This window comes from Stenotrophomonas sp. SMYL89, assembly GCF_036319985.1.
In the GTDB taxonomy this organism is placed as follows: Bacteria; Pseudomonadota; Gammaproteobacteria; order Xanthomonadales; family Xanthomonadaceae; genus Stenotrophomonas; species Stenotrophomonas maltophilia_Q.
The window spans coordinates 1-57,244 of the sequence record NZ_JAWIRW010000007.1; the positions used below are offsets into that span (position 1 = coordinate 1).

At 66.2% G+C, this 57,244-nt stretch carries 49 protein-coding genes and 5 tRNA genes (1 of these 54 cut by a window edge); 16 read left to right on the forward strand and 38 right to left on the reverse strand.

Translation table 11 applies throughout. The features are described from left to right. The 19 genes from tuf (V3B41_RS10515) to V3B41_RS10605 form a co-directional block, all read right to left on the reverse strand. Nucleotides 1-1,034 (reverse strand): elongation factor Tu (gene tuf / locus V3B41_RS10515; protein WP_329861011.1); only part of this gene is annotated, 1,034 nt, incomplete at its 3' end. Between the two features lie 52 nt (nt 1,035-1,086). After that, complete coding sequence (gene fusA, locus V3B41_RS10520) at nt 1,087-3,228, reverse strand: elongation factor G (RefSeq protein WP_014646050.1); 2,142 nt, start codon at nt 3,226-3,228, stop codon at nt 1,087-1,089. A 141-nt stretch (nt 3,229-3,369) separates the two neighbouring features. Then, nucleotides 3,370-3,843, reverse strand: coding sequence for a 30S ribosomal protein S7 (gene rpsG, locus V3B41_RS10525; RefSeq protein ID WP_004145321.1), 474 nt, complete (start codon nt 3,841-3,843; stop codon nt 3,370-3,372). Between the two features lie 12 nt (nt 3,844-3,855). Next, nucleotides 3,856-4,230, reverse strand: coding sequence for a 30S ribosomal protein S12 (rpsL, locus tag V3B41_RS10530; protein WP_004145320.1), 375 nt, complete (start codon nt 4,228-4,230; stop codon nt 3,856-3,858). Between the two features lie 283 nt (nt 4,231-4,513). Next, a complete protein-coding gene (rpoC, locus tag V3B41_RS10535) occupies nt 4,514-8,737 on the reverse strand; it encodes a DNA-directed RNA polymerase subunit beta' (protein WP_049432759.1) in 4,224 nt (1,407 codons plus the stop codon). Between the two features lie 89 nt (nt 8,738-8,826). Beyond that, on the reverse strand, nt 8,827-12,981 hold the full coding sequence (gene rpoB, locus V3B41_RS10540; RefSeq protein ID WP_049432754.1) for a DNA-directed RNA polymerase subunit beta: 4,155 nt from the start codon (nt 12,979-12,981) through the stop codon (nt 8,827-8,829). A 357-nt stretch (nt 12,982-13,338) separates the two neighbouring features. After that, nucleotides 13,339-13,707, reverse strand: a complete 369-nt coding sequence (gene rplL / locus V3B41_RS10545; RefSeq protein WP_005408204.1) for a 50S ribosomal protein L7/L12 — start codon at nt 13,705-13,707, stop codon at nt 13,339-13,341. 63 nt (nt 13,708-13,770) lie between these two features. Beyond that, a complete protein-coding gene (rplJ, locus tag V3B41_RS10550) occupies nt 13,771-14,307 on the reverse strand; it encodes a 50S ribosomal protein L10 (RefSeq protein WP_005408203.1) in 537 nt (178 codons plus the stop codon). 384 nt (nt 14,308-14,691) lie between these two features. Further along, nucleotides 14,692-15,390, reverse strand: coding sequence for a 50S ribosomal protein L1 (gene rplA, locus V3B41_RS10555; RefSeq protein WP_004154350.1), 699 nt, complete (start codon nt 15,388-15,390; stop codon nt 14,692-14,694). A 4-nt stretch (nt 15,391-15,394) separates the two neighbouring features. After that, complete coding sequence (gene rplK, locus V3B41_RS10560) at nt 15,395-15,823, reverse strand: 50S ribosomal protein L11 (RefSeq protein WP_004145248.1); 429 nt, start codon at nt 15,821-15,823, stop codon at nt 15,395-15,397. A 298-nt stretch (nt 15,824-16,121) separates the two neighbouring features. Further along, nucleotides 16,122-16,682: a transcription termination/antitermination protein NusG gene (gene nusG, locus V3B41_RS10565; protein ID WP_004154362.1), complete on the reverse strand. Its 561-nt coding sequence runs from the start codon at nt 16,680-16,682 to the stop codon at nt 16,122-16,124. A gap of 10 nt (nt 16,683-16,692) precedes the next feature. Further along, nucleotides 16,693-17,106 (reverse strand): preprotein translocase subunit SecE, encoded by a 414-nt coding sequence (secE, locus tag V3B41_RS10570; protein WP_005408202.1) that lies wholly within the window; start codon nt 17,104-17,106, stop codon nt 16,693-16,695. 49 nt (nt 17,107-17,155) lie between these two features. Then, nucleotides 17,156-17,231 (reverse strand) — tRNA-Trp (locus V3B41_RS10575). A gap of 103 nt (nt 17,232-17,334) precedes the next feature. Next, nucleotides 17,335-18,525: an elongation factor Tu gene (tuf, locus tag V3B41_RS10580; protein WP_004154360.1), complete on the reverse strand. Its 1,191-nt coding sequence runs from the start codon at nt 18,523-18,525 to the stop codon at nt 17,335-17,337. Between the two features lie 41 nt (nt 18,526-18,566). Continuing rightward, nucleotides 18,567-18,642: transfer RNA gene (locus V3B41_RS10585), tRNA-Thr, on the reverse strand. A 49-nt stretch (nt 18,643-18,691) separates the two neighbouring features. Continuing rightward, nucleotides 18,692-18,765: transfer RNA gene (locus tag V3B41_RS10590), tRNA-Gly, on the reverse strand. Between the two features lie 24 nt (nt 18,766-18,789). Further along, nucleotides 18,790-18,875 (reverse strand) — tRNA-Tyr (locus tag V3B41_RS10595). Nucleotides 18,876-19,012: 137 nt separating this feature from the next. Beyond that, on the reverse strand, nt 19,013-20,029 hold the full coding sequence (locus V3B41_RS10600; protein ID WP_049432722.1) for an isoaspartyl peptidase/L-asparaginase: 1,017 nt from the start codon (nt 20,027-20,029) through the stop codon (nt 19,013-19,015). Between the two features lie 112 nt (nt 20,030-20,141). After that, complete coding sequence (locus V3B41_RS10605) at nt 20,142-21,161, reverse strand: cyanophycinase (RefSeq protein WP_049432749.1); 1,020 nt, start codon at nt 21,159-21,161, stop codon at nt 20,142-20,144. 170 nt (nt 21,162-21,331) lie between these two features. On the opposite strand from V3B41_RS10605, the gene V3B41_RS10610 reads away from it, so the two are divergent. After that, a complete protein-coding gene (locus V3B41_RS10610) occupies nt 21,332-24,070 on the forward strand; it encodes a TonB-dependent receptor (protein WP_049432724.1) in 2,739 nt (912 codons plus the stop codon). 619 nt (nt 24,071-24,689) lie between these two features. Here the strand turns inward: V3B41_RS10610 and ychF are convergent. The 8 genes from ychF to V3B41_RS10650 form a co-directional block, all read right to left on the reverse strand. After that, complete coding sequence (ychF, locus tag V3B41_RS10615; RefSeq protein WP_049432727.1) at nt 24,690-25,781, reverse strand: redox-regulated ATPase YchF; 1,092 nt, start codon at nt 25,779-25,781, stop codon at nt 24,690-24,692. Nucleotides 25,782-25,923: 142 nt separating this feature from the next. Continuing rightward, complete coding sequence (pth, locus tag V3B41_RS10620) at nt 25,924-26,502, reverse strand: aminoacyl-tRNA hydrolase (protein ID WP_049432729.1); 579 nt, start codon at nt 26,500-26,502, stop codon at nt 25,924-25,926. Nucleotides 26,503-26,550: 48 nt separating this feature from the next. After that, the gene (locus V3B41_RS10625) at nt 26,551-27,168 is read right to left on the reverse strand and encodes a 50S ribosomal protein L25/general stress protein Ctc (protein ID WP_014036085.1); all 618 of its coding nucleotides are present in this window, start codon (nt 27,166-27,168) and stop codon (nt 26,551-26,553) included. Between the two features lie 110 nt (nt 27,169-27,278). After that, nucleotides 27,279-28,238: a ribose-phosphate diphosphokinase gene (locus tag V3B41_RS10630; protein WP_005415400.1), complete on the reverse strand. Its 960-nt coding sequence runs from the start codon at nt 28,236-28,238 to the stop codon at nt 27,279-27,281. A gap of 140 nt (nt 28,239-28,378) precedes the next feature. Then, nucleotides 28,379-28,455 (reverse strand) — tRNA-Gln (locus V3B41_RS10635). 11 nt (nt 28,456-28,466) lie between these two features. After that, nucleotides 28,467-29,336 (reverse strand): 4-(cytidine 5'-diphospho)-2-C-methyl-D-erythritol kinase, encoded by an 870-nt coding sequence (gene ispE, locus V3B41_RS10640; protein ID WP_049432732.1) that lies wholly within the window; start codon nt 29,334-29,336, stop codon nt 28,467-28,469. Then, nucleotides 29,333-29,992, reverse strand: coding sequence for a lipoprotein insertase outer membrane protein LolB (gene lolB, locus V3B41_RS10645; protein ID WP_049432736.1), 660 nt, complete (start codon nt 29,990-29,992; stop codon nt 29,333-29,335). Before lolB ends, ispE begins: the two co-directional genes overlap by 4 nt. Further along, nucleotides 29,989-31,674: a tetratricopeptide repeat protein gene (locus tag V3B41_RS10650; RefSeq protein ID WP_180848841.1), complete on the reverse strand. Its 1,686-nt coding sequence runs from the start codon at nt 31,672-31,674 to the stop codon at nt 29,989-29,991. Before V3B41_RS10650 ends, lolB begins: the two co-directional genes overlap by 4 nt. A gap of 63 nt (nt 31,675-31,737) precedes the next feature. Between V3B41_RS10650 and hemA the strand changes: the two genes are divergently transcribed. Genes hemA through ppk2 form a run of 4 tightly spaced genes read left to right on the forward strand, consistent with a single transcriptional unit; the run spans nt 31,738 to nt 36,622 of the window. After that, a complete protein-coding gene (hemA, locus tag V3B41_RS10655; RefSeq protein ID WP_049432743.1) occupies nt 31,738-33,021 on the forward strand; it encodes a glutamyl-tRNA reductase in 1,284 nt (427 codons plus the stop codon). Continuing rightward, entirely contained in the window at nt 32,999-34,081 is a 1,083-nt protein-coding gene (gene prfA, locus V3B41_RS10660; RefSeq protein ID WP_100443768.1) for a peptide chain release factor 1, read from the forward strand. Before hemA ends, prfA begins: the two co-directional genes overlap by 23 nt. A 5-nt stretch (nt 34,082-34,086) precedes the next feature. Further along, a complete protein-coding gene (locus V3B41_RS10665; protein WP_049426750.1) occupies nt 34,087-35,793 on the forward strand; it encodes a tetratricopeptide repeat protein in 1,707 nt (568 codons plus the stop codon). Between the two features lie 46 nt (nt 35,794-35,839). Further along, nucleotides 35,840-36,622 carry a polyphosphate kinase 2 gene (gene ppk2 / locus V3B41_RS10670; protein ID WP_295549215.1) on the forward strand — a complete coding sequence of 261 codons (783 nt, stop codon included), beginning with the start codon at nt 35,840-35,842 and terminating at the stop codon, nt 36,620-36,622. 531 nt (nt 36,623-37,153) lie between these two features. Here ppk2 and V3B41_RS10675 read toward each other — a convergent pair. Both V3B41_RS10675 and V3B41_RS10680 read right to left on the reverse strand, forming a co-directional pair. Continuing rightward, the gene (locus V3B41_RS10675; RefSeq protein WP_049428782.1) at nt 37,154-37,726 is read right to left on the reverse strand and encodes a TlpA disulfide reductase family protein; all 573 of its coding nucleotides are present in this window, start codon (nt 37,724-37,726) and stop codon (nt 37,154-37,156) included. Further along, nucleotides 37,723-38,997 carry a YihY family inner membrane protein gene (locus tag V3B41_RS10680; protein ID WP_049428781.1) on the reverse strand — a complete coding sequence of 425 codons (1,275 nt, stop codon included), beginning with the start codon at nt 38,995-38,997 and terminating at the stop codon, nt 37,723-37,725. The genes V3B41_RS10675 and V3B41_RS10680 overlap by 4 nt, the downstream gene beginning before the upstream one ends. Before the next feature lie 77 nt (nt 38,998-39,074). On the opposite strand from V3B41_RS10680, the gene wrbA reads away from it, so the two are divergent. The 3 genes from wrbA (at nt 39,075) to V3B41_RS10695 (ending at nt 40,565) form a co-directional block, all read left to right on the forward strand. Continuing rightward, complete coding sequence (gene wrbA / locus V3B41_RS10685; protein ID WP_005408181.1) at nt 39,075-39,668, forward strand: NAD(P)H:quinone oxidoreductase; 594 nt, start codon at nt 39,075-39,077, stop codon at nt 39,666-39,668. After that, nucleotides 39,665-40,000 carry a DUF2069 domain-containing protein gene (locus tag V3B41_RS10690; RefSeq protein WP_049428779.1) on the forward strand — a complete coding sequence of 112 codons (336 nt, stop codon included), beginning with the start codon at nt 39,665-39,667 and terminating at the stop codon, nt 39,998-40,000. The genes wrbA and V3B41_RS10690 overlap by 4 nt, the downstream gene beginning before the upstream one ends. 79 nt (nt 40,001-40,079) lie before the next feature. Beyond that, nucleotides 40,080-40,565, forward strand: a complete 486-nt coding sequence (locus V3B41_RS10695; RefSeq protein WP_040009892.1) for an asparaginase domain-containing protein — start codon at nt 40,080-40,082, stop codon at nt 40,563-40,565. Nucleotides 40,566-40,754: 189 nt separating this feature from the next. Here the strand turns inward: V3B41_RS10695 and V3B41_RS10700 are convergent, their stop codons facing one another. From V3B41_RS10700 to sufT, 3 genes are all read right to left on the reverse strand, one after another. After that, on the reverse strand, nt 40,755-42,494 hold the full coding sequence (locus V3B41_RS10700) for a S8 family peptidase (RefSeq protein ID WP_049428776.1): 1,740 nt from the start codon (nt 42,492-42,494) through the stop codon (nt 40,755-40,757). 450 nt (nt 42,495-42,944) lie between these two features. Beyond that, nucleotides 42,945-44,039, reverse strand: a complete 1,095-nt coding sequence (locus V3B41_RS10705) for a branched-chain amino acid aminotransferase (protein WP_049428774.1) — start codon at nt 44,037-44,039, stop codon at nt 42,945-42,947. Nucleotides 44,040-44,098: 59 nt separating this feature from the next. Continuing rightward, a complete protein-coding gene (sufT, locus tag V3B41_RS10710; protein WP_012479222.1) occupies nt 44,099-44,650 on the reverse strand; it encodes a putative Fe-S cluster assembly protein SufT in 552 nt (183 codons plus the stop codon). A gap of 121 nt (nt 44,651-44,771) precedes the next feature. Here sufT and V3B41_RS10715 point away from each other — a divergent pair, with 121 nt between their 5' ends. Continuing rightward, nucleotides 44,772-45,191 (forward strand): hypothetical protein, encoded by a 420-nt coding sequence (locus tag V3B41_RS10715; RefSeq protein ID WP_049428773.1) that lies wholly within the window; start codon nt 44,772-44,774, stop codon nt 45,189-45,191. Between the two features lie 115 nt (nt 45,192-45,306). On the opposite strand, the gene V3B41_RS10720 is transcribed toward V3B41_RS10715, so the two are convergent. Together V3B41_RS10720 and V3B41_RS10725 are read right to left on the reverse strand one after the other, a co-directional pair. After that, a complete protein-coding gene (locus V3B41_RS10720) occupies nt 45,307-46,767 on the reverse strand; it encodes an NAD(P)(+) transhydrogenase (Re/Si-specific) subunit beta (protein WP_049428771.1) in 1,461 nt (486 codons plus the stop codon). Continuing rightward, nucleotides 46,764-47,084 (reverse strand): NAD(P) transhydrogenase subunit alpha, encoded by a 321-nt coding sequence (locus tag V3B41_RS10725; protein WP_049428770.1) that lies wholly within the window; start codon nt 47,082-47,084, stop codon nt 46,764-46,766. The genes V3B41_RS10720 and V3B41_RS10725 overlap by 4 nt, the downstream gene beginning before the upstream one ends. A 98-nt stretch (nt 47,085-47,182) precedes the next feature. Between V3B41_RS10725 and V3B41_RS10730 the strand changes: the two genes are divergently transcribed. The 3 genes from V3B41_RS10730 to V3B41_RS10740 are packed head-to-tail and all read left to right on the forward strand — an operon-like array spanning nt 47,183 to nt 48,555. Continuing rightward, entirely contained in the window at nt 47,183-47,767 is a 585-nt protein-coding gene (locus V3B41_RS10730; RefSeq protein ID WP_080354992.1) for an RNA polymerase sigma factor, read from the forward strand. Next, complete coding sequence (locus V3B41_RS10735) at nt 47,764-48,090, forward strand: hypothetical protein (protein WP_049428766.1); 327 nt, start codon at nt 47,764-47,766, stop codon at nt 48,088-48,090. The genes V3B41_RS10730 and V3B41_RS10735 overlap by 4 nt, the downstream gene beginning before the upstream one ends. A 3-nt stretch (nt 48,091-48,093) precedes the next feature. Beyond that, nucleotides 48,094-48,555, forward strand: a complete 462-nt coding sequence (locus V3B41_RS10740; RefSeq protein WP_049428764.1) for a DUF3106 domain-containing protein — start codon at nt 48,094-48,096, stop codon at nt 48,553-48,555. A gap of 102 nt (nt 48,556-48,657) precedes the next feature. Here the strand turns inward: V3B41_RS10740 and V3B41_RS10745 are convergent, their stop codons facing one another. Together V3B41_RS10745 and V3B41_RS10750 are read right to left on the reverse strand one after the other, a co-directional pair. Beyond that, on the reverse strand, nt 48,658-49,737 hold the full coding sequence (locus tag V3B41_RS10745) for an NAD(P) transhydrogenase subunit alpha (RefSeq protein WP_197620613.1): 1,080 nt from the start codon (nt 49,735-49,737) through the stop codon (nt 48,658-48,660). A 51-nt stretch (nt 49,738-49,788) separates the two neighbouring features. Continuing rightward, complete coding sequence (locus V3B41_RS10750) at nt 49,789-52,110, reverse strand: DUF1631 domain-containing protein (protein ID WP_197633566.1); 2,322 nt, start codon at nt 52,108-52,110, stop codon at nt 49,789-49,791. A gap of 331 nt (nt 52,111-52,441) precedes the next feature. Between V3B41_RS10750 and V3B41_RS10755 the strand changes: the two genes are divergently transcribed. From V3B41_RS10755 to V3B41_RS10770, 4 genes are read left to right on the forward strand one after another with little or no spacing between them, the layout of a single operon-like run. After that, entirely contained in the window at nt 52,442-53,023 is a 582-nt protein-coding gene (locus V3B41_RS10755; protein ID WP_049428784.1) for a nitroreductase, read from the forward strand. Next, nucleotides 53,020-53,955: a 5'-3' exonuclease H3TH domain-containing protein gene (locus tag V3B41_RS10760; protein WP_197620617.1), complete on the forward strand. Its 936-nt coding sequence runs from the start codon at nt 53,020-53,022 to the stop codon at nt 53,953-53,955. The genes V3B41_RS10755 and V3B41_RS10760 overlap by 4 nt, the downstream gene beginning before the upstream one ends. Further along, a complete protein-coding gene (locus tag V3B41_RS10765; RefSeq protein ID WP_049428757.1) occupies nt 53,952-54,506 on the forward strand; it encodes an NUDIX hydrolase in 555 nt (184 codons plus the stop codon). Before V3B41_RS10760 ends, V3B41_RS10765 begins: the two co-directional genes overlap by 4 nt. Then, a complete protein-coding gene (locus V3B41_RS10770; RefSeq protein ID WP_197620619.1) occupies nt 54,499-55,296 on the forward strand; it encodes an N-formylglutamate amidohydrolase in 798 nt (265 codons plus the stop codon). The genes V3B41_RS10765 and V3B41_RS10770 overlap by 8 nt, the downstream gene beginning before the upstream one ends. A 32-nt stretch (nt 55,297-55,328) precedes the next feature. Here the strand turns inward: V3B41_RS10770 and V3B41_RS10775 are convergent, their stop codons facing one another. Together V3B41_RS10775 and V3B41_RS10780 are read right to left on the reverse strand one after the other, a co-directional pair. After that, complete coding sequence (locus tag V3B41_RS10775; protein WP_049428753.1) at nt 55,329-56,000, reverse strand: hypothetical protein; 672 nt, start codon at nt 55,998-56,000, stop codon at nt 55,329-55,331. Beyond that, a protein-coding gene (locus V3B41_RS10780) for an MFS transporter (protein WP_329861119.1) crosses the window boundary here: on the reverse strand, nt 55,997-57,244 show its 3' portion. Its footprint extends 171 nt past the window's final position; the window shows 1,248 of its 1,419 coding nt (coding positions 172-1,419); its start codon lies off the right edge, out of view; the stop codon is at nt 55,997-55,999. Before V3B41_RS10780 ends, V3B41_RS10775 begins: the two co-directional genes overlap by 4 nt.

The window sequence follows — 57,244 nt, forward strand, 5'->3', positions numbered from 1 at the left end:
GCAGCTGCGCCGGTGATGTCGGTGGTGCGGAAGTAGAACTGCGGACGGTAGCCGTTGAAGAACGGGGTGTGACGGCCGCCCTCGTCCTTCGACAGGACGTAGACTTCGCCTTCGAACTTGGTGTGCGGCTTGATCGAACCCGGCTTGGCCAGAACCTGGCCACGCTCGACGTCGTCACGCTTGGTGCCGCGCAGCAGCAGGCCAGCGTTGTCGCCTGCCTGACCCTGGTCCAGCAGCTTGCGGAACATTTCAACGCCGGTCACGGTGGTCTTCTGCACCGGACGGATGCCGACGATTTCGATTTCGTCGCCAACCTTGATCACGCCGCGCTCGATACGACCGGTCACCACGGTGCCGCGGCCCGAGATCGAGAACACGTCTTCCACCGGCATCAGGAACGGCTTGTCGATCGCACGCTCCGGCTCCGGGATCCAGCTGTCCAGGGCGTCGACCAGCTTCAGGATGGCCGGCACGCCGATGTCGCTCTGGTCGCCTTCCAGCGCCAGACGGGCCGAACCAGCGATGATCGGGGTGTCGTCGCCCGGGAAGTCGTACTTGCTCAGCAGCTCGCGCACTTCCATCTCGACCAGCTCGAGCAGCTCGGCGTCGTCAACCATGTCGGCCTTGTTCAGGAACACGACGATGTACGGCACGCCGACCTGACGCGACAGCAGGATGTGCTCGCGGGTCTGCGGCATCGGGCCGTCAGCGGCCGAGCACACCAGGATCGCGCCGTCCATCTGGGCGGCACCGGTGATCATGTTCTTGACGTAGTCAGCGTGGCCCGGGCAATCGACGTGGGCGTAGTGACGGACCGGGGATTCGTATTCGACGTGCGCGGTCGAGATCGTGATGCCACGAGCCTTTTCTTCCGGAGCGGCGTCGATCGAGGAGTAATCCTTGAACTCGCCACCGAAGCGCTCGGCACCGATCTTGGTCAGTGCAGCGGTCAGCGTGGTCTTGCCGTGGTCGACGTGACCGATGGTGCCGACGTTGACGTGCGGCTTGGTGCGCTCGAACTTACCCTTTGCCATTGTTCTATACCTTGATTGTTCGTAAGTGGTTTCAAGAGAGGCTGAGCGAGGCTCAGCCCTTCTTCATGACGGCTTCGGCGATGTTGGTCGGCGCCGGCTCGTAGTGATCGAATTCCATGGTGAAGGTGGCGCGGCCCTGGGTCTGCGAACGCAGTGCAGTGGCGTAACCGAACATTTCACCCAGCGGGATCATCGCGTTGATGATGCTGGCCGAACCGTCACCGGTGGTGTCGGAACCCTGCAGCACGCCGCGACGACGGCTGACGTCGCCCATCACGTCACCCTGGTAATCCTCCGGGGTCACGATCTCGACCTTCATGATCGGCTCCAGCAGCACCGGCTTGGCCTTGGCGAAGCCCTGCTTGAAGGCCATCGACGAAGCCAGCTTGAACGCCATTTCCGAGGAGTCGACGTCGTGGTACGAACCGAACACCAGCTTCACCTTGACGTCCACGACCGGGAAGCCAGCCAGCGGACCGCTGGTGATGGTTTCGCGCAGGCCCTTTTCAACCGACGGAATGAATTCCTTCGGGATCACGCCGCCGGTGATGTCGTTGATGAACAGGAAGTCGTCCTTGATGGCCGGAGCCAGCTTCGGATCGGCACGATCTTCAGCGGTGATCGGCGACAGCTCGATCACGACGTGACCGTACTGACCCTTACCACCGGACTGCTTGGCGTGCTTGTAGTCCGACTTGACGTCGGCCAGGGTGATGGTTTCGCGGTAGGCCACCTGCGGCGCACCGACGTTGGCTTCAACGTTGAACTCGCGCTTCAGGCGGTCGACGATGATGTCCAGGTGCAGCTCGCCCATGCCCGAGATGATGGTCTGGCCGGATTCTTCGTCGGTCTTGACGCGGAACGACGGATCTTCCTGCGCCAGACGGCCCAGGGCCAGACCCATCTTTTCCTGGTCCGACTTGGTCTTCGGCTCGACGGCCATCGAGATCACCGGCTCCGGGAACGTCATGCGCTCCAGGATGATCGGGGCGTCCACGGCGCACAGGGTGTCACCGGTGGTGGTGTCCTTCAGGCCCACGGCAGCGGCGATGTCACCAGCCAGAACTTCCTTGATTTCCTCGCGGTTGTTCGAGTGCATCTGCAGGATGCGGCCGATGCGCTCCTTCTTGCCCTTCACCGAGTTCAGCACGGTGTCGCCACCGTTCAGAGTGCCCGAGTAGACACGGAAGAAGGTCAGCGCGCCGACGAACGGGTCGGTGATGATCTTGAAGGCCAGCGACGAGAACGGCGCCTTGTCGTCCGACTTGCGGGTCATTTCGACGGTGTCGTCGTCAACGTCCACGCCCTTCACGTCCGGCACGTCGACCGGCGACGGCAGCAGCTGGATCACGCCGTCCAGCATGGCCTGCACGCCCTTGTTCTTGAAGGCCGAGCCGCAGTACATCGGCACGATCTCGGTGGCCAGGGTGCGGGTACGCAGCGCGTTGATGATTTCGGCCTCGGCCAGCTCTTCGCCGCCCAGATACTTTTCCATCAGCTCTTCGCTGGCTTCGGCAGCGGTCTCGACCATGAACTGGCGAGCCTCTTCCGCAGCCGCCTGCAGATCAGCCGGGATGTCGCTGTACTCGAACTTCATGCCCTGCGAAGCCTCATCCCAGTGGATGGCCTTCATCTTCAGCAGGTCGACGACGCCCTTGAAGTTGTCTTCAGCGCCGATCGGCAGCTGCATCGGCACGGCAACCGCGCCCAGCTTGGCCTTCAGCTGGCCGACAACCTTCTGGAAGTTGGCACCGGTGCGGTCCATCTTGTTGACGAACGCGATGCGCGGCACGTGGTACTTGTTGGCCTGGCGCCACACGGTTTCCGACTGCGGCTGCACGCCACCGACGGCGCACAGGACGAAGACGGCACCGTCGAGCACGCGCAGCGAGCGCTCCACTTCGATGGTGAAGTCGACGTGCCCGGGGGTGTCGATGATGTTGAAGCGGTGCTCCGGCAGGGACTTGTCCATGCCCTTCCAGAACGCGGTGGTGGCAGCGGACTGGATCGTGATGCCACGCTCCTGCTCCTGCTCCATCCAGTCCATGGTGGCGGCGCCGTCATGCACTTCACCGATCTTGTGGCTCTTGCCGGTGTAGAACAGGATGCGCTCGGACGTGGTGGTCTTGCCGGCATCGATGTGAGCCATGATGCCGAAGTTACGGTAACGCTCGATGGGAGTGGAACGGGCCACGGGAGCCTCTCAGATTTCTTGGATTTCGGATGGCCGAACGCCGCCTTTCGGCGGCCTTCGGATTGGCGCAGTCTTTCTGGGACCGCGAGGCAGCACGCACCGAAGTGGTGCTGCCCTGCCTGTTTTACAAGGCCGTCAAACTCACCAGCGGTAGTGGGCGAAGGCCTTGTTGGCTTCGGCCATGCGGTGGGTTTCTTCGCGCTTCTTGATGGCGCCACCACGGTTTTCCGAGGCGTCGATCAGTTCAGCAGCCAGCTTCTTCGGCATGGTGTTCTCACCACGCTTGCGCGCGGAGTCGATCAGCCAGCGCATGGCCAGGGCCATCTTGCGCGACGAGCGCACTTCGACCGGCACCTGGTAGGTCGCACCACCGACGCGGCGCGACTTGACTTCGACCGCCGGAGCGACGTTGTCCAGAGCCTTCTGCACCAGTTCAATGGCGTTGGCGCTGCTGTTCTTCTCGGTGATCACGTCCATGGCGCCGTACACGATCTTTTCGGCGACGGACTTCTTGCCGCTCTGCATGACCATGTTGATGAAGCGGGCGATGGTTTCGCTTCCGTGCTTCGGATCGGGCAGGACGGAACGCTGCGGAGTATTACCCTTACGCGACATAGTGCTCTCTCCTTATGCCTTCGGACGCTTGGCGCCGTACTTGGAACGGGCCTGGCGACGCTTGGCAACGCCGGCGGCGTCGAGCGAGCCACGAACGGTGTGGTAACGCACACCCGGCAGGTCCTTGACGCGACCGCCGCGGATCAGGACCACGGAGTGCTCCTGCAGGTTGTGGCCTTCACCACCGATGTAGGAAATCACTTCTTCCTGGTTGGTCAGGCGGACCTTGGCAACCTTGCGCAGAGCCGAGTTCGGCTTCTTCGGAGTGGTGGTGTAGACACGGGTGCAGACGCCACGGCGCTGCGGGCACTTGTCGAGCGCCGGCGAGGCACTCTTGTAGGTGGTCGCTTGCCGCGGCTTGCGGACCAGCTGGTTGATCGTCGCCATCAGTAGGTTCTTCTGATTGGTGGCCGGAAAATCCGACCAGAGATGCGGAAATGTTAAAGCAGGCCAAAATTCTGGCCTGCTGAGACAGACGATTGTAGCAACCTGCCAGGAAAGCAGTCAAACGCCTCCTGTCAAGCCCGTTCCTGATCCCGGAACGTTACTGGGGGGCCTCCATGTACCCCGTTCAGGTTGGCGGGGTGAACCGTGAGTGGCCCACCCTGCCCTTTCCCAATCCCATCGATGAACCGATGGGTGGTCCGGCCTTGTGGCCGGACCGGATACCTCATTCTTCGCCCGAAGCCTGTTCAGCTTCAGCTTCAACCACCGGTGCCTCGACCGCGGCCGGGGTGCCGGCCAGGGTCTGCATTTCCGACTCGGTGAGACCGGAAGCGCCGCGACGGCGGTTGCTGTGGTACGCCAGGCCGGTACCGGCCGGAATCAGGCGACCCACGATGACGTTTTCCTTCAGGCCACGCAGGTTGTCCGAGGTGCCGCGGACGGCCGCTTCGGTCAGCACGCGGGTGGTTTCCTGGAACGACGCGGCCGAGATGAACGATTCGGTCGCCAGCGAGGCCTTGGTGATACCCAGCAGGACCGGATCGAAGTGCGCCGGCAGCTCGTTGCGGGCTGCAAGGCGGGCATTCTCCTCGATAACGCGCTGGCGCTCCACCTGTTCGCCGTTCAGGAACTTGCTGCTGCCCTGGTCGGTGATCTCGACCTTGCGCAGCATCTGGCGGGTGATCACCTCGATGTGCTTGTCGTTGATCTTCACGCCCTGCAGGCGGTACACGTCCTGGATTTCCTTCACCAGGTAGGCGGCCAGCGGTTCGACACCCAGCAGGCGCAGGATGTCCTGCGGGCTCGGCTCGCCGTCCACGATGGTTTCACCCTTGGTGACATGCTCGCCTTCGAAGACGATGACCTGGCGGTACTTCGGGATCAGCTCTTCGTGCTCCGAACCATCGGTGTCCTTGATGATCAGGCGCTGCTTGCCCTTGGTGTCCTTGCCGAAGCTGATGATGCCCGAACGCTCGGCCAGCACCGCCGGATCCTTCGGCTTGCGCGCTTCGAACAGATCGGCCACGCGCGGCAGACCACCGGTGATGTCGCGGGTCTTCGACGCTTCCTGCGGGATCTTGGCGACCACGTCACCCACGCCGACGGCAGCGCCGTCCTGCAGGTTGACGATCGAGCGCGGCGGCAGCAGGTACTGCGCCGGCAGGTCGGTGCCCGGAATCGACAGGTCGTTGCCCTTGGCGTCGACGATGCGCACGATCGGGCGCAGGTCCTTGGCCTGGGTGCCACGACGCTTCGGATCGGTGATTTCGCGCGACGCCAGGCCGGTCAGCTCGTCGGTCTTCTCGATGACGGTGATGCCGTCGACGAAGTCGATGAAGCGGATGAAGCCGGCCACTTCCGACACGATCGGGTGGTTATGCGGATCCCAGTTGGCCACGGTCTGGCCAGCCTTGATCGCATCACCGTCCTTGGACGTGATGGTCGCACCGTACGGCAGCTTGTAACGCTCACGCTCACGGCCGTGGGCATCGAGCACCGAGATTTCGCCCGAGCGCGACACTGCCACCAGCGAGCCGTTGGCATGCTCGACGGACTTGAGGTTGCTGAACTTGACCGAGCCGGTGGTCTTGACGGTGATGTTGTCGACCGCAGCAGCTCGCGACGCCGCACCACCGATGTGGAACGTACGCATGGTCAGCTGGGTACCCGGCTCACCGATGGACTGGGCGGCGATGACGCCGACCGCTTCACCGATGTTGACCAGGTGGCCACGGGCCAGATCGCGGCCGTAGCAGCGCGAGCAGACACCGAAGGCCGATTCGCAGGAGATGGTCGAGCGGACCTTGATGGTCTGCACGCCGGCATCTTCCAGCTTGGCAACCCAGGCTTCGTCCAGCAGGGTGTTGCGGGTGACGATCGGATCTTCGTCGTTGCCCGGCAGGAACACGTCCTCGGCAACCACGCGACCCAGCACGCGGTCCTTCAGCGGCTCGACCACGTCGCCGCCTTCCACGATCGGGGTCATGATCAGGCCTTCGGTGGTACCGCAATCCACCTCGGTGATCACCACGTCCTGCGCGACGTCGACCAGACGACGGGTCAGGTAACCCGAGTTCGCGGTCTTCAGCGCGGTATCGGCCAGACCCTTGCGGGCACCGTGGGTGGAGTTGAAGTACTCCTGCACGTTCAGGCCTTCGCGGAAGTTCGCCTTGATGGGCGTCTCGATGATCGAGCCGTCCGGACGCGCCATCAGGCCACGCATGCCGGCCAGCTGACGGATCTGCGCCTGCGAACCACGCGCACCGGAGTCGGCCATGATGTACAGCGAGTTCATCGACTTCTGGTCGATGGTCTCACCCTTGGCATTGACCACCTTCTCGGTACCGATGGTGTCCATCATCGCCTTGGCGATGCGCTCGTTGGTGCGCGACCAGATGTCGACCACCTTGTTGTAGCGCTCGCCGGCGGTGACCAGACCCGACTGGTACTGCTCCTGGATTTCCAGCACTTCGGCTTCGGCCTCGGTGAGGATGCCCTTCTTCTCGTCCGGGATCAGCATGTCGTCGATGCCGATCGAGACGCCGGCGCGGGTCGCGTAGGCGAAGCCGGTGTACATCAGCTTGTCGGCGAACACGACCGTGTCCTTCAGACCCAGCTGGCGGTAGCTGGAGTTGATCAGGCGGCTGATGTTCTTCTTGGTCAGCTCGGTGTTGGCCAGCGCGAACGGCAGGCCTTCCGGCAGGATTTCAGCCAGCAGGGCGCGACCGATCGTGGTGTCCACGATCGAGGTCTTGTTCTGCTTGACGCCGTCTTCGTCGGTCACCACTTCGGTGATGCGGACCTTGACGCGCGCGTGCAGTTCCACCACGCGGTTGTCGTAGGCACGCTTCACTTCGGCGATGTTGGCGAAGGCCATGCCCTCGCCCTTCTTGTTTTCCAGCGAGCGGGTCATGTAGTACAGACCCAGCACGACGTCCTGCGACGGCACGATGATCGGCTCGCCGTTGGCCGGCGACAGGATGTTGTTGGTCGACATCATCAGCGCACGCGCTTCCAGCTGGGCTTCCAGCGAGAGCGGCACGTGGACGGCCATCTGGTCACCGTCGAAGTCGGCGTTGAACGCGGTGCAGACCAGCGGGTGCAGCTGGATGGCCTTGCCTTCGATCAGCACCGGCTCGAACGCCTGGATGCCCAGACGGTGCAGGGTCGGCGCACGGTTCAGCATCACCGGATGCTCGCGGATGACCTCTTCCAGGATGTCCCAGACTTCGGCTTCTTCGCGCTCGACCAGCTTCTTGGCGGCCTTGATGGTGGTGGCCAGGCCACGGCGCTGCAGCTTGGCGAAGACGAACGGCTTGAACAGCTCAAGCGCCATCTTCTTCGGCAGGCCGCACTGGTGCAGGCGCAGGTACGGGCCGACCACGATGACCGAACGGCCCGAGTAGTCGACGCGCTTGCCCAGCAGGTTCTGGCGGAAGCGACCCTGCTTGCCCTTGATCATGTCGGCCAGCGACTTCAGCGGGCGCTTGTTGGTGCCGGTGATGGCACGGCCACGACGGCCGTTGTCCAGCAGCGCATCGACCGATTCCTGCAGCATGCGCTTTTCATTGCGCACGATGATGTCCGGCGCGCTCAGTTCGAGCAGGCGGCGCAGGCGGTTGTTGCGGTTGATGACGCGGCGGTACAGGTCGTTCAGGTCGGAGGTCGCGAAGCGGCCGCCATCCAGCGGGACCAGCGGACGCAGGTCCGGCGGCAGCACCGGCAGCACGGTCATGACCATCCATTCCGGACGGTTGCCCGATTCCAGGAAGGCTTCGATCAGCTTGATGCGCTTGGTGAGGCGCTTGAGCTTGGTTTCCGAACCGGTAGCAGCGATTTCCTCGCGCAGGCGGGTCATTTCCGACTGCAGGTCGATCGTGCGCAGCAGTTCGTACACGGCCTCGGCGCCCATGGCGGCGTCGAAGTCGTCACCGTGCTCCTGGCGGGCCTGCAGGTACTGTTCTTCGGTCAGCAGCTGGCGGCGCTCCAGGGCGGTCAGGCCCGGCTCGGTCACCACGTAGGCTTCGAAGTACAGCACGCGCTCGATGTCGCGCAGGGTCATGTCCAGCATCAGGCCGATGCGCGACGGCAGCGACTTCAGGAACCAGATGTGCGCGACCGGCGAGGCCAGGTCGATGTGGCCCATGCGCTCGCGACGCACCTTGGCCAGGGTCACTTCGGTGCCGCACTTTTCGCAGACCACGCCGCGGTGCTTCATGCGCTTGTACTTGCCGCACAGGCACTCGTAGTCCTTCACCGGGCCGAAGATGGCGGCGCAGAACAGGCCGTCGCGTTCCGGCTTGAAGGTACGGTAGTTGATGGTTTCCGGCTTCTTCACTTCGCCGAAGGACCACGAACGGATCAGGTCCGGCGAGGCCAGCGCGATCTTGATCGCGTCGAAGTCCAGCGTCTGGCGCTGCTGGTTGAAGAGGTTGAGCAGGTCTTTCATGGTGTTCTCCAGAAGGAGGAATGCTGTGTCGATGGGCTTTCAGTTGACTGCCAGCGGCGCGGCGGTTGAGGCCGCCGCGCCGGCATGGATCAGTTGTCTTCCAGTTCCATGTTGATGGCCAGCGAGCGGATTTCCTTCACGAGCACGTTGAAGGATTCCGGCATGCCCGCGACCATCTCGTGCTCACCGTCGACGATGTTCTTGTACATCTGGTTGCGGCCCTGCACGTCATCGGACTTCACCGTCAGCATTTCCTGCAGGGTGTAGGCCGCGCCGTAGGCTTCCAGCGCCCAGACTTCCATTTCACCGAAGCGCTGGCCGCCGAACTGCGCCTTGCCGCCCAGCGGCTGCTGGGTAACGAGCGAGTACGGACCGGTCGAACGGGCGTGCATCTTGTCGTCGACCAGGTGGTTCAGCTTCAGGTAGTGCATGTAACCAACGGTGGTGTGGCGATCGAACGCTTCACCGGTGCGGCCGTCGTACAGCTGGGTCTGGCCACTGCTCGGCAGGTCGGCCAGTTCCAGCATGCGCTTGATTTCCGCTTCGGTGGCGCCGTCGAACACCGGGGTGGCCATCGGCACGCCGTCGGTCAGGTTGCGGGCCAGGCGCAGCAGTTCCTCGTCGCTGAACTGCGACAGGTCGACACGGTTGGCCACGTTGGTGTCGTCGTGGTTGTAGATGTCGTCCAGGAACTTGCGCAGGTCGGCAACGGCGGCCTGGGCTTCCATCATCGCCTGGATCTTGCGACCCAGACCCTTGGCCGCCCAGCCCAGGTGCACTTCCAGAATCTGGCCGATGTTCATACGCGACGGCACGCCCAGCGGGTTCAGCACGATGTCGACGGTCTCGCCCGAGGCCATGTACGGCATGTCCTCGACCGGCACCACGTTGGAGACCACACCCTTGTTGCCGTGGCGGCCTGCCATCTTGTCGCCCGGCTGGATGCGGCGCTTCACGGCCAGGAACACCTTGACCATCTTCAGCACGCCCGGGGCGAGGTCGTCGCCGGCGGTGATCTTGCCGCGCTTGTCGGCGAAGCGACGCTCGAATTCCTTCTCGTGCGCCTGGATCTGCTTCTGCGCGCGCTCGATGGCTTCCGAAGCGTCTTCGTCCTTCATGCGCAGGGCGAACCAGTCAGCCTTCTTCAGGCCGTCCAGGAAGGCGTCGGTGATCACGTCACCCTTCTTCAGGCCAGCGCCACCGTTGACCACCTTGCCCACGATCTGCGAACGCAGACGCATGTAGATGGCGGCTTCCAGGATGCGGAACTGGTCGTCGAAGTCCTTCTTGACGCGCTTGATTTCAGATTCTTCGATCTGGCGGGCGCGCTTGTCCTTCTCGATGCCGTCGCGGGTGAAGACCTGCACGTCGATGACGGTGCCGTCCATGCCCGGCGGAACGCGCAGCGAGCTGTCCTTCACGTCCGAAGCCTTCTCGCCGAAGATCGCGCGCAGCAGCTTCTCTTCCGGGGTCAGCTGGCTTTCGCCCTTCGGGGTGACCTTGCCGACCATGATGTCGCCGGCGCGGACTTCGGCACCGATGTACACCACGCCGCTCTCGTCCAGGCGGTTCAGCGCCTGCTCGGAGACGTTCGGGATGTCGGCGGAGATTTCCTCCGGCCCCAGCTTGGTGTCACGCGCGACGCAGGTCAGCTCTTCGATGTGGATCGTGGTGTAACGATCCTCTTCCACCACGCGCTCGGAGAGCAGGATGGAGTCTTCGAAGTTGTAGCCGTTCCACGGCATGAACGCGATCAGCATGTTCTGGCCCAGGGCCAGTTCGCCGATGTCGGTGGACGGACCGTCGGCCAGCACGTCGCCGCGGGCGATGACGTCACCCACCTGGACCAGCGGACGCTGGTTGATGCAGGTGTTCTGGTTCGAACGGGTGTACTTGACCAGGTTGTAGATGTCCACGCCTGCGTCGGTGGCGCCAACGATCTCTTCCTCGTTGACCTTGACCACGATGCGGGCCGCGTCGATCTGCACGATCTCGCCACCACGGCGGGCGTTCACGGTCACACCGGAGTCACGCGCCACGGCGCGTTCGATACCGGTACCGACCAGCGGCTTCTGCGCACGCAGGGTCGGCACGGCCTGACGCTGCATGTTGGCGCCCATCAGTGCACGGTTCGCGTCATCGTGCTCCAGGAACGGAACCAGCGCGGCCGCGATCGACACGGTCTGCATCGGCGAGACGTCCATGAAGTGGACTTCCGCCGGCGGCTTCAGCAGCGATTCGCCCTGGAAGCGGCACGGAACGAACTGCTCGGTCAGCACGCTGTCGGCATTGGTCAGGGCGTTGGCCTGCGCAATGACGTACTCGTTTTCTTCGATGGCCGACAGGAACTCGACTTCGTCATAGACCTTGCCGTCCACGACCTTGCGGTACGGGGTCTCGAGGAAACCGTACTGGTTGGTGCGGGCGTACACGGCCAGCGAGTTGATCAGGCCGATGTTCGGGCCTTCCGGGGTTTCGATGGTGCAGACGCGGCCGTAATGGGTCGGGTGCACGTCGCGCACTTCGAAGCCGGCGCGCTCACGGGTCAGACCGCCCGGGCCCAGGGCCGAGACGCGACGCTTGTGGGTCACTTCCGACAGCGGGTTGTTCTGGTCCATGAACTGCGACAGCTGCGAGGAGCCGAAGAACTCCTTGATGGCAGCGGCGACCGGCTTGGCGTTGATCAGCTCCTGCGGGGTCAGGCCTTCGGACTCGGCCATCGACAGGCGCTCCTTGACCGCGCGCTCGACGCGGACCAGGCCGACGCGGAACACGTTCTCGGCCATTTCGCCGACCGAACGCACGCGACGGTTGCCCAGGTGGTCGATGTCGTCGACCACGCCGCGACCGTTGCGGATCTCGGTCAGGACCTTGATCACGTCCAGGATGTCGGAGCTGTCGCCATGGGCGGCGACCAGGCGCTTGGACTCTTCGTCGTTGCGCTCACCGAAGTACTTGCTGTCGTACAGCACGGCTTCGCCGGTGGTTTCCTTGCGGCCCACGCGACGGTTGAACTTCATGCGGCCGACCGCGGACAGGTCGTAGCGCTCGAAGGTGAAGAACAGGTTGTGGAACAGGTTCTGCGCGGCGTCCTTGGTCGGCGGCTCGCCCGGACGCATCATGCGGTAGATCTCGACCAGCGCTTCCAGCTGGGTCTTGGTCGGGTCGATGCGCAGGGTGTTGGACAGGTACGGGCCACGATCCAGGTCGTTCACCCACAGGGTGCCGACCGCATCAACACCGGCCTTGCGGAAGTTCTGCAGCTGCTCGTCGCTGATCTCGTCGTTGGCCTGCGCCAGCAGTTCGCCGGTCGAGGCATCGACCACGTCGTGCGACAGGATGCGGCCGACGATGTAGTCGTCCGGCACGGCCAGGGCAGCGATGCCCGAGGCTTCCAGCTGCTTGATGTGGCGCGCGGTGATGCGCTTGCCGGCTTCCACGATGACCTTGTCGCCGTCGGCCAGGTCGAAGCCCAGGGTCTCGCCACGCAGGCGCTCCGGCACCAGCTCCAGCTGGACGCCTTCGTCCGGGTTGATGTGGAAGGTGTTGATCTCGAAGAACTCGGCCAGCATCTCTTCGTTGCTGTAGCCGAGCGCGCGCAGCAGGATCGACACCGGCAGCTTGCGGCGGCGGTCGATACGGGTGAACAGCGCGTCCTTCGGGTCGAACTCGAAGTCCAGCCAGGAACCGCGGTAAGGAATGATGCGGGCGCTGTACAGCAGCTTGCCCGAGCTGTGGGTCTTGCCACGGTCGTGGTCGAAGAACACGCCCGGCGAGCGGTGCAGCTGCGAGACGATGACGCGCTCGGTGCCGTTGACGATGAAGGTGCCGTTCTCGGTCATCAGCGGGATTTCGCCCAGATAGACCTCCTGCTCCTTCACGTACTTGATGGCCTTGGTCGACGACTCACGGTCGTAGATCACCAGGCGCACGGTCACGCGCAGCGGGGCGCCGTAGCTCATGCCACGCTGGCGGCACTCGCGCTCGTCGAAGACCGGCTCGCCCAACTTGTAGCCGACGTATTCCAGGGCAGCATTGCCGCTGTAGCTGGCGATCGGGAAGACCGACTTCAGCGCAGCGTGCAGGCCGTGGTCCGTGCGCTTGGCCGGATCGACGTTTTCCTGCAGGAATTCACGGTAGGAATCCACCTGGATGGCGAGCAGGAACGGCACTTCGAGAATCGAGCGCTGCTTGCCGAAATCCTTGCGGATACGCTTTTTTTCGGTGAACGAATAGGACGTCATGAGGTCTTCCACCTTGTTGTGCGGGCCGTGCGTCCACGACCCAGAAGGAAACTTGAAATTGTCAGTTGGAAGTCGCTGGTATTGCCGGCACCAGCACGCCTTCTCCCGCTACTTCCAACTGCCAACTCGTCTGCTACCACGCCCCTGCTGCCGCGCGCTGCGCTGGCCGGCCGGGGTTTGACTGCAGCCCGTGTTGGGCTTTTTGCTGCTTCTTGCATCCACGCATGGCGTGGATCTACCGATTACATCCACGCATGGCGTGGATCCACAACACCGCAACAACGACCAAAGGCCGGGGGCTTACGCCCCCAGCCTTGGCTGCATCGCCGTGAATCGGTGACGATGCAAGGTAACTGCTTACTTGACTTCGACAGTCGCGCCAGCAGCTTCCAGGTCCTTCTTCATCTTCTCGGCGTCTTCCTTCGAAGCGCCTTCCTTCAGGACGCCACCGGCTTCGGCCAGGTCCTTCGCTTCCTTCAGGCCCAGGCCGGTGATGGCGCGGACAGCCTTGATGACTTCGACCTTCTTGTCGCCGGCCGACTTCAGGGTGACGGTGAACTCGGTCTGCTCTTCAACAGCAGCGGCCGGGCCAGCGGCAGCAGCCACGGCAACCGGAGCAGCGGCGGAGACGCCGAACTTCTCTTCGATGGCCTTGACCAGCTCCATCACTTCCATCAGGGACTTCTCGGCGATGGCGTCGACGATCTGTTCGTTGGTAAGGGACATGATTAATACCTTTGGATGATTTTCTGGGTTGAGGTTCCGTCAGGAACCACGGTAAGTCGAAACTCAGGCGGTCTCGGCGGCCGGCTCGGCAGCGTCAGCGGCGACATCGCCACCACCCTGCTTCTCGCCAACGGCCTTGATGGCGCGGGCAAACATCGTGACCGGCTCGGTCAGGACGCGGGCCAGCATGGCCAGGGCCTGATCGCGGGTCGGCAGCGAGGCCAACACGTCGACGTGGCTTGCCGGGAACACTTCGCCACCGATGGCGACGACCTTAGCCTTCAGCTTGTCGTTGCCCTTGGCGGCTTCCTTGATCAGGCGACCGGCAGCGCCGGGCTCCTCGAGCGAGAACGCGTACAGCAGCGGACCAACCATCTGGTCCTGGGCGACTGCGAACTCGGTGCCTTCAACGGCACGCGAAGCCAGGGTGTTCTTGACAACCTTCAAGAAAACACCGGTTTCACGAGCCTGCTTGCGCATCGCGGTCATCTGGGCGACCGTGGTGCCAGCGTATTCGGCTGCGATCAAGGAGTGGGCCTTGGCGGCGACGTCTGCCAGCTCGGCGACTACTTCTTGCTTCTGGGACAGATTGAGAGCCATTGCACTCCTCCTATTGAACTCCGCTTACGGCTCCTGCCGTGTGCGGTCCTGTGCGGCATCCGTCCTGGACGCCGGGAACATCGGGATGATGTTCCGGGGGGTGGGCCGTTCCAGACCTGGAGGCAATCAGGGAAATCCCAGACATGCGTGAACCAGAAAAACTCCAGAAGGGCACCATCTACGCAGGTTGATTCCGGGGAATCGATTAAGCGTTCGTGACGGCTCCGGCGGCGACTCCTTGCCAGATCGAGCTTCCGTGCCCGTCGCCGGTAGTGCCACGACCGCGCCTGCGGTCTTTGACGGCTACCGCGGGCGATGCACTGCCAGCGATGCCTTCAAATGTCACGGTCACGGCACCAGGGGCGCCGTGACCGCTTCAAACAATTACTTCAGGGTCAGCGACGACTGGTCGACGGTGACGCCCGGGCCCATCGTCGAGCTGACCGAAACCTTCTGCAGGTAGGTGCCCTTCGAGGTAGCCGGCTTGGCCTTGATCAGGTCCAGCAGCAGCGCGGTCAGGTTCGACTTCAGCGCGTCTTCGGCGAAGTCGGCCTTGCCGATGGTGCAGTGGATGATGCCGGCCTTGTCGGTGCGGTAACGGACCTGACCCGACTTGGCGTTCTTCACGGCTTCACCCGGGTTCGGGGAAACGGTGCCGACCTTCGGGTTCGGCATCAGGCCGCGCGGGCCCAGCACGGTGCCCAGCTTACCGACGACGCGCATGGCGTCCGGGGTTGCGATGACGACGTCGTAGTTCAGATCGCCGGCCTGCATCTTCTCGGCCAGATCATCCATACCGACGGCTTCGGCGCCAGCGGCCAGGGCTTCATCAGCCTTGGCACCGGCCGGAGCGAACACGGCGACGCGGACCGACTTGCCGGTACCGGCCGGCAGCACGGTGGAGCCACGGACCTGCTGGTCGGACTTCTTCGCATCGACGCCCAGGCGCACAGCGACGTCGATCGACTCGACGAACTTGGCCTTGGTGGCGCTCTTCAGGATATTGATCGCGTCCTCGAAGGCGTATGCCTTGCCCGGAACGACGGCGGCCTTGATGGCCTTCTCACGCTTGGTCTGTGCCATCTTATTAACCCTCCACCACGAGGCCCATGGAACGGGCAGAGCCAGCGATGGTACGCACGGCGGCGTCCAGATCGGCGGCAGTCAGATCCGGTTCCTTCGCCTTGGCGATCTCTTCCAGCTGCTTACGGGTGACCTTGCCGACCTTCTCGGTGTTCGGGCGCTTGGAGCCCGACGAGATGCCAGCGGCCTTCTTCAGCAGGGTGGTGGCCGGGGTGCTCTTGGTGATGAAGGTGAACGTACGGTCCGAGTAGGCCGTGATGATCACCGGAACCGGCAGGCCCGGCTCGAGCTTCTGCGTGGCAGCGTTGAACGCCTTGCAGAATTCCATGATGTTCAGACCGCGCTGACCCAGCGCAGGACCGACCGGCGGCGAGGGATTGGCCTGACCGGCCTTCACCTGCAGCTTGATGTAACCGACAACTTTCTTTGCCATGAGTATGCTCTCCGGGTGCTAGCGCCTTTCGACAACAGGCTCCCCATCGGACCGGGAATCACGCGTCCCGGCATCGCGTTTTGAAATCATGCTGAAGGCCACCTTGCGGCGGCCTCGTCCTGCTGGCTTCCCAGCGGGGAGCCGCGCACTATATCAGGTTTTTCCTTCACATGCCTGAAGCGGCACGTAAACAGAAGAAACCGGGCAAGGCCCGGCTCCCTTTGTAGAGTCGAGCCATGCTCGACTGCCACACCATCCAGACCCTGGAGTCGAGCATGGCTCGACTCTACAGGACGGGTCAGACGGCCTTTTCGACCTGGCCGAACTCGAGCTCGACCGGGGTGGCACGGCCGAAGATCAGCACCGAGACGCGCAGACGGCTCTTCTCGTAGTTGACTTCTTCGACGACACCGTTGAAATCGTTGAACGGGCCATCGGTGACACGAACCATCTGGCCCGGCTCGAACAGCACCTTCGGACGCGGCTTCTCGACACCTTCCTGAACACGGTTCAGGATGGCCTCGGCCTCGGAATCGGCGATCGGCAGCGGGCGGTCGGCAGTACCGCCGATGAAGCCCATCACGCGCGGGGTTTCCTTGACCAGGTGCCAGCTTTCGTTGTCGATGCGCGGAATACCGGCTTCTTCGTGGGTCTCGATCTGGACCAGCACGTAACCCGGGAAGAACTTGCGCTCGGAACGGCGCTTCTGGCCAGCGCGCATCTCGACCACTTCTTCGGTCGGGACCAGGACATCGCCGAAGCGCTCTTCCATGCCGTCACGGACGATGCGATCGCGCAGAGCCTGCGCCACCGACTTCTCGAAGCCCGAATAGGCGTGAACGACGTACCAACGCTTCATGCAATTCTCCTTAGCGGCTCAGGAACAACTGAACCAGCCACTGAATGACGTAATCGAACCCACCCAGCAACAGACTGAGAATGGTCACCACCACCATCACGACCCAGGTCATGCGGATGGCTTCCTGGCGCGTCGGCCAGACCACCTTGCGCAGTTCGAAGCGCGACTCGGAGAGGAATTCGCGGGTGTCGCGCCCCTTGCCGGTCAGCATGAACACGCCGATACCGCCAACCAGACCGACTACGACCGCCAACGCACGCAGCTGACCCGCCCACGCACCCAGCTGGGTTGCGCGACCGGAGTCGGCGGAGAACCAGAACCAGACGAACAGACCGGCCAGCACCAGCAGCGATGCGGCGACATACTTGACGATATCCCCACCGTTGGCGGAGTTGTCCTTGGAGTGTTCGATCTTGCTATTCATCAGGCTGTGTCTGCTTTAGCGGCCCAGGCCGCTGGATAAGGTGGGCAGATGGCACGCCAGGAGGGACTCGAACCCCCAACCTGCGGTTTTGGAGACCGCTGCTCTGCCAATTGAGCTACTGGCGTACGTTTTGAAACTTGCCTTCCCTTAGACGGCGAAGGCGGACCGAGGTTCCCGGCCCGCCATTCGCGTAACCGGCGGCGCTATGCAACCACCGGTACTGCAGGCTTACTCGATGATCTTCGAGACCACGCCGGCGCCGACGGTACGGCCGCCTTCGCGGATGGCGAAGCGCAGGCCTTCGTCCATTGCCACCGGATTGATCAGGGTGACGACCATCTTGACGTTGTCACCCGGCATCACCATTTCGACGCCTTCCGGCAGCGCAGCTGCGCCGGTGATGTCGGTGGTGCGGAAGTAGAACTGCGGACGGTAGCCGTTGAAGAACGGGGTGTGACGGCCGCCCTCGTCCTTCGACAGGACGTAGACTTCGCCTTCGAACTTGGTGTGCGGCTTGATCGAACCCGGCTTGGCCAGAACCTGGCCACGCTCGACGTCGTCACGCTTGGTGCCGCGCAGCAGCAGGCCAGCGTTGTCGCCTGCCTGACCCTGGTCCAGCAGCTTGCGGAACATTTCAACGCCGGTCACGGTGGTCTTCTGCACCGGACGGATGCCGACGATTTCGATTTCGTCGCCAACCTTGATCACGCCGCGCTCGATACGACCGGTCACCACGGTGCCGCGGCCCGAGATCGAGAACACGTCTTCCACCGGCATCAGGAACGGCTTGTCGATCGCACGCTCCGGCTCCGGGATCCAGCTGTCCAGGGCGTCGACCAGCTTCAGGATGGCCGGCACGCCGATGTCGCTCTGGTCGCCTTCCAGCGCCAGACGGGCCGAACCAGCGATGATCGGGGTGTCGTCGCCCGGGAAGTCGTACTTGCTCAGCAGCTCGCGCACTTCCATCTCGACCAGCTCGAGCAGCTCGGCGTCGTCAACCATGTCGGCCTTGTTCAGGAACACGACGATGTACGGCACGCCGACCTGACGCGACAGCAGGATGTGCTCGCGGGTCTGCGGCATCGGGCCGTCAGCGGCCGAGCACACCAGGATCGCGCCGTCCATCTGGGCGGCACCGGTGATCATGTTCTTGACGTAGTCAGCGTGGCCCGGGCAATCGACGTGGGCGTAGTGACGGACCGGGGATTCGTATTCGACGTGCGCGGTCGAGATCGTGATGCCACGAGCCTTTTCTTCCGGAGCGGCGTCGATCGAGGAGTAGTCCTTGAACTCGCCACCGAAGCGCTCGGCACCGATCTTGGTCAGTGCGGCGGTCAGCGTGGTCTTGCCGTGGTCGACGTGACCGATGGTGCCGACATTGACGTGCGGCTTGGTGCGCTCGAACTTACCCTTGGCCATGGCTGCTTATCTCGAATTCGTCTGAGAGGTGATGCTTAAGATGGTGCTCACGAAAGGAATCGAACCTTCGACCTCTTCCTTACCAAGGAAGTGCTCTACCGACTGAGCTACGTGAGCCGAGTTTTGCATTATGACATGAACTCGATAATATTCAAAGTTCATTCAATGGAGCGGGAGACGGGAATCGAACCCGCACCATCAGCTTGGAAGGCTGAGGTTCTACCATTGAACTACTCCCGCGCCGGGAATGTCACAACGTGAAACTGGTGGAGGGAGGTGGATTCGAACCACCGAAGGCGTAAGCCAGCAGATTTACAGTCTGCCCCCGTTGGCCGCTTGGGTATCCCTCCTTACCACCCCATTCCGTTGCCGCCGAAGCGTTGCGGTGTGTGGTGGTGAGCCGCTTATTCTGCTGATGGGACGGGGGGCTGTCAACGCTTTTTTCCATCTTTTTCACACGTTGTCGCAAACCCATTGATACGCAAGGTTATTGACCGGGGACCGGCAGGGTCTCGCTGGCGAAAATTGCGACATGGGGAACTCCGTCGGCGCCGATCCAGCCCCGATACATGCCCTGGGTGTTGAACGGCGTGGCCATTTTTCCGTCTGCGGCGAGCACGATCGCACCACCATCGCCGCCCATCTGCGGGATCGTCTCGTTGATCACGCCCTTGCCGGCCTGCTCCGGGCTCTGCCCCTGGTAACGCATGCGTGCGCAGATCTCGTGCGCGGCAGCACTGCGGATGTAGTACTCGCCCCAGCCGGTGCCAGACACCGCGCAGCGCGCGTCAGCCCAGGTACCGGCGCCGATGATCGGCGAATCACCCACACGTCCATACCGCTTGTTGGTCATGCCGCCGGTGGAGGTGCCCGCCGCGAGATGCCCCTGCGCGTCCAATGCGACCGCACCCACGGTACCGAAGTGCTTTGCGGTCTCCAGGTCGGCATGCGCCTGGCCGCTGGCCTCTTCCTTCAGCGCGCGCTGCAGCTGCTGCCAGCGCTTGTCGGTGCGGAAGTACGCCGGATCAACCAGGGTGATGCCCTGTTCCACCGCGAACGCCTCTGCGCCCTGCCCGACCATCATCACGTGCCTGGATTTCTGCATCACGGCCTGCGCCAGCAGGATCGGGTTGCGCACCCGCTGCACGCCGGCCACCGCACCCGCGGCCTGGGTGGCGCCATCCATCACCGCCGCATCCAGCTCGTTGCGGCCGTCGTGGGTGAACACCGCCCCCTTGCCGGCATTGAAGGTGGGATCGTCCTCCAGCACGGTGATCGCCGCGGTGACCGCAGCGAGCGCCGGGCGACCCGCGGCCAGTTCGGCATGCCCCTTCAGCAGCGCCGCCCGCAGCGCTTCACGTACCGCCTTCTCTTCGGCCGGTGACAGGTCCTTGCGCTCGACGCCGGCGCCGCCATGGATGACCAGCAGCGGCGAGGTGGCCGGTGCGGCCTGGGCGAGCAACGGCAGGAACAGCAGCGCGGACAGCGCCAGGCGCAGTTTCATCGGGTACGTCTCCAGCAGGTGTAGTGATTGGAATGCACGGGCAGCGCCGGGCCATGCCCGGCGGAAGGCACAGCGCGGCAGGGCCGCCGGGCATGGCCCGGCGCTACCGCGGCTATTGACGGACGACTTCAATCTCGCCGTCGCTGACGTCGGCCACGGCCTGGTAATCGGCCTCGGCCTGGAAATCGTCCAGGCGCATGCGGCTGCCGCTGGCGACCACCGTCACCGGCACTGCATGGAAGCGCAACGGCTCACCTTCGACCAGGCGGTCCGCATCACGCCCGGGGCTGACCACCCAGACCTTGCCTTCGCCGTCGGCACTGTAGACCTGGGCCTGGCCATCCGGTTCGACGCAGAGAGCGGTGTCCTCGTCGACCCCGATGCCGACGATATCGGGGTCGCCACTGTCCTGTGCGGCGCGCGCCACGAACACGATCAGGCGACCGAGCCGGTCGCGCTTGTCGAAGTGGGTGTCGGTGACTACGCGCTGCAGGTAGGGCATCTGCAGGAAGCCACTGTCCATGGTCACCGCGCTGCCCATCGGGTCCGCCAGGGCTCCGGCCGAGGTGATGCTGCCACCATCCATCGCGCCGTAGGCATAGCCACCGAGGATCGCCAGTCCGGCGCTGGTACCGGCAATCGGCTTGCCTGCACGCACATGTGCGTTGAGCGCGCGGTTGAGCGCGGTGCCCTTCCAGAAACGGATGTAGCGTGACTGGTCACCGCCGGCGATGAAGATGGCATCGGCCGCGGCAACCACGCGCAACACGGCAGGATCGTCCGCACCGCGGCGACTGTCGAAGACCAGGGTCTGCACCGCGGTGGTCCCACCGATCTCGCGATAGAGCCGGTCCTGCAGCTCATCGTCACCGGAAGCGCGCAGGATCAGCACGCGGCCGTTGCCGGCCTGCCGGAGCCACCATTGGAAGGCCTCGGGCACCCATTCGCCACCGCCCATCAGCATCATCGCCGGTGCGCGCGGACCGGGCCTCGGCGCCTCCAGGTCACCCACTTCGTAATAGGCAAAGCCAGGCCCCTGCAGATCCTCTGCAAGGGCCGCAAGGGGCCACGCCAGAACCAGCAGTGCCAGCCAGAGGAAGCGTCCGCGCAAGGGGCTATGGGGGCGTCGCATCTTGATCTCCCTGAACAAAATCGACTTGCAAGCGTTTTCACTCTTTGCCAGATAGAGACCCAGTAGTCAAGGACATGAAAAAGGCGTTAAATGCGCGCGCCCATTCCGGAAATCTGAATGGGGGACATGGCCCCTCCTCTGCGGGCCGGCTTCATTTCCGAGAATTCCTCATGCGTAGAAAGGCGATGGCGTGGTCGATCCAGCTGGCGTTGATGGGCGTGGCTGCTTCCGCGGCGGCCCAGGCTCCGGCTTCCTCTTCGGTTCAACAACTGGACGCGGTGCAGGTCACCGGTTCGCGCATTCCGCGTGCCCAGGTGGAAGGCCCCGCCCCGATCACGGTGATCAGCGCCGAGCAGATCCGCTCCAGCGGCTTCACCACCGTGCCGGACGTGCTGCGCGCGATGACCCAGAACGGCGGTGAGACGCAGAGCCAGCAGTCCTCCAGTGGCGCCGACTTCTCGCCGGGCGCCCAGCAGGTGGACCTGCGCGGCCTGGGCCCGAACCACACACTGGTACTGGTCAACGGCCGCCGCATCGCCGACTTCCCGATGCCGTTCAAGGGCCGCAGCAACTTCACCGACGTCTCCAACATCCCGCTGGGCATGATCGAGCGCATCGAAGTGCTGACCGGCAGCGCCTCGGCCATCTACGGCTCGGACGCGATCGCCGGCGTGGTCAACTTCATCCTGAAGAAGAAGGCCGACGGCACCACCATCGACATGCGCGTGGGCACCACCAGCGAAGGCGGTGGCGAGTCGTTCGACATGAGCCTGGCCAGCGGCTTCAGCCGCGGCAACTTCAACGCCGTGTACAGCGTCGAGCTGCAGTCGCAGACCCCGCTGTGGGCCTATGAGCGCGACATCCAGGATTCGACCCAGGACGGCCCCAGCGAGGGCTCGCGCATCGCGCGCCGCGCTTACCTGCGCACCGACTACGACGACAACTACCTGGACCCGGGTGCCGCCACCTGCGAAGCCCTGGCCGGGCAGAACCAGGGCAGCACCTACCGCGCCTACCGTCCGAAGTACGGTTACTACTGCGGCAGCGACGCGTCGATCGGCTACGGCACCATCCTCAGCAAGCGCCGTGGAGCCAACGGCTACGCATCGCTGAGCTACGACTTCGACAATGGCCAGCAGTGGTTTGCCGACGTGCAGCTGGGCTACCACACGATGTCGCTGATGCGCGATGTCACCAAGTGGGGCCGGATGGATGCCAACGGCGATGAGTCGGGCTATTTCAACAACCAGGCCACCGGCGAGATCGAGTTCTGGCAGCGCCAGTTCTCGCCCGAGGAGATGGGCGGCCTGCGCAATGCGATGGTACGCAGCACGCAGAAGACCTTCAGCGTGACCACCGGCTTCAAGGGCAACCTGACTGGCAACTGGGACTACGAAGCGGCACTGAGCCACTCGCAGTACCAGTCACGGATCAGCTGGGCGCAGATCATCGCCGCCAAGGCCAATGACCTCTTCCTGGGCCCGCAGCTGGGCGTGGACGATGACGGCTTCCCGATCTACAACGCAGACCCGTCGCGGCTGTACCGGCCGCTGACCCGCGCCGAGTACGATTCGATTGCCGCACGCACCACCTATTCGCCGAAGTCGCGCACCGAGACGGCAGCGTTCACCCTGACCAACTCGTCGCTGTTCGGCCTGCCGGGCGGTGATGCCGGTTTTGCCGCGACCGTGGAAGTGGGCCAGCAGGCCTACGCGCTGAATCCCGATCCCCTGGCCACCCAGTACTACTACTACAGCTGGAAGGACTCGGACGGCCAGGGCTCGCGCAACCGCTGGGCGACCGCCGCCGAGCTGCGCATGCCGCTGCACGAGACGGTCAACCTGAGCGTGGCCGGCCGTTACGACCAGTATCGCTATTCGGGCCACACCATCGGCAAGGCGACCTGGAGCGGCGGCCTGGAATGGCGCCCGATCGACACCCTGCTGGTACGTGGTTCGTATGGCACGGCGTTCCGCGCACCGGACCTGCACTACGTGTTCGCCGGCCCCGGCAACGACGAGACCACTGCCGAGGACCTGTACAGCTGCCGTGCCGACGGCGCCAGCGACTGCTCCGACTACGAGCGCAACCTGATCCGCAGCCGCACCGGCAACCGCCAGCTCGACCCGGAAACCAGCACCTCGTGGAGCGCTGGCTTCGTCTGGTCGCCGGCGATCGGCCTGGACCTGTCGGTGGACTGGTTCGACATCGACATGCGCAAGCAGGTGCAGGACATGGATGTGCGCACCATCCTGGCCAACGAAGCGAACTGCCGGCTCGGCAGCGCGGACATCAACTCGCCGACCTGCGTGGATGCACTCGACCGCATCACCCGCACCAGCGACGGCCGCCTGTATGGCGTGCGCGTGGCCCCGATCAACGTTGCCCGCGAGTCCACCTCCGGCATTGATGTCGGCCTGCGCTACCGCGTGCAGACAGGCATCGGCGACTTCATCCTCAATGGCACCCACACCTGGGTGAAGAAGCACGATTTCCAGCGCTACCCCGGCGATCCGACCCTGGACCAGTTCGCGGTCAACAGCGGCTTCGACATCCCGCGCACCAAGACCAGCCTGAGCGTGACCTGGGAGAAGGACGCGTGGTCGGCCACGGTCTACGGCTCGCGCCTGGGCAAGCTGCCGACTTCGGACAACTACGACCAGTCGTTCGACTGGGACAGCGGCGACAGCCCGTACGTGAAGGCGACGTACCGCTACAACGCCTCGGTGCAGTACCGCTTCGACGACCATTCGCGCCTGTCGCTGGCAGTGGTCAACGTGTTCAACAAGATGCCGCCGAAGGACGCCACCTACACCGCCTACCCGTACTACGACGTGTCCTGGTTCGACAGCATCGGCCGCACCATCAACCTGCAGTACACCCACAAGTTTGGCGGCAGCGCGTTGTAAGGCACGCCGCACTGCAGAACGTGGACGACAAGGCCCGCCATTGGCGGGCCTTGTTGTTTGGGAACCTGGCTCTGGTAGATGCCCATCTTGGTGGGCACTGATCTGCCACGCGCCCACCCAGGTGGGCGACTACCGGAGCGGTCCACGCGGGTTTTCCACACTGCACGTGGAAAGCGATGGGAACTTGGTGTGGACAAGTGGGCGGAAGCATTCCGCCGCAGGCGTTTCCGGGCGCGGCTATTTTTTGTCCACGGCCCCGATTGTTTTCCACACGATACGTGGAGAGCGATGGGAACTTGATGTGGACAAGTGGGTGCGAGCACTGCAGCGCAGGCGTTTCGAAGCGCGGTGAAATTTTGTCCAGGTCGCGCGGACAAGCCCCTTGTAGAGCCGAGCCCACGCTCGGCTCCAGCTGGCATCAGCCGAGCATGGGCTCGGCTCTACAGCGATACGGGGTTTTCCACACCCGACGTGGAAAGCGATGGGAGTTTGCTGTGGACAAGTGCCGGCAAGCGTCACAGCGCAAGCGTTTCGCAGCGTGGTGTTTTTTTATCCACCTGCGGAAACGCGAACGCCCCGCACAAGGCGGGGCGCTCGGGGTCGATCCGTTACCGCTGGATCAGACGTTGAAGCGGAAGTGCAGGATGTCGCCTTCCTGCACGCGGTATTCCTTGCCTTCCAGGCGCAGGCGACCGGCTTCCTTGGCGCCCGCTTCGCCCTTGTACTTGATGAAGTCGTCATACGCGATGGTCTCCGCGCGGATGAAGCCCTTCTCGAAGTCCGTGTGGATGACCGCGGCAGCCTGCGGAGCGGTGGCGCCCTTGCGCACGGTCCACGCGCGGACTTCCTTCACGCCGGCGGTGAAGTAGGTCTGCAGGCCCAGCAGGCTGTAGGCCGCGTTGATCACGCGGTTCAGGCCTGGCTCGCTCAGGCCCAGGTCGGCCAGGAAGGTGTCTCGGTCTTCGTCGTCGAGCTGCGACAGCTCTTCTTCGATCGCGGCCGACACCGGCACCACCTGCGCGCCTTCGGCTGCGGCGTGCGCGCGCACGGCTTCCAGGTGCGGGTTGTTCTCGAAACCGTCTTCCAGCACGTTGGCGATGTACATCACCGGCTTCAGGGTCAGCAGGAACAGGTCACGGACCAGCGCCTTCTCTTCTTCGTCCAGGCCCACCGAGCGACCAGCCTTTCCGTCCGACAGCGCGGCCTGCAGCTTGGCCAGCACCGGCTTGCGCGCCGCTGCATCCTTGTCGCCGCCCTTGGCAGCACGCTCGGCACGGTTCAGCGCCTTCTCGACGCTGTCCAGGTCGGCCAGCGCCAGCTCGGTGTCGATGGTTTCGATGTCCGAGATCGGGTCGACCTTGCCGGCCACGTGCACGATGTCGCCGTGCTCGAAGCAGCGCACCACGTGGGTGATCGCATCGACTTCGCGGATGTGCGCCAGGAACTTGTTGCCCAGGCCTTCACCGCTGGCGGCACCGGCCACCAGGCCGGCGATGTCGACGAACTCGACCGCGGTCGGAATGACCTTCTGCGGGTTGATGATGCCTGCCAGTTCGCCCAGGCGCGGATCCGGCACCGGCACGATGCCGACGTTCGGTTCGATGGTGCAGAACGGGAAGTTCGCCGCGGCGATACCCGCCTTGGTCAGCGCATTGAACAGGGTCGACTTGCCGACGTTGGGCAGGCCGACGATGCCGCATTTGATACCCATGGGTGACAGCTCTCTGGGGTGAAAGTGATTGGTGAAACAGCGCGCGCGCTGCTTGGCCAATCCATCTCGGTGTCGATCATTGTGTGCCAACCAAGGTTGGCACACACCGGAATCGGGAAGGTTGGCACCTACCCAAAGCGGGTTACTTCGGAGTGTGCAGGCGCTTCATCGCTTCGCTGAAATCGCCCTGTACCGCCAGCGGCATCACGTCGATCGCATCGTCGATGGCACGCGCGATCAGCACGTCGTCGTCCTTGGACGGGCGGCCAAGCACCCAACCCACCACGCGGTCCTTGTGGCCGGGATGGCCGATGCCCACGCGCAGGCGATGGAACCTGCCGTGACCGAGCAGGCGGATGGTGTCGCGCAGGCCGTTCTGGCCGCCGTGGCCGCCGTCGAACTTCAGCCGCGCCACGCCGGGCGCCAGGTCCAGTTCGTCGTGGGCCAGCAGGGTCTCTTCCGGCTCGATCTTCCAGAACCGCTGCGCGGCGGTGACCGACTTGCCACTGAGGTTCATGAAGGTGGCGGGCTTGAGCAGCCACACCGTCTGACCGGCGATCTCGACCTTGGCGGTCTCGCCGAACAGCTTGCTGTCCACATTCCATCGCGCGCCGGCTTTTTCCGCCAGGGCCTCAACGAAATGAAACCCGGCATTGTGCCGGGTCCGGGCGTGTTCCGATCCGGGATTGCCCAGACCGACGATCAGTCGCAGTCCTGCCATGGTTCCTTCCAGTACGGTGCCTGCCCGGAGGCAGGCACCGTAGCGGTATTACTCGGCGGCAGCCGCTTCTTCGTCAGCCGCGTCGGCCTTGCCGGCCTTGGCGGTGACGATGGCGTCGTCGTGGTCCTTGCCCAGCGCCAGGGCCGGGATTTCCACGCCCTTCGGCAGCTTGATGTTGGACAGGTACACCACGTCACCGGCCTTCAGCTCGCCCAGGTCGACTTCGATCGACTCCGGCAGGTCCTTCGGCAGGCAGGTGATGGTCACTTCCTTCAGTTCGTGGGTGACCACGACGTCGGCAGCCTTGCCGGCCGGCGAGGTGTCTTCGTTGATGAAGTGCAGCGGGACCGAAGCGGTCAGGGCTTCGTTCTCGTTCACGCGCTGGAAGTCCAGGTGCATGATCAGCTGCTTGTACGGGTGGCGCTGCATGTCACGCAGAAGAACCTTCTGCACCTGGCCGTCCAGGTTCAGGTCCAGGATCGAGGCATAGAACCACTCGTTCTGCTGGGCCAGCCAGATTTCGTTGTGGTCCAGGCTGATGGCGACCGGCTCGGCGTTGCCGCCGTACACGATGGCCGGGATCACACCAGCGTGACGCAGGCGGCGGCTCGCACCCTTACGCTGCAGTTCACGCTTGGTGACCTTGATTTCATGGGTCTTCGACATTTTCGACTACTCAGGTTGTTGCCGCGCCTTGCGGCTTGGCGGTTGAAGATGCTTCCGCGACCAGAAGCACCCGGGGTATGCCCCCACCGTTGCCGGCGAGGGCGAAAAACTCAATCGACGTACAGCGAGCTGACCGACTCGCCGAAGGCGATGCGGCGCATCGTTTCGGCCAGCATTTCCGCCACGCTCAGCTGGCGGATCTTGCTGCACACCCGCGCGGCGTCCTTCAGCGGGATGGTGTCGGTCACCACCAGCTCGTCGAGCTGGGAATTGGTGATGTTGTCCACTGCCGGGCCCGACAGCACCGCGTGGGTGCAGTAGGCGGCGACCTTGAGCGCACCGCGCGCCTTCAGGGCAGCGGCAGCGGCGCACAGGGTGCCGGCGGTATCGACAATGTCATCGACCATCACGCAGGTCTTGCCTTCGACGTCACCGATGATGTTCATCACGGTGGAGACGTTGGCACGCGGGCGGCGCTTGTCGATGATCGCCAGGTCGGCGTCATCCAGGCGCTTTGCCACCGCACGGGCGCGGACCACGCCGCCCACGTCCGGCGACACAACGATCAGGTTCTCGGTGCCGTAGGCGCGCCAGATGTCGGCCAGCAGCAGCGGGGACGCATACACGTTGTCCACCGGAATATCGAAGAAGCCCTGGATCTGGTCGGCGTGCAGGTCGACGGTCAGCACGCGATCAGCGCCAGCGGTGCTGAACATCTTGGCCGCCAGCTTGGCGGTGATCGGCACGCGCGAGGAACGCATGCGGCGATCCTGGCGCGAGTAGCCGAAGTACGGCACCACGGCGGTCACGCTGGCCACCGATGCGCGCTTGAGCGCGTCGATCAGCACCAGCAGTTCCATCAGGTTTTCCGCGCTCGGCGCGCAGGTCGGCTGGATCACGAACACGTCCTGCTTGCGGACGTTCTCCTCGATCTCCACCTGCACTTCACCATCGGAGAAGTGCGAGACCAGCGCCTTGCCCGGGCGAACCCCCAGTTCCTTGCAGATGTTCTGCGCCAGACGTTTGTTGGCGTTGCCGGAAAAGACCAGCAGGTTCGGGGACTCTTGCATCATGATTGTCTCGGGCGGGGACGAGTGGCGGGGATCCGGAGTCGGCAAGGACCCCGATGGACCCTTGCTGCTGACAACACCGCGGTTGTATCCACGTCCCGCGCGGGCGATGCGCTGGAAGGCGCGGACACAGCCGCTATTGGCAGGGGCGGTAGGATTCGAACCTACGAATGCCAGGATCAAAACCTGGTGCCTTGGGCCTCTTGGCGACGCCCCTGCATTGATAAATCAGTGTTGCTCGAGTGCATCCAGCAGTGGCGAACGCGCAACGCCCGCTGCCACCCTTGCCCGCAACTCCTTCGGCAACTTCGACCGTCCCTGCTCTGCGGCAGACTGCGATGCGAACTCGACGAAACAACCACTTCCCGAACCGGTCAGCCGCGCCGTGCCGATGCCGCTCAACGCAGCGAGCGCGGCCTCGACGGCAGGCTCACGGCGGCGCAGCACCGGTTCGAACGCGTTCCCGACCAAGGTCCCGGAAGCGAAGTCCTCTATTTTCGCCACTGGGCTGTCGCGCGTCAAATCCGGGTCTGCAAACAGGACCGGCGTGGGAACATGAACGCCCGGTTCAACCACCACATACCAGGCCGGGGCCAGGGTGATCGGCTGCAGGCGCTCGCCCACGCCTTCGGCCCACGCATTGCGGCCGCGCACGAACACCGGCACGTCGGCGCCCAGGCGCAGGCCCAGCGCGGCCAGGGCATCTTCATCCAGGCCGGCACGCCAGAGCCGGTTCAGCACCACCAGCACGGTGGCCGCATCGGAGGAACCGCCGCCAAAGCCACCACCCGCAGAAACGTTCTTTTCGACGATGATGTCTACGCCTTGCACGATATTGGCCGCGCTTTTCAGAAGACGCGCGGCGCGTATCGCCAGATCATCCGCCTCGGCAACGCCGACCAGCCCCTCGCCCTCACGACGCACTTGCCCGTCTTCACGCAGGCGCAGACCAATGCGGTCGCCCCAGTCCAGCAGCCGGAACACCGTCTGCAGCTCGTGGTAGCCATCGGCGCGGCGGCCGGTGATGTGCAGGAACAGGTTCAGCTTGGCCGGGGCCGGCCACCAGGACCAGCCCGCGTCATCGCGCCCGGCACTCATGGGGCGCCCTGACCCCACTGGTCCACCAGCAGGCGCACCTTGGCGTCACCATTGCTGGCCTCGATCCGGCGCGGCAGCGCCGGGCGCCCGGCCTCGGCCGGATACCAGTCCAGGTACTGCACCTGCCAGCCCATCTGCTGCATGCGGCGCGGCCGGCCTTCACCGTCGCGCTCGACCTTCTCCGGACCGGCAGCATCGCCGGCCACCAGGCCACGGATCCACTCCGGCAGCTGGTTGACCGGGATGTCCCAGCCGGTCGCCTCCAGCAACAGCTGCTGGGCGTCCTCGCCGTCGCGCGGGCCTCCCGCCAGTCCTTCCAGGCGGCCGGCTCCGGAATGGGTGTCGCCGGTCAGCTTCCAGCTCTGCCGGGTCACCGGCGCGCTCAGCTCGACCACATAGCGCCGGCCTTCCTGCTTCCAGTCGATGCGGCCACTGCCGCCGTCCTTGCCCTTGCTGACCGCGACCCGGCCCTGGAACGCCCAGTCCGGCTGCGCGTGCAGCGCGGCCACGCGCGCGACCTCGGCCTGCGCGGCTTCGGCGGAAACGGTCTCGACCACCGCCGGTGGCGGGGTCTTCTGCGTGCCCACGGTGGTACAGGCGCTGACCGCCAGGGTCACGGCCGCCAGCAGCAGCGGCCGGATCATCGAAACACTCATGGATTGAACTTCTCGCGGGCGCGCAGCAGCGCGCGGTTTTCGGGATCGAGCTTGGCCGCTTCCTCGAAGAAGTGGCGCGCCTCGTCGTGCTTGCCCAGCACCCACAGTACTTCGCCCACATGTGCGGCGATCTCCGGGTCCTTGGCCAGGGTCCAGGCACGGCGCAGCTGCACCAGCGCTTCTTCCTTGCGACCCAGGCGATACAGCACCCAGCCATAGCTGTCGACGATGGCGGCGTTGTCCGGCTCGGCCACGCGCGCGCGGTCGATCAGTTCCAGCGCTTCCTGCAGCCGGCCGGTACGGTCGGCCAGGGTGTAGCCCAGCGCGTTCAGCGCCGGCACGTTCTCCGGGTCGGTCACCAGGATCTTGCGCAGGTCGGCCTCGGCGCGCGGAATGTCGTCACGGCGTTCCCATGTGAGCGCGCGGGCGTACAGCAGGCCATTGTCATCCGGGTAGGCGGCCAGGCCGCGGGCCAGCGCGTCCAGCTCCCCGGCACTGTCGTCGGCGCGCTGGCGCAGTTCGGCTTCCAGCAGGTAGGCGTCGCGGCGCACGTCGTCGTCGACCACCGCATCGGACTGGATCGCGTGCACTTCATCCAATGCCTGCGGCAGGCGCCCGGCCAGGGCCTGGGCGTTGGCCGCGCGCAGGCGCGCCTCGCTCAGCTCATCGCCACCGGGCACGCTGTGGTACCACTGCACGGCCTCGGGGTAACGCTTCAGGTATTCGGCGATCTTGCCCAACAGCAGGCGCTGCGCCGGGTCCGGCTTGGCCGCCTGTCGTGAAAGTTCGTTGTAGAGGTTGGAGAGCGCGGCCTTGTCGCCCTGCTTGGCCAGCAGCGAGGCGCGCATGCCCCAGGTCTGCACGTCCTGCGGGCCGAACGCCAGCACGCGTTCGGCTGCGGACGGCTGGCCGAGACTGTCGTAGGCAATGGCCACTGCATTGCGCAGTTCCGGGTCCTGTCGGGTCTTCGGCTCGACGTCATGCAGCAGCGACAGCGCCTTGCCGGTCTCCCCGGCCTGCTGCAGCTGGCTGGCCCGCAGCAACGCCACGCGCGGTTCTTCGGGGAAACGCTTGACCACTTCATCGATCATGCGCCGCGCCAGTTCGGGTTTGTCCATGCGCAGGGCCAGGCGACCGAACTCCTGCCAGGCCTCGATCTTCGGCGGGATGGCGTTGGCATCGACCAGCTCCCCCAGCACCTGCGCCGGTACCGCCGGGTCGCGGCCGCCGCCGATCAGGGCGGCCAGGGCGAACTTCCAGCCGCGCTCGTCGGGATCGGCCAGCAACGCCTGCAGGTCCCCACGCGCAGCCTTCACATCGCCCTGGCGCATGGCCAGCGCGGCAGCGGCACTGCGCATGGTCAACGAACTGGGCGCACGCTGCTGCCACAGGGCCAGGCCCTTGGCGGCACTGGCGTCGTCGTTGGCCAGCATGGAAATGCGGGTGGCACGCTCGGCCAGGCCGGCGTCGCCGTCGGTCTGCTGGGCCGCCTGCAGGTACCAGCGCGCGGCCTCGGCCAGCTTGCCGGCCTGCAGGGCGAATTCACCGGCCATCACCGGTTCCAGCGCCAGTTCCTCAGTGGCCGGGGCCCGTACGGGGGCCTTGGCCGGCACCGCTGCCAGGGCCTGGGCACAGGCCAGGGACAGCAGCAGAACACTGGGGATGCGAATCAATGCGGGCATCGTCGGCATCGGGGCCTTAAAATGTCGTCCAATGGCCAGCAGCTTATCGCAAGCAACTGAACAATGACCCTGTGGGTGCTCGGACTGAATCACCAGACCGCACCGGTGGAGCTGCGCGAGCGCGCGGCCTTCGCCGGTGAGGCGTTGCCGCGCGCGCTCGGTTCGCTGCGCGATACCCCGCAGATCGCCGAGGCGGTGCTGCTGTCCACCTGCAACCGCACCGAACTGTACGCCGTGGCCGATTCGGCACAGGCACTGGACCAGTGGCTGCACGCCCAGGCCGGCGACCTGCAGGGCTACCTGTACCAGCATGCCGATGCAGAAGCCGTACGCCACCTGTTCCGGGTCGCCACCGGGCTGGACTCGATGGTGCTGGGCGAACCGCAGATCCTTGGCCAGGTGAAGGATGCGTGGTCGACCGCGCGTGACCACGGCCTGCTCGGCCAGCGGTTGGACCGCCTGTTCCAGCAGACCTTTTCGGTCGCCAAACGTGCGCGCACCGACACCCAGGTCGGCGCCAATCCGGTCTCAGTAGCCTCGGCCGCGGTACGCCTGGCGCAGAACGCCTTCGCGCGCCTGGACGATTCCACCGTGCTGCTGGTCGGCGCGGGCGAGACCATCGAACTGGCTGCACGCCACCTGAGCGAGGGCAAGGTACGGCGGCTGCTGATCGCCAACCGCACCCTGGCCCACGCGCAGGAACTGGCCAGCCGCCATGGCGGCGTGGCACTGCCGTTGACCGAACTGGACCGCCACCTCGGCGAGGCCGACGTGGTGTTCTCGGCCACCGCCGCACGCGAACCAGTGATCCACCGCGAGATGGTGGCCAAGGCCCTGCGCGCGCGCCGGCACAAGCCGATGCTGCTGTTCGACCTGGCCGTGCCGCGCGACATCGAAGCCGAGGTCGGCACCCTCAACGACGCCTTCCTCTACACCGTCGATGACCTGGAACGCGCGGTGGAAGACAACCGTCGTGGCCGCCGCGAGGCCGCCGCCGAGGCCGAGGCGATCATCGACCTGCAGGTGTCGCGTTTCATCGAGACCCAGCAGGCCAGCGCCCACCAGGCCCCGCTGCGGCAGCTGCGCGCGTTTGGCGAAGCCACCCGCGCCGAGCTGCTGGAGCGTGCGCGCCAGCAGCTGGCCAACGGCAAACCCGCCGACGAAGTGCTGGAACTGCTGGCCCATGGCCTGACCAACCGCCTGCTGCATCCGCCGACCGCCGCCCTGCGCGCGGCCGCGCTGAGTGGCGATGCCGACCTGACCCGCGCCGCCGAGCGCCTGTTCCCGGCCACGCCGGGTTACCGCCACCCACCCGTGAGACCCGATGACGCCGACCCTGCGCCGTAAGCTGGAAGCGCTGGCCGAGCGCCGCGAAGAACTGGAACGCCTGCTCGCCGAACCCGACGTGGTCGCCGACAACACCCGTTTCCGCGACCTTTCGCGCGAATTCGCCCAACTTGAACCGATCGCCATCGCCCTGGCCGATGAATCCCGTGCCAAGGCTGATCTGGCCGCCGCGGAAGGCATGCGCGCCGACCCCGACCTGCGCGAGCTGGCCGACGAGGAAATCGCCGCCGCGCAGGCGCGCCTGCTGGAACTGGAGCAGGAGCTGGCGCTGCTGCTGGTACCGCGCGACCCGCGCGACGAAGGCAACCTGTTCCTGGAAGTGCGCGCCGGCACCGGTGGCGATGAGGCGGCGATCTTCGCCGGCGACCTGTTCCGCATGTACGCCCGCTATGCCGAGCGCCAGGGCTGGAAGGTCGAGATCGAATCGGACAATCCCGGCGAACACGGTGGCTACAAGGAAGTGGTGGCACGGGTGGTCGGCCGTGGTGCGTTCTCGCGCCTGAAGTTCGAATCGGGCACGCACCGTGTGCAGCGCGTGCCGGCCACCGAATCGCAGGGCCGCATCCATACCTCGGCGGCCACCGTGGCGATCATCCCGGAGGCCGACGAAGTCGATGACATCGTCATCAACCCGGCCGACCTGAAGGTGGATACGTTCCGCTCCTCCGGCGCCGGTGGCCAGCACGTCAACAAGACCGAGTCGGCGATCCGCATCACCCACATACCGACCGGCGTGGTGGTGGAATGCCAGACCGAACGCAGCCAGCACGCCAACCGCGACAAGGCGATGAAGCGCCTGAAAGCGCAGCTGCTCGACGCCGAGCGCCAACGCCAGGACGCGGCGCAGGCCGAGTCGAGGCGCCTGCAGGTCGGCAGTGGTGATCGCAGCCAGCGCATCCGCACCTACAACTTCCCGCAGGGGCGCATCACCGATCACCGCGTGGAGGGCCTGACCCTGTACGACCTGCCCAACATCCTGGCCGGCGACCTCGATCCGCTGCTGCAGCGGCTCAGCCACGAACACCAGGTCGACGCCCTGGCCCAGCTGTCGGCAGGCTGAGCACGATGTCGGCCTGGCAGCAGCGACAGCAACTGCAGCAAGCGATCGCCCGCCAGCCCGACGACTTCGTCGCCTGGGTGATGCTGGCCGACGTGGAACTGGAAGCCGGCGACATCGCTGCCGGCGAACAGGCCGCGCGACGTGCGCTGCAGCTGCGCCCGAATCACCCCGAAGCGCTGGCACGGCTGGGCCGCGTGGCGTGGATGGCCGGTGCACATGGCGATGCGGCCAAGCTGCTCGGCCAGGCCTCGGCATTGGCACCGCAGCATCCCGGCATTGCGCTGTGGCTGGGCCATGCACTGGAAGATGCCGATGATGCCGAAGGCGCGTCGGCGGCCTATCGACGCGCGCATGGGCTGATGCCGGCCGAGCCGTACATCGCCGCCCAGCGCCTGGCCTGGCAGCGTCGCCTGTGCGATTGGCAGGACCTGGACACGCTGGCGGCACAGGTGCGCGCCGCCGTTGCCAGCAGCCAGGGCGTGGTCGAGCCGTTCGCCTTCCTCAGCGAGGACGCCAGCGCTGCCGAACAGTTGGCCTGCGCGCACACCCGTGCGCTGGCCGTGGCTGCCTCGGTGCGGCCATTGCCGCCGGCAACGGTGCGCCCGCACGGCCCGCTGCGCGTCGGCTTCCTCTCCAATGGGTTCGGCGCACATCCGACCGGATTGCTGACCGTGGCGCTGTTCGAGCAGCTGCGTCGCGACCCCGCACTGCAACTGCATCTGTTCGCGCTGAACCGCGACGACGGCAGCCGCATCCGCCAGCGGCTGCAGGCAGCGGCGCAGCTGCATGATGTGGCCGGCCTGCGCCATGACGATACCGCCGCACGCATCCGCGCACAGGGCATCGACCTGCTGTTCGACCTGCGCGGCTGGGGCGGTGGCGGCACGCCGGAAGTGCTGGCGATGCGCCCTGCCCCGCTGCAGCTGAACTGGCTGGCCTATCCGGGCACGTCGGGGGCGCCGTGGATGGATGCGGTGGTCGGCGATGCCTTCGCGCTGCCGCCGGCACTGGAGCCGCACTACAGCGAACGCGTGCTGCGCCTGCCGCGCGCCTTCCAGCCGTCAGACAACACGCGTGTGCTGGAGCCTGCGCCGACCCGTGCCGACTGCGGTCTGCCCGAGCAGGGCGTGGTGTTCTGCTGTTTCAACAACAGCTACAAGCTCAACCCGCGCAGCATCGGCCGTGCCTTCGCAGTGCTGCATGCGGTGCCCGGCAGCGTGCTGTGGCTGCTGTCCGGGCCCGGCCAGGCCGATGCGCGCCTGCGTGCCGCCGCACAGGCCGCGGGCCTGGACCCGGCGCGCCTGGTGTTCATGGCCAAGCTGCCGCACCCGCAGTACCTGGCGCGCTATCCGCTGGCCGACCTGTTCCTGGACACGCATCCGTACAACGCCCACACCACCGCCTCCGATGCGCTGTGGGCCGGCTGCCCGGTGCTGACCTGCCCGGGTGACACCTTCGCTGCGCGCGTGGCCGGCAGCCTCAACCATCACCTCGGCCTGGCCCGGCTGAACGTCGCCGACGATGCCGCGTTCATCGCCACTGCCAGCGCACTGGGCAACGACCCGGCGGCGCTGGCCGCGTTGCGCGCTGAGCTGGCGCAGGCACGCGAGCGCAGCGGGCTGTTCGACATGGCGGCCTTCGCACGCGATCTGTCCGCACTGCTGCAGCAGCTGGCCCGCGAACACGGCTGGCAGGGCCTCGACACGCCCTGACATCGCCCTGCGCTACGCTCGGGCTTCCTTCCCGCGTGGTGTGACGATGGCCAAGCTCAAGCGCAAGGAGTACGACGAACTGCTGCTGCCACTGCAGCTGGAACTGACCGCGATGGCGCGCTGGGTGCAGCACAGCGGGCAACGCCTGCTGGTGCTGTTCGAAGGCCGCGACACGGCGGGCAAGGGCGGCGCGATCCAGGCCATCAGCCAGCACCTCAACCCTCGCCAGTGCCGGGTGGTGGCCTTGCCCAAGCCCACCGACCGTGAAGCCACGCAGTGGTACTTCCAGCGCTACGCGAGCCATCTTCCCGCTGCCGGCGAGATCGTGCTGATGGACCGCAGCTGGTACAACCGTGCCGGCGTCGAACGGGTGATGGGCTATTGCAGCGAAACCGAGTACCAGCAGTTCCTGCGCCAGGCGCCGGTGTTCGAACAGCTGCTGGTGGACGACGGCATCCTGCTGTTCAAGTACTGGCTGTGCGTTGACCAGGAACAGCAGGAGAAGCGCTTCGCCGAGCGTCATATCGACCCGCTGAAGGGCTGGAAACTGTCCCCGGTGGACCTGAAATCGCGCAGCAAGTACAGCGCCTACACCGAGGCCCGCGAGGCGATGCTGCGCGCCACCCACCGCGAAGGCGCGCCGTGGACGCTGGTGAATTTCAACGACCAGCGCCTGGGCCGGCTGACCCTGGTACGCAACCTGCTGGACCGGCTGCCGGATACGCGCGTGGATGCGCCGTTGCCGGAGCTGCCGAAGCTGAAGGGCAAGCTGCATCGCGAGCACTACGACGTGCTGAAGCCGATCGAGGATTTCCCGGTCAAGGAATAGGTTGGATCGGCAGGGCCTGCGGCCCTGCACCTGCTACGAACCAAGGCAACAGCAATAGCCGAAGCAGAAGCGGATTTACTGTGGGTAGGCGGGGCGGGTCCGCTTGCGGGAGACGCCGTAAATACGTCCATGTAGGCTCGGTCGCCGCATCCATGCGGCTCACGCCCCCGCAATCGGACCCACCCCGCCTTCGACAGGTCTCTGCGATCTGTCGGAATAGCGCTTGGGGTCAGACCCGTTTTCCGCAGGAAAACGGATCTGACCCCGAATTGATTCGAGATCTGAAAGAGATTCATCCACGCATGGCGTGGATCTACCAGATCGCTGAAATCTGTCAGAGGTGGGGCTGTGTCGGAGTGCGGGGTGTCAGCCGCATGGATGCGGCTGCCAAGCCTACATGGACGTACTTGCGGCGTCCCCGCACTCCGACACCGCCCCGCCACCACACGGAAATCCCGCTTTGGCTGTTGCCGAAGCCGTTGCTTGAATGTTTCGGCGGGTGCAGGGCCGCAGGCCCTGCCGACCAACCCACTACCTGGCAGCAGCGATCTGCTTTTCGATGTCGGCGGCAGTCACCGGGCCAAGGAAGCTGTGCGCCAGCTTGCCCTGCGGATCGATGAGATGCGTCAGCGGCAGGCCGCGCGGCGTGGCGAAATCAGCCGGCGGGTCGAACGGGTCGACGATCACGATCGGATAGGTCACCGGATGCTTGGTCAGGAATGCCTGCATCTCCGGCGCTTCGATGTCCTCGTAGGCCAGGCCGACCACTTCAATGTTGCTGCGCATCGCATGCAGCGCCGACAGCTCCGGCATCTCCTTGCGGCACGGCGCGCACCAGGTCGCCCAGAAGTTCACCACCACCCACTTGCCGCGGTGCGCGGCCAGGTCGTAGTCGCTGCCATCCACCGCCTTCATCTTCAGTGTCGGGAACTCGGCGGTGGTGCGCTCGGCCGGGGTTTCCTCGACCGGGGCCGGTGCGGCCGGCGTCGGTGCCTGTGCCGGCGGCTGGCTGCTGGACGGGGCCGGCTCCTGCGCCGGCTTGCAGGCTGCCAGCGCCAGCAGGAGGGCCAGCGGGAGCAGCAGCAACGGGGTCTTGCGGGTCATGGCATGTCTCCAGATTCGGTGTAGATATCGCTGACCTTGCGCTTGAGGCGTTCGCGCAGGGGCAGTCGCAGGTCGTCCAGTGCCGCCAGTGCGGCGCGACCCAGGCTGTCGTCCCGGTACGGCAGATGCTGCTCGGCCACCGGGATGCGCAGCTGGGTGCATTCGTACAGATCGGCCAGGCTGACCTGGTCCAGGTCGCGCGACAGCAGCCACTCACCGCGCTCGTCGCGGCGCAGCAGGCCGATCTCCTGCAGGTTGCAGGCCAGGTCCTGCAGCAGCGAATCGGTCAGCATCGGCTCCAGACGCAGGATTTCATCGTCAGCCAGGCCCTTGCCCTTGGCTCGGGCATGGTGGAAGCGGCCCAGCAGGCGCAGCAGGCCATAGAACTCGTAGCCCTGCGGCAGGCGCAGTTCCACCGGCTGGTAGCGGAAGGCCGCCATCGACGAGGACAGCGATGCGCCCAGCAGCACCGCCACCCAGCACAGGTAGATCCACAGCAGCAGGATCGGCACGAAGGCCACCGTGCCATAGAGCTTCTGGTAGGACTGGAAGCTGCCCAGGTAGGCGCCGATGCCCCATTTCACCAGTTCCAGGATCACCGCCGCCAGGATCGCGCCGGGCACCGCGTGCCGCCACTTCACCGTGTGGTGCGGCACCACCCGGAACATCAGCGTGATGCACACGAACTCGATCAGGATCGGCGCCAGCCGCAGCGCCAGCTCGGCCAGCCAGCGGCCCTCCTGGGTGCCGAACAGCGGCATCGCGAACACCCGTGCCGACACTGCCAGCGACGCGGCGGCAAGCATCGCGCCCAGCGTCAGTACGGTCCAGTAGACCAGGAAGCGGGTCAGCTTGGGCCGGGTCGAGCCGACCCGCCATATCTGGTTGAAGGTCTCTTCAACACTGTTGAGGGTGATCAGCAGCGACACCACCAGCGCGATGAAGCCGGCGGCGGTGAGCTGGCCGGCACTGGCCGAGAACTGCCGCAGGTAGCCCTCGGCCGCGCGCGCGGCATTGGGCACGAAGTTGGAGAAGACGTAATCGCTGAGCTGGTCGCTCCAGCGGTCGAAGACGGGGAAGGCCGAGAGCACGCCGAACACCACGATGGCCAGCGGCACCAGTGCGAACACCGTGGTGTACGCCAGCGCCGCCGCTGCCTGGAACAGGCGGTCGTCGAGGAAGCGATGCCACAGGAAGCGGCCGAAACTGATGGCCCGTGCGCGATCCCGCGCGCGCTCCATCCACAGGTTGAGCGTATCCAAAGGTTCCATCGGTGGAAGGGTACCCGATGCGGAATGCTGGCAGGATAGCCATACTGGTGGCCACACGACGAGGAGAAGCGGGCACGATGGGCGAGATTCTGGTGCTGTACTACAGCCGGGGCGGTTCGGTGGCACGGCTGGCGCGCCAGATCGCGCGAGGCATCGGCGAAGTGCCGGGCATGAGCGCGCGCCTGCGCACGGTGCCGCCGGTGGCCGCGGTGACCCAGACCGCGCAGCCGCCTGTACCCGACGATGGCGCCCCCTATGTGAGCGTGCAGGACCTGGTCGAGTGCCAGGGCCTGCTGCTCGGCAGCCCCACCCGCTTCGGCAACATGGCGGCCCCGGTGAAGCACTTCCTGGATGGGCTGGGCGCCGAATGGGTCAACGGCACCCTCTCGGGCAAGCCGGCCGGCGTGTTCACCTCTACCGCCTCGATGCACGGCGGGCAGGAATCGACCCTGCTGTCGATGCAGGTGCCGCTGCTGCACCACGGCTGCGTGATCGTCGGTATTCCGTTCACCGAGCCGGCGCTGAGCCACACCACCAGTGGCGGCACGCCCTATGGCGCCAGCCACGTCGCCGGTGCGGCCGACGATCCGCAGCCGACCGACGACGAGGCCGTGCTGGCCCGTGCGCTGGGCCGCCGGGTGGCCGACATCGCGCAGCGGTTGGCCCGATGAACCGGCCGCCGCGCACGGTCCTGCTGTTGGCCCTGATGGGGCTGGCTGCGCTGTTCGCAGGCTGGTTCATCAATGACAAGCACTGGCTGGCCACCCAGCTGGTGTTCACCGCGCCGCCGCTGGCGCTGGCCTGTGCGCTGCGCCTGGGCTGGCGCAAGGCCGGTTTCTGGGCCTCGGTGCTGGCGCTGGGCTGGTTCAGCCATGGCGTGATGAGCGCCTGGAGCCACCCGGAAACGCGCTGGCTGGCGTTGATCGAGATCGCGCTGGCACTGCTGGTGATCTTCAGCGCCAGCCTGCCAGGGCTGCGCGCCCGCTTCGGCAAGCGACGCTGACGCTGCGCCCGCCGGGCCGTATCATCTGCGTTCCTGGCCCCGCGCCGCTGCACCTGTCCTGGTTTCGCGCATGCACATGATGGAAGAGCTCCTGGTCGTCACCACCGGTGGCACGATCGACAAGATCTACTTCGACGACAAGTCGGACTACCAGATCGGCGATCCGCAGATCGGCATGATCCTGCGCGAGCTGGGCGTCACGTTCCGCTTCAACGTGATTCCGATCCTGCGCAAGGATTCGCTGCACATCAACGATGAAGACCGCGAACTGATCCGCGCCACCATCGCTGCGCAGCCGACCCGCCACGTGCTGGTGACCCACGGCACCGATTCGATGGTGCAGACCGGCAAGGTGCTGGCCACGATTCCGGACAAGACCATCGTGATGACCGGCGCGCTCAGCCCGGCGCGCTTCCGTGGTTCGGATGCCGAGTTCAACATCGGCTGTGCGATCGGTGCGGTGCAGTCGCTGCCGACCGGCGTCTATATCGCCATGAACGGTCGGATTTTCGACCCGCAGCACGTGCGCAAGAACGTGGCCGCGAACCGCTTCGAGTCGGTCTGAGGAACGGCGTGCCGACCAAAGTCGGCACCTGCCAAAGCGCTGCCCTTGTAGTGTCGAACCATGCTCGGCAACCGCGCGCCAGCGCGGCACAATGGTCCGCAGCCGGAGCAGCCGAGCATGGGCTCGGCTCTACAGAAACGAAAACGCCCCGGCCTAAGCCGGGGCGTGCCCATGGAGAGGGGCTTGGGCTCAGTACTGGGCGTTGAGGGTCAGGCCCGAGAAGGTGCTGTAGGCCTTCACCCGCACATACCAGGTGCCGGCGGCAGGGCTGTTGATGGTGCAGGTCTCGCTGTTGCCGCTCAGGTACGGACGGCAGGTGTAGGTGGTATCGGTGGGGGCACTGCCCTGGCGCACGTACAGGTCGGCATCACCGCTGCCGCCACTGATCGCCACGCGCAGCTGGGTGCTGCCGGCCGGAACCGCGACCGTGTAGTTCAGCTCGGCACCGGTTGCGGCCCCCAGGCCAGTCACCGGCACGTTGTTCTGCAGCACGTTGCCACCCGGGTTGGTGCCACCGCCGTTGATCGCGGCAGCCACTGCGGCATTGGCGTCGATGATGCCGGCACCGCAGCCGCCCGAGCAGGCGCCCGGCAGCGGACGTGCGGTGCTCTTGATGATGCTCTCGACCTGCGCCGGGCTCAGCGGGCTCGGGGCGACCGACTGCATCAGCGCGACCACGCCGGCCACGTGCGGCGCCGCCATCGAGGTGCCGTTGTACGACGCGTAGGTCGCGCTGCCCGGCGTGGTGGTGCCGGTGTTGAGGGTGGACAGGATGCTCTGGCCCGGTGCCGAGATGTCGATGCCGGTGCCGTAGTTGGAGAAGCTGGCACGTGCACCGGCCGAGGTGGTTGCCGCCACCGCGATCACGTTCGGGCAGTTGGCCGGCACCGAGCTGGACACGTTGGCGTTGCTGTTGCCGGCGGCGACCACCACGGTGGTGCCACGGCCGACCGCGCCGTTGATCGCATTCTGGTAGGTGGTCGAGCAGCTGCCGCCCCCCCCCAGCGAAAGGTTGATGACCTCGGCCGGATTGGCATTGGCCGGCACGCCACTGACAGTGCCACCGGACGCCCACACGATCGCGTCAGCGATGTCGGAGGTGTAACCGCCGCACTTGCCGAGCACGCGCACCGGCACGACCTTGGCGTTGAACGCGGTGCCAGCCACGCCGCTGGCGTTGTTGGTCACCGCCGCCACGGTGCCGGCGACGTGGGTGCCGTGCCAGCTGGAGTTGGAGGCCGGAATGCCCGAGCCACACTCGTTGGCGCCGTACCAGTCGCCTTCATCGTTCGGGTTGTTGTCGCGGCCGCCACCGTCGCGCGCCATCGCGGCGTCACTGATGAAGTCGTAGCCGGGCAGGATGTTGGCGTTGAGGTCCGGATGGTTGGTGATGCCGGTGTCGATCACCGCCACCACCACGCCGGTGCCGGTCGACTTGTCCCAGGCCGGCCGGATGTTGATGCCCGCGTTGGACGTACCGAAGCCCCACTGCTCGCTGAAGCGGGTGTCGTTCGGGGTCAACGTCGCGCGCATGATCTGGTCGACTTCGACGTATTCCACGTTCGGGTCGGCGGCCAGCTTGCGCATCAGCTGCTCGGATTCGGCCCGGTCCAGCGGACGGTCGGTCTTGACCAGGGTCGGGCCGACGGCCAACTTGCGGACCTCCTGCAGGCCCAGCGCGCGGCCCTGGCTGCTGGCAAGGCCAGCGGCGGCCGTCTTCAGCGACGAAGCCAGCGCAGTGGTGTTGGCCACGGCGGCGCTGCCGTCGCGGTACTTCACGATGAAACGCTGGTGCGTCGGCGCGGACTGCAGGCCGCTGAGCTGGACATCACCGGCCAGCGCAGGCGTGGCCAGCAGCAGCGATGACAGAACGGACGCACCAAGGACCACCCACACTCGACGCACACGCGGTTGCGTTACCTGGGACATCGTATTTCCCTTTCTTGTGGTGTGAATGCCGGAATCGGCAGAAGCACCGGCCCGAACCATGGGCTGGCTTGCATTGGCGAGGTTCGAAGTCCGGTGAGTCAGCGGATCCCCCTAACGATCCGCCGTGCAGATGACGCTAATGGCCGAAACCGGACACCACAAGATTTTCAGCGTCTTTTCAGCAAGATGAAATGTTCGTTCTGAGACTTTTCGGGTCAAGGGTTTGTGAAGGTGAAGGAACTTTCTCGTGTCCTGCACAGACCTGACTGGGTCGTCACGTGTCCTGGAATGACTTTGCCGACATCGGCGTCCGCTGTTTCGGGGTCAGATCCTTTTCCTATGGAAAAGGGATCTGACCCCAGGCCCATAACGCAGAAAGCCCGTCACGGGGACGGGCTTTCCGGAAAATCAGCCGAGCGTGGGCTCGGCTCTACAGTTGACCGCGGACGATCAGCCCAGCTTGACCAGCCAGTTGTGGCGGTCCGGCAGGCGGCCGTACTGGATGTCGGTCAGTTCCTTGCGCAGCGACATGGTCACTTCGCCGGCCGGGGCGTTGATGTCGCCGACCGAGAAGCCCTCGCCCTTCAGCTGGCCGATCGGGGTGACCACCGCCGCGGTACCGCAGGCGAACACTTCGGCGATATCGCCGGAGGTCACGCCCTGCTTCCACTCATCGATGGTGACCTTGCGCTCTTCGACCTTCATGCCACGGTCGCGCGCCAGCTGCAGGATGCTCTCGCGGGTGATGCCTTCCAGGATGCTGCCAGACAGTTCCGGGGTGACCAGGGTGCCGTCCTTGTAGACCAGGAAGACGTTCATGCCGCCCAGTTCTTCCAGGTACTTGCCTTCGACCGGGTCCAGGAACAGCACCTGCGAACAGCCCTGCGCCTGCGCCTTCTGCTGCGGCAGCAGCGAGGCGGCGTAATTGCCACCGCACTTGGCGGCGCCGGTGCCGCCCTTGGCCGCACGCGCGTATTCGGTGGACAGCCAGATCGACACCGGGGCAACGCCCTTGGCGAAGTACGGGCCGGCCGGGCTGGCGATGACGTAGTAGCCGGCCTTGTGCGCGCCGCGCACGCCGAGGAAGGCTTCGTCGCCGATCATGAACGGACGGAAGTACAGGCTCGACTCATCGGCCGACGGCACCCAGGCGCTGTCCACGGCGATCAGCTGCTTCAGCGATTCGACGAAGATCTCCACCGGCAGTTCCGGCAGCGCCAGGCGCTGTGCCGAACGCTGCAGGCGACGGCCATTGGCATCCGGGCGGAAGGTCCAGATCGAGCCATCGGCATGGCGGTAGGCCTTGATGCCTTCGAAGATTTCCTGGCCGTAGTGCAGCACGGCCGCGGCCGGGTCCAGCTGCAGCGGGCCGTAGGCACGCACGTTGGCGTTGTGCCAGCCGGCGTCCTTGTCCCAGCGCACTTCCACCATGTGATCGGTGAAGTGCAGGCCGAAGCCCGGCTTTTCCAGGATCTGGGCGCGCTCTTCAGCGCTGCGCGGGTGGTCCGAACGGGTGACGGCGAAGCTGGGAATGGACTGGGACACCGGAGGATTCCTGTTCTGGTTGCGGGTAGTGCCGGGCCCGCGTAACTGCGGGCCCTGGGTCAAAGCATGCCGGTCTCGAGCCGGGCCGCCTCGGACATCATGTGCTGGTTCCACGGCGGGTCGAACACCAGGTCGACGTCGGCCTCGGCCACCGTCGGGATCATTTCAAGCTTGCTGCGCACGTCGTCGACCAGGATGTCGCCCATGCCGCAGCCCGGTGCGGTCAGGGTCATCTTCACGTCGATCTCGCGCTGGCCTTCGTCCAGGTGCTTGATCTCGACCTCGTAGACCAGGCCCAGTTCGACGATGTTCACCGGAATTTCCGGGTCAAAGCAGGTGCGCAGCTGCTGCCACACCAGCTGTTCCACCTGTTCATCGGTGGCATCGGCAGGCAGTTCGAGCGGTGCCGGTGCCTCCTTGCCGATGGCGTCGCCGTCCTTGCCAGCAATGCGGAACAGGTTGCCCTCGACGAACACCGAATAACTGCCGCCCAGCGCCTGGGTGATGTACCCATAGCTGCCGGCGGGCAGGGTCACGGTATCGCCCTGCGGGACCATCACGGCCTCGCAATCGCGTTCGAAGTGGACAGGTTCGCTGCTACGGGAATACATGGGGACCGATATGGGGCCGTGGCCAGGCCACGCAAGACGGCATTCTAGCCCAGCCGCCCCGGCACCGCCGGTGCACCGCCGCAAACCACAGTATCCTGTGGGTGATCTTCAGGGAGCTTCGATGTCCTCCAATGCCGCGCGTGCCAGGACCGTCACCTGGCTCTGGCCCATCATGCTGTTGCTGGGCCTGGTTGTTGCTCCCCTTGCCTGGATGGTGCTGGCACTGATGACCGGCCGGCAGGTCGGCTGGATGGCGGTACTGACCGCCCTGGAACTGGTGTTCATGCTGCGCATGGGTACGCTGGGCCCGGGCCGGCTGCGCATCGCGCTGGTCGTGCTGGGCACCCTGCTGGTGGCCGCCGTGGCCAACTGGACCATCGCCAGCGCCTGGATGGGCGGCTCGATCGGCCTGGACCTATGGGACGCCAGCCTGCGCATGGGCCCGCACCTGGCCTGGACCCTGATCACCCTGGCCAATGGCGCCATGGAATGGCTGTGGCTGGCGCTGGGCGTGGCCGTGGGCGCCTGGCTGGCGCGCTGAGCGCGATGGCCCCCGTGCGCGTTGTGCTTCCCGGGTAGATCCACGCCACGCGTGGATGAGACTGCGCATATGGGGTCAGAGCCCTTTCCTGTGGAAAGGGATCCGACCCCGGATCTCAATGCCCGCCGTCGAGCGCCTTCAACTCACTGACCAGCGAGGCCGCCGCTTCGGCACCGTCGCCGTACAGCATGCGGGTGTTGTCGGCATAGAACAGCGCATTCTCGATGCCGGCAAAGCCGGTGCCCTTGCCGCGCTTGATCACCACCACGTTGCGCGCATTGACCACGTCCAGCACCGGCATGCCGTAGATCGGGCTGGCCGGATCGGTGCGTGCGACCGGATTGACCACGTCGTTGGCGCCGATCACCAGCACCACGTCGGTGTTGGCGAACTCCGGGTTGATGTCGTCCATGTCGGCGATCAGGTCGTAGGGCACGCCCGCCTCGGCCAGCAGCACGTTCATGTGCCCGGGCATGCGCCCCGCCACCGGGTGGATCGCGAACTTCACCTTGACCCCACGCTGGCCCAGCCGCTGCGCCAGTTCCCATATCTTGTGCTGCGCCTGCGCCACGGCCATGCCGTAGCCGGGCACGATCACCACGCGCTCGGCAAAGGCCATCATCGCGGCGACGTCGGCCGCTTCGATCGGCTTCTGCGAGCCGCTGATCGCCTGCCCTTCGCCACCGGCACCACCGCCGAAGTTGGAGAACAGCACGTTGCGGATCGGACGGTTCATCGCCTTGGCCATCAACCGGGTCAGCAGGATGCCAGCCGCGCCAACCATCATGCCGGCGATGATCAGCGCCTCGTTGCCCAGCACATAGCCTTCGAACGACACCGCCAGGCCGGTGAACGCGTTGTACAGCGAGATCACCACCGGCATGTCGGCACCGCCGATCGGCAGCGTCATCAGCACGCCCAGCGCCAGTGCCAGCACGAAGAAGGCGACGATGGACCAGCTACTGAGCGTGCTGGCCGCGATGATCGCCAGCACCACCACCGCCAGCGCCACCAGCAGATTCATCACCTGCTGGCCGGGCCAGGTCACGCGCTTGTCCAGCCGTCCATCCAGCTTGGCCCAGGCGATCACCGAGCCGGACAGCGACACCGCGCCGATCGCCGCGCCGACCACCGCCAGCAGCAGCACCGTGCCCGATGGCTGGCGCGCGGCCAGGTCGGCCAGCGCCTGCGCGCTCCAGTGGCTGGTATCGCGGTGGGCCAGGAAGGAATAGCGCAGCAGTTCCACCGCGCCGATGGCCGCCGCCGAGCCGCCGCCCATGCCGTTGTACAGCGCCACCATCTGCGGCATGTCGGTGATGGCGACCTTGCCGGCCGACCACCAGGCCAGGCCCGCGCCAAGCAGCAGCGCCACCAGGATCAGCGGCACGTTGTGCAGTTCGGGCAGGAAGAAGGTTGCCGCCGTAGCCAGCAGCATGCCCAGCCCGGCCCAGCGGATGCCGCTGCGCGCGGTCAGCGGCGAGGCCATCCGCTGCAGGCCGAGCAGGAACAGCGTGGCGGCGACGAGGTAGCTGGCCTTGACCAGCCAGTCGAGCAGTTCGACGGTACTGATGTTCAAGCCTGCGGCTCCTTCGGTTCGTCCTTGGCACCCTTGGGCGCGCTCGGCTTGAACATTTCCAGCATGCGCGCGGTGACCACGTACCCACCGGCAGCGTTGCCGGCACCCAGCACCACGGCGAGGAAGCCCAGCGCCTTTTCCAGTGGCGTCTGCGCGTGCCCCAGCACCACCATCGCGCCGATCAGCACGATGCCGTGGATGAAGTTGGAACCCGACATCAGCGGGGTATGCAGGATCACCGGCACCCGCGAAATGATCACGTGGCCGGCGATGGCCGCCAGCATGAAGATGTACAGCGCCACGAACCCGTCACTCACTGGCAACGCTCCCGCTCTGTCTTCGTCGGCCCATCATAACCACGGGCTGAACCCGGCGCGCGCCCACGGTCAACCGAAGCCGCGCTCACGCGTTGTCGATGGTGACCCCGAGCGAGGAACCGTACCCTGTGCTGGTGAGCAGCCCTGTCCCCCCGAGCGCCGAGACCGATGCCCTGCCGGCGTCGCTGGAAGTGTTCCTGGCCAGCGTCGGCCCGCGCGCATTCCGCTTCGCTGAGGCCGGCCTGCGCCAGCGCGACGACGCCATGGACGCGGTGCAGGACGCCCTGATGCGCATGCTGGACTACGCCGACAAGCCGGCCGCCGAATGGGCGCCGCTGTTCTGGAGCATCCTGCGCCGGCGCGTGATCGACCTGCAGCGTCGACGCCGTTTCCGCCTGCCGTTCTGGCGCGACAACCAGGATGCCGACGGTGGCGGGATCGACTGGGCCGATCCCGGCCCGGACCCGGCGCAGGCGCACGAACAGCGCCAGCAGTACCAGCAGCTGGTGCAGGCACTGCGTACCCTGCCCGCCCGCCAGCGAGAAGCCTTCACCCTGCGCGTGCTGCAGGACCTGGACGGGGCCACCACCGCCCGCGCCATGGGCTGCAGCGAAGGCGCGGTAAAAACCCATCTGGCACGCGCCCGGCAGGCGCTGCAGGACTACCTGGAGACCCACCCGTGAACCGCTCCCTGCCCTCCGATGACATCCTGCGCAGCCTGCACGCGCAGTCGCTGCAGGCACTGTCGCCGGCCACGCTGGCACAGCTGCGCCAGGCCCGCCACGGCGCCAGCGCGGCCCGGCACGGGCGCCTGCGCTGGTGGCTGGCCAGCGCCTGTTCGCTGGTGGTGGCACTGGGTATCGGCCTGCAGTTCAGCGGCCACAGCCCCCTGTCGGGCCCAGCGCCGGCCCCGGTGCTGGCCTCGGTAGAAGACAACAGCACGCTATATGACGAAAATCCCGATCTGTACCTGTGGCTGGGCGATACCGACCTGGCGATGGAGTGAACCATGCCCCGATTCAACCTGCTGCCGCTGCTGTTGACCCTGTCGCTGCTGCCGGCCGTCCCCGCGCTGGCGCAGACTGCTGCACCCGCTGCGGCCCCACGTCCTGTACCGGCCGCACCGCTGCCGGCGTGGGAACAGCTGAGTGAAGCCCAGCGCGAATCGCTGCTGGCACCGCTGCGCGACCGCTGGAACAGCGCCGATGCCAGCCAGCGCCAACGCATGCTGTCGCACGGCCAGCGCTGGCAATCGATGAGCCCGGAGGAACGTGACAAGGCGCGCCGTGGTCTGCGCCGCTTCGAGCACATGAGCCCGGAACAGCGTGAGCAGGCCCGGGCACTGTTCGGTCAGATGCGCGACATGCCACCGGCGCAGCGCGACGCCCTGCGTGAGCGCTGGTCGCAGATGACGCCGGAACAGCGCAAGGACTGGGTGCGCGACAACCCGCCGCCGGCCAAGCCGCGGTAAAGGCAGCGTTCAACCCTTTGTAGAGCCGAGCCCAAGCTCGGCTGCTTTATCGCGCCTGCGCAAGCCGAGCATGGGCTCGGCTCTACAGGAGGCATATCAGGTTCACGCCTGCCAGCGTGTCTTGGCCAGCAACTCGTCGTCCCAGTCGAACGCCAGCTGCCCCTCGCGCACGAACAGCGCGACGAAGTTCAGCAGGTTGCGCGCATACATCTCGCTGGCCTGGGTCGCGCCGCGACTGGCCAGGCCCAGCGGGCCGTCGATGGTCACGCCCTGGTGTTCAATGCATTGCCCTGGCCGGGTCAGTGCGCAGTTGCCACCGCTCTCGGCGGCCAGGTCCACGATCACGCTGCCAGTGGCCATGCCTTCCACCATCGCCGCAGTGACGATGGTGGGTGCCGGGCGCCCCGGTACCGCCGCCGTGCAGATCACCACATCCACGCCGCGCAGGTGATCGGCCAGGCGGCGCTGCTGCTCGGCTCGCTCCTCATCGGTCAACGCGCGCGCGTAACCGCCCTCGCCGGCCGCGCTCACCCCCAGGTCGAGGAAACGGGCGCCCAGCGACTGGATCTGCTCGCGGGTTTCCGGGCGCACGTCGAAGCCTTCCACCTGGGCACCGAGACGCCGGGCAGTGGCAATGGCCTGCAGTCCCGCCACGCCGGCACCGATCACCAGCACCTTGGCCGGACGCACGGTGCCGGCAGCGGTGGTCAGCATCGGGAAGAAACGGGGTGCGCGTTCGGCGGCGATCAACGCGGCCTTGTAACCGGCCATGCCGGCCTGTGAACTGAGCACATCCATCGCCTGCGCACGGGTGGTGCGCGGCAGCTGCTGCAGCGGGAACAGGTGCAGGCGGTCATCGGCAGCCAGTGCCGCCAGGGCCGGATCACTGGCAGGAGTCAACAGGCCAACCACGGTGGCACCCGGCTTGAGCTGATCCAGCACCGCCACCGCCGGCGCCTGCACGCACAACAGGATGTCGATTTCGGCCCAGCGGCTGGCATCGAACGCGCGGGCACCGGCATCGTCATAGGCGGCATCGGTGAAACCTGCGGCCAGTCCGGCGCCGGGCTCGTACCAGACAGTGATGCCCAGGGCGCCGAGCTTGCGCGCGGTCTCCGGTGTCAGCGCCACGCGCCGTTCGCCCGGCACGGTCTCCTTGATCCCCAGCAACGCTACGGCCATGCAGGTCCCCGCTGATCGGTGAGTTTTCCCGATCCTAGCAGGCGGCTCCACTCAGTGCAGGGTGGCGCTGCCCGGGTCCAGCCGATCGATCACGCCCTGCATCGCGCTGTCGAACGCACCGTCATCCACATGGGCGCGCAGACGTCCCAGCCGCACCATCACCGCCAGTTCCTCCGGCGAGGCTACGCAGAAGCGCACGCCACGACGGTTGACGAACAGCAGGCGCGAGGAAATCGGGCTGACCCAGGACAGCTTGCCGGCCTGCACCTTGCCGTCCTTGTCGACGAAATCCAGCCAGTTGCCGATCTCCATTCGACGGAAGCGATCGGCGTCGGCATTGTCGAAATCATCGGCATCGATCTGGCCGCTCAGCTCCACCGCCGGTGATTCAGCCACCGGGGGGGTGGGCAGTGCGACCTGAGGCAGTTCCGGCAGCCCGCGCTGCAGTTCCGGCCGCGATTCGGCAATGCCCTGCAGGGTGTCATGCAGGGCATCGATGGCGCCGGTGGCGGCGTCGCCATGCACGCCCACGCTGGCGAACACCTTGGCCAGCACCGGCTGCCAGGCCTGCAGCCACGGCTTGCCGACGATCTGGCGGCGGGCCTCGGCCACTTCCTCCAGCAGGCCGTCGCCCAGGCTCAGTGCCTCGGCCACCGACGCGCCCTCCTCGCCCTCGCGCAGCAGCGCCAGGGTCAGGTGGTGCTGCCATGGCTGGCGCAGGAATTCAGCGATGGCCGGCGGCAGGGTGGCATCACCAATGCGGCGGTCCAGCTCGGCACCGGCACGGGTACGGGCCATTTCCAGCTTTTCCTGGCCACGCTGCGTTTCGGCGGCGCGACGCTCGGCGATTTCCACGCGACGGCGATGCTGCACAAGGAACTCGCGGAACTCCTCTTCCAGGGTGAGGAAGATCGCCAGGTTCTCGTTGAACTCGGCAACCAGGCGCTCGATGATCTCCTCGACCTTGGCCATCAGCATGCGCTCGGCCTGGCTTTCGCCGGTGTTGCCTTCGCAGGCCTCGGCCAGCGAGTTGAGCAGCTTGCGCGCCGGATGGGTCTTCTGCACGAACATGCGGCGGTCGAGCATTGCGACCTTGACGAACGGCACCACCAGGCGGCCGATCAACTCGCGCGAGCGGCCTTCCAGTTCGCGCTCGTCCAGCATCACGTCGAACAGCATGCCCACCAGGTCGATCGCATCCTCGTCCTGCGGGTCCAGCCGGGTCTGGCCCGGATCGACACCGAGACGGGTGGCGCTGGACAGCACTTCGCTCTTCAACCGCTGCGCCAACGATTCGCCGTCCTCGCCGATCGCCGCGCGCAGGGTCGCACTGGGCGTGGCCTGCAGCAGCGACAGCACCGACATCATCTCGCGCTGGCTGAGCGGACGCTGCTGGCCGATCGCCACCTGTGCGGCCGACGTCGCGTCCTCGCGCACGTGGCGGGTCTGCTGCAGCAGTTCGTGCAGCGCCTCCAGCAGCATGCCCTGCTGGCCCGCATGGGCGTCGCCGGTGCCGCCGTCTTCGGCGCCCAGGTGCTGCTGCATGTGCCCACGCCGCTCGGACCAGCGTGCGGCAAAGCGCTGCGCCCAGGCCGGCGCGGCCTGCTCGTCATCACCGAATTCGCCGTCCAGGCCCGTGCCCGGGCGCTGCTCCACCAGGTCATCCAGGCCCGAGGCCATGCGCGGGTCGGGCGCCGCCGACAGTGGACGCCGCGGCGCTCCCATCTGCGACATCACCCCGGCCGCGGCCAGTTGCTCGTCCAGCTTCTCGTAGATGCGACCCACCGGCGCGCGCAGGTCGCGCTCGCACAGCTTGATCAGCACCAGGTGCACTTCCGGAGCCAGTTCGCAGCCGGCAAAGGCTTCGTGGATGGCCACGCCCAGGTGTTCGGGGCTGATGGGATTATGGTCGGCATCCAGTTCGGCGCCGCCGATCAGACGGCCCAGGCGGCGGTCGAGCCGCGCCAGGACCGGCTTGAAGTCACGCAGCAGCACCGTGGCGAAATTGCGCACCGCCAGCCGCGACTCCAGCACGTGCTCGGCCAGCAGGCTCAGGCCATCCTCGGCTGGGCCGGACAGCGTCGATTCGGCCGACATGGGCTCACCACTGGCCAGCGCATCCCAGGCCCGCTGCAGGTGGCCAGAGAAGGCACCGGCAATGTCCTCGCGGCGGCGGCGCAGTTCGCGCATCGCATCCAGGAACAGCAGCTGCGACGAACCGGCATTGCCGGCCCGATCGAACAGGGCATCGTCGAAGCGCGCCAGTGCCGCGCCGAAGGCCTGGCACAGCGCGGGCAGGACCATGTCCCGGGCAAGCTGGAGCTGGGCCGGGTCACGGCCCGGCGATCCCATCGGTGTGGGCGCGCTCATCATTCGGGAAGGCTCCCCACCTTCTCTGGTACGACAGACAACGTGGACATCGCGACAACCGGCACACCCCATGTACCGGTACGTCGATGGTAGGCCGGCCAGCCCGTCACGGACAGTGAAACAGTCCTCACTTCAAACCTCATGACCGGCGGCCCGGCAAGGTAGATATCGTAAGCCGTGCAAGGCCTGCGAGGCGAGGGGAAGCGGCCGTCCGTTTCCCGCCAGTGGCATGACGTTCATCACAGTTTGATATTCAAAGGCCAGACGCGACACAGACGGTGTCTTTGACCACCCCGACTATAATCAAACCTCCGTGATGACCGGTTCAGACTCCATGCCCGACCCCGCCGCCCTGCTCGCCCTGGATGCCCGCCGCTCCGTGCCTTCGCGGCAGCTGGCCGAGCCCGGCCCGGATCCGGCCACCCTGCAGCGGATGCTGGCCTCGGCCGTGCGTGTGCCCGACCACGGCAAGCGCGTGCCGTTCCGCTTCCTGAAGATCGCCGGCGATGCACGTCACACTCTGGGCGACTTCCTGGCCGAGCGCAGCCGCCAACGCGACCCGCACGCCGGCGAGGCCGTGTTCGAAAAGGACCGCCAGCGATTCAGCCATGCGCCGCTGGTGATCGTGGTGGTGGCCAGCCCGCGCCCGGACCCGAAGGTGCCCGAACAGGAGCAGCTGATGACCGCCGGCTGCGTCTGCTTCGCCCTGCTGCAGGCCGCGCAGGCGCTGGGCTTCGGCGCGCAGTGGCTGACCGCCTGGATGGCCTTCGACCCGGCCGTGCAGGCCTACCTGGGGCTGTCCGAGGGCGAAGGCATTGCCGGTTTCATCCATATCGGCACGCCGAAGGCCGCCGTGCCCGAGCGCGAGCGTCCGGACCCGGCCGCCCTGCTGCGCGACTGGACGCCTCCGGCATGACCCTGCCGGTACCACCGCCGTCGCTGTACCTGGTCGACGCCAGCATCTACGTGTTCCGCGCCTGGCACTCGCTGCCGGACCAGTTCCAGGACGCGCAGGGCTGGCCGACCAATGCCGTGCACGGCTTCGCCCGCTTCCTGCTGGACCTGCTCGAGCGCGAGCGCCCGCGTCACATCGCCATCGCCTTCGACGAAGCACTGGACAGTGGCTTCCGCCACCGCCTGTACCCGGCCTACAAGGCCAACCGCGACCCGGCGCCGGAGGCGCTCAAGCGCCAGTTCGTGCACTGCAAGGCGCTGTGCGCGGCGTTGGGCCTTGCCGTTCTGGCCCACCACGAATACGAGGCAGATGACCTGATCGGCAGCGCCCTGCATGTGAATCGTGGCAGCCACCGCGGCGTGATCATCTCCGCCGACAAGGACCTGTCGCAGCTGCTGCTGGACCACGACGAACAGTGGGACTACGCACGCAACCAGCGCTGGGACGTGGCCGGGGTGAAGGCACGACACGGCGTGCATGCGCACCAGATCGCCGATTACCTGGCGCTGTGTGGCGACGCGGTGGACAACATTCCCGGTGTCAGTGGCGTCGGCAGCAAGTCCGCTGCCGTGCTGCTGGCCCATTTCGGCAGCATGGACGTGCTGTACGAGCGACTGGATGAAGTGCCGTTCCTGCGCCTGCGTGGCGCCGCCCAGATGGCCGTGCGCCTGCGCGAGCAGCGCGAGCACGCCCTGCTCTGGCGCCAGCTGACCACCATCGCGCTGGACGCGCCGCTGGAAGGCAGCCAACCCGGCCTGCTGCGCCAGACCGCCGATCCCGAGCTGCTCAGCGGCCTGTGCCAGACCCTGCGCTTCGGCCCGATGACACGCCGCCGGCTGTTCGATGCCGCCGGCGTACCCGATATTCTTCCCACCCACAGCGAGCCCGCATGAGCCAGCGCAACACCGAAGCCCCGCGTGTCGTCTATGAAGGCAAGTACCAGCGCATGCTGGTGCGCGGCACCTGGGAATACAGCGAACGTACCCATGCCGGTGGCCTGGCCGCGATCATCATCGCCGTCACCCCCGAGGACAAGGTGCTGTTCGTCGAGCAGTTCCGCGTGCCGCTGCAGGCCCCCACCATCGAGATGCCGGCCGGCCTGGTCGGCGACATCCACGCCGGCGAGTCGATCGAAGTCTCGGCGGTGCGCGAGCTGGAGGAAGAAACCGGCTGGACCGCCGATCACGCCGAAGTGCTGATGATCGGCCCGACGTCCTCTGGCGCCAGCAGCGAGAAGATCGCCTTCGTGCGCGCCACCGGCCTGCGCCGTGTCGGCGAGGGCGGTGGTGATGACAGCGAAGACATCACCGTGCACGAGATTCCGCGTGCTCGGGCGGCTGCCTGGCTGGTAGAGAAAATGGGCGAAGGCTACGAGCTGGATGCCAAGCTCTGGGCCGGGCTGTGGATGATCGAGCACCATCTGGACGGACGCCCGCGTGGCTGACGCCGATCTGCACGCGCTGCCTGCGCTGCTGGGCGCAGACGACCCGGCGATCCACACGATCCACCGGCCGCAGGGCGCCTCGCCGTTCCTGCTGCTGGCCGACCATGCCGGCCAGCGGGTGCCGCGCGTCCTCGCAGGCCTGGGCTTGCCGCAGGCCGAACTGGACCGCCATATCGGCTGGGACATCGGCATTGCTGGCACCACCCGCGCACTGTCCGAACGGCTGGATGCCTGGGCGATCGAACAGACCTATTCGCGGCTGCTGATCGACTGCAACCGCCCGCTGGCGTCGCCAACGCTGATTCCGGAAGTGAGCGACCACACGGTGGTGCCAGGCAATACCGGGCTGTCGGCAGCGCAGCGGCAACAACGCATCGAAGCGATCCACGCGCCCTACCACGCGCGCATCGACGCCGAGCTTGATGCACGCCGTGATGCAGGCCGCCCCACGCTGCTGGTGATGATGCACAGCTTCACCCCGGCGATGAACGGCATGCAGCGGCCGTGGCATGCCGGCGTGCTGTACCACCAGGACACGCGTTTTGCCCATGCGCTGCTGCAGGCACTGCGCGACGAGGGCGACCTGGTGGTGGGTGACAATGAGCCGTATTCGGTCAGCAGTACCAGTGACTATGCGGTGCCGGTGCATGGCGAAGGCCGTGGCCTGGTGCACGTGGAGCTGGAGATCCGCCAGGACCTGATTGCCGACGTGGCCGGGCAGCAGGCGTGGGCGGAGCGGCTGGCGCGGATCTTCAGCGCATTGCAGCCGCAGTTGCTGGCGTTTGGTTGAACGTCATCCAGGCATGGCATGGATGGTGTTGTTCAACGCAATGCGGGCGCGTCCATCCACGGGAACGGCTTGTAGCCACGCACCTGCAGCGTCGCGCCGATGTCGGCGAAGTCATCCTTGATCGCCTGCGCACGACGCCGATCCAGCGCTTCACCCAGCAGTAGCGGCAACGCGCGGCAACGCGCCAATGCATCGCCCACCGGAATCTCCAGCAGGCGCGCCACGCGCTGCGCCGCCGCTTTGATCTGCGCTTCCGGGCACGCGTTCAATGCCATATCGAAGGACGCGAAGATGCCTGTGCCCACACCCGCCTCGCGTGCAGCCGCCTGTTCCGCAGCTTCCGCTTCGCCCAGGGCCTCATCGATGCCTTCGACCTGCCGGAACGCGTCGTACTCGGCGTAGTACGCCAGCGCCTGCGCGTAGTCCCGCAGCGAAGACAACGGGCGCTGCCGCTTCTGCACGTCGAGCACGTCCGCAAACGTCGCAGGTTCCAGGAACGTGCCCAGGCCCAGCGCGCGCGCTTCAGCCGGAACCTCGCTGTCCTCATCGAATGCGGCATCCTCATCGGGTGGCAACCAGAAGCGCGCCTGCAGCAGGTCGTCATCGGTGGCGTGCACCCAACCGAAGGAGCCGTACACCTCATCATCATCGTTGCAGGCTGCGAAGGCATGCAGGGTCTGTTGCAGGTCCAGCAGTTCGATCATGCGTCGGTGCTCAGGCAGGCGGTTGCTGACGAGTCTACCGGCGCCGGGCGCAGGCCCAGCGCGATCACCACGCCGAGCGCAGCGAACAGCGCGGCGCCGTACTGTGCATTGACCATGCCCTGCAGGGCATCGGCACTGGTTGCTGCCTGCGTGCTGCGCGCCGCGTTGGCCACCATCACCAGTACCGCCAATCCCAGCGCGCCACCGATCTGCTGGGCGGTGGCGGCCATGCCGGACGCGACACCCTGCTGCGGTCCCGGCACGCCCTGACCGGCCACGATCCACATCGCTGTCCAGCTCATGCCCTGGCCGACACTGAGCACCACGATGCCCGGCAGCAGCGGCCAGTAGCCAGCGCCATGCGGCATCGCCACTGCCACCGCAGCGATGCCGATGGCACCGGCGGCGAAGCCCCAGGCCAGTACCTGCCGTGGCGAACGGCGCCGCAGCATGCGTTCGGCAATACGAATGCCGAAAGTGCACACCAGCGTCGGCAGCAGGAAGGCCATGCCGGCCTGCAGCGGGCTCCAGCCGTAGCCATCCTGGAAGTACAGCGCAAGGAAGTAGTACTGCACGCCATAGCTGCCCATGAAGGCGAAGGTCAGGCCGAGTGCCGCGCGCAGGCCAGGCAGGCGCAACAGCGAAAACTGCATCAGCGGGTCACGGCTGCGCTTTTCGATCTGCACGAACGCCGCCAGCAGTACCGCTGAAAGCAGCAGGCAGATGAGCGTGGCCGGTGCCGTCCAGCCCCACTCCGGCCCTTGCACCAGGGTGGTGACCAGCAGGCTGCCGCCGGCGGTGACGGTGAGGCAACCGGCCAGGTCGAACGAACGTCCCTGCACCCGTGGGCCATCGGCCGGTAGCCATGCACCGGCAGCCACTGCGCATGCGGTGGCCAGCGGCACGATCACCGCCAGCACTGCCGGCCAGCCGAACGCCTGGGTCAGCACGCCGCCGAGCAGCGTGCCCAGCGCCAGGCCGACCGCGCTGGCCATGCTCCAGATCGCCAGCGCGCGGTTGCGCACCGGGCCTTCGGCGTACAGCGTGTTGATCAGCGCCAGCGTGGCCGGGAACAGCAGCGCCGCACCGACGCCCTGTGCGGCACGCGCGATGATCAGCAGGGTCGCGTTCGGCGCAAGCGCGCCGAGCAGCGAGGCCAGTGCGAACAGCAGCATGCCCAGCCGGTAGAAGCGACGGCGCCCGATCAGATCGGCGGCACGCCCCCCCAGCAGCAGGCTGCCACC

Coding starts and splice junctions, on each gene's coding strand:
- rplJ (WP_005408203.1), bottom strand. CDS start 14,307: ATGGCTCTCAATCTGTCCCAGAAGCAAGAAGTAGTCGCCGAGCTGGCA.
- V3B41_RS10625 (WP_014036085.1), bottom strand. CDS start 27,168: ATGTCGAAGACCCATGAAATCAAGGTCACCAAGCGTGAACTGCAGCGT.
- V3B41_RS10690 (WP_049428779.1), top strand. CDS start 39,665: ATGAACCGGCCGCCGCGCACGGTCCTGCTGTTGGCCCTGATGGGGCTG.
- V3B41_RS10765 (WP_049428757.1), top strand. CDS start 53,952: ATGAGCCAGCGCAACACCGAAGCCCCGCGTGTCGTCTATGAAGGCAAG.
- V3B41_RS10715 (WP_049428773.1), top strand. CDS start 44,772: ATGTCCTCCAATGCCGCGCGTGCCAGGACCGTCACCTGGCTCTGGCCC.
- secE (WP_005408202.1), bottom strand. CDS start 17,106: ATGAATAGCAAGATCGAACACTCCAAGGACAACTCCGCCAACGGTGGG.
- V3B41_RS10750 (WP_197633566.1), bottom strand. CDS start 52,110: ATGATGAGCGCGCCCACACCGATGGGATCGCCGGGCCGTGACCCGGCC.
- V3B41_RS10740 (WP_049428764.1), top strand. CDS start 48,094: ATGCCCCGATTCAACCTGCTGCCGCTGCTGTTGACCCTGTCGCTGCTG.
- wrbA (WP_005408181.1), top strand. CDS start 39,075: ATGGGCGAGATTCTGGTGCTGTACTACAGCCGGGGCGGTTCGGTGGCA.
- V3B41_RS10695 (WP_040009892.1), top strand. CDS start 40,080: ATGGAAGAGCTCCTGGTCGTCACCACCGGTGGCACGATCGACAAGATC.
- V3B41_RS10610 (WP_049432724.1), top strand. CDS start 21,332: ATGCGTAGAAAGGCGATGGCGTGGTCGATCCAGCTGGCGTTGATGGGC.
- V3B41_RS10730 (WP_080354992.1), top strand. CDS start 47,183: ATGGTGACCCCGAGCGAGGAACCGTACCCTGTGCTGGTGAGCAGCCCT.
- V3B41_RS10630 (WP_005415400.1), bottom strand. CDS start 28,238: ATGCAAGAGTCCCCGAACCTGCTGGTCTTTTCCGGCAACGCCAACAAA.
- V3B41_RS10700 (WP_049428776.1), bottom strand. CDS start 42,494: ATGTCCCAGGTAACGCAACCGCGTGTGCGTCGAGTGTGGGTGGTCCTT.
- rplL (WP_005408204.1), bottom strand. CDS start 13,707: ATGTCCCTTACCAACGAACAGATCGTCGACGCCATCGCCGAGAAGTCC.
- rpoB (WP_049432754.1), bottom strand. CDS start 12,981: ATGACGTCCTATTCGTTCACCGAAAAAAAGCGTATCCGCAAGGATTTC.
- hemA (WP_049432743.1), top strand. CDS start 31,738: ATGACCCTGTGGGTGCTCGGACTGAATCACCAGACCGCACCGGTGGAG.
- ppk2 (WP_295549215.1), top strand. CDS start 35,840: ATGGCCAAGCTCAAGCGCAAGGAGTACGACGAACTGCTGCTGCCACTG.
- V3B41_RS10605 (WP_049432749.1), bottom strand. CDS start 21,161: ATGCGACGCCCCCATAGCCCCTTGCGCGGACGCTTCCTCTGGCTGGCA.
- V3B41_RS10680 (WP_049428781.1), bottom strand. CDS start 38,997: ATGGAACCTTTGGATACGCTCAACCTGTGGATGGAGCGCGCGCGGGAT.
- V3B41_RS10665 (WP_049426750.1), top strand. CDS start 34,087: ATGTCGGCCTGGCAGCAGCGACAGCAACTGCAGCAAGCGATCGCCCGC.
- pth (WP_049432729.1), bottom strand. CDS start 26,502: ATGGCAGGACTGCGACTGATCGTCGGTCTGGGCAATCCCGGATCGGAA.
- ispE (WP_049432732.1), bottom strand. CDS start 29,336: ATGAGTGCCGGGCGCGATGACGCGGGCTGGTCCTGGTGGCCGGCCCCG.
- V3B41_RS10600 (WP_049432722.1), bottom strand. CDS start 20,029: ATGAAACTGCGCCTGGCGCTGTCCGCGCTGCTGTTCCTGCCGTTGCTC.
- rplA (WP_004154350.1), bottom strand. CDS start 15,390: ATGGCACAGACCAAGCGTGAGAAGGCCATCAAGGCCGCCGTCGTTCCG.
- V3B41_RS10650 (WP_180848841.1), bottom strand. CDS start 31,674: ATGCCCGCATTGATTCGCATCCCCAGTGTTCTGCTGCTGTCCCTGGCC.
- sufT (WP_012479222.1), bottom strand. CDS start 44,650: ATGTATTCCCGTAGCAGCGAACCTGTCCACTTCGAACGCGATTGCGAG.
- V3B41_RS10675 (WP_049428782.1), bottom strand. CDS start 37,726: ATGACCCGCAAGACCCCGTTGCTGCTGCTCCCGCTGGCCCTCCTGCTG.
- V3B41_RS10745 (WP_197620613.1), bottom strand. CDS start 49,737: ATGGCCGTAGCGTTGCTGGGGATCAAGGAGACCGTGCCGGGCGAACGG.
- V3B41_RS10760 (WP_197620617.1), top strand. CDS start 53,020: ATGACCCTGCCGGTACCACCGCCGTCGCTGTACCTGGTCGACGCCAGC.
- rpsL (WP_004145320.1), bottom strand. CDS start 4,230: ATGGCGACGATCAACCAGCTGGTCCGCAAGCCGCGGCAAGCGACCACC.
- rpsG (WP_004145321.1), bottom strand. CDS start 3,843: ATGTCGCGTAAGGGTAATACTCCGCAGCGTTCCGTCCTGCCCGATCCG.
- rplK (WP_004145248.1), bottom strand. CDS start 15,823: ATGGCAAAGAAAGTTGTCGGTTACATCAAGCTGCAGGTGAAGGCCGGT.
- ychF (WP_049432727.1), bottom strand. CDS start 25,781: ATGGGTATCAAATGCGGCATCGTCGGCCTGCCCAACGTCGGCAAGTCG.
- prfA (WP_100443768.1), top strand. CDS start 32,999: ATGACGCCGACCCTGCGCCGTAAGCTGGAAGCGCTGGCCGAGCGCCGC.
- V3B41_RS10755 (WP_049428784.1), top strand. CDS start 52,442: ATGCCCGACCCCGCCGCCCTGCTCGCCCTGGATGCCCGCCGCTCCGTG.
- V3B41_RS10775 (WP_049428753.1), bottom strand. CDS start 56,000: ATGATCGAACTGCTGGACCTGCAACAGACCCTGCATGCCTTCGCAGCC.
- rpoC (WP_049432759.1), bottom strand. CDS start 8,737: ATGAAAGACCTGCTCAACCTCTTCAACCAGCAGCGCCAGACGCTGGAC.
- lolB (WP_049432736.1), bottom strand. CDS start 29,992: ATGAGTGTTTCGATGATCCGGCCGCTGCTGCTGGCGGCCGTGACCCTG.
- tuf (WP_004154360.1), bottom strand. CDS start 18,525: ATGGCCAAGGGTAAGTTCGAGCGCACCAAGCCGCACGTCAATGTCGGC.
- nusG (WP_004154362.1), bottom strand. CDS start 16,682: ATGAAGCGTTGGTACGTCGTTCACGCCTATTCGGGCTTCGAGAAGTCG.